Source organism: Roseovarius sp. EC-HK134 (genome assembly GCF_902498815.1).
In the GTDB taxonomy this organism is placed as follows: Bacteria; Pseudomonadota; Alphaproteobacteria; order Rhodobacterales; family Rhodobacteraceae; genus Roseovarius; species Roseovarius mucosus_A.
This window is the reverse complement of sequence record NZ_LR701529.1, coordinates 1-48089: the sequence shown is the minus strand read 5'-3', so window position 1 is coordinate 48089 and position 48089 is coordinate 1. Positions and strand designations below refer to the sequence as shown.

The 48089-nt window shown below is 62.2% G+C and carries 46 protein-coding genes; 12 read left to right on the top strand and 34 right to left on the bottom strand.

The window, feature by feature from the left end:
* The 3 genes from GC127_RS00235 to GC127_RS00225 all read right to left on the bottom strand — a co-directional run.
* A partial coding sequence (locus GC127_RS00235; protein WP_151992546.1) for a type IV secretory system conjugative DNA transfer family protein occupies window positions 1-1277 on the bottom strand: 1277 nt, incomplete at its 3' end.
* 12 nt (window positions 1278-1289) lie between these two features.
* A complete protein-coding gene (locus tag GC127_RS00230) occupies window positions 1290-3164 on the bottom strand; it encodes a relaxase/mobilization nuclease domain-containing protein (protein ID WP_199861146.1) in 1875 nt (624 codons plus the stop codon).
* On the bottom strand, window positions 3157-3705 hold the full coding sequence (locus GC127_RS00225; RefSeq protein ID WP_151975974.1) for a helix-turn-helix domain-containing protein: 549 nt from the start codon (window positions 3703-3705) through the stop codon (window positions 3157-3159). Before GC127_RS00225 ends, GC127_RS00230 begins: the two co-directional genes overlap by 8 nt.
* Before the next feature lie 677 nt (window positions 3706-4382).
* Between GC127_RS00225 and GC127_RS00220 the strand changes: the two genes are divergently transcribed.
* Together GC127_RS00220 and GC127_RS00215 are read left to right on the top strand one after the other, a co-directional pair.
* Window positions 4383-5174 (top strand): AAA family ATPase, encoded by a 792-nt coding sequence (locus tag GC127_RS00220; protein WP_151975975.1) that lies wholly within the window; start codon window positions 4383-4385, stop codon window positions 5172-5174.
* Between the two features lie 148 nt (window positions 5175-5322).
* Window positions 5323-5856: a hypothetical protein gene (locus tag GC127_RS00215; RefSeq protein ID WP_151975976.1), complete on the top strand. Its 534-nt coding sequence runs from the start codon at window positions 5323-5325 to the stop codon at window positions 5854-5856.
* On the opposite strand, the gene GC127_RS00210 is transcribed toward GC127_RS00215, so the two are convergent.
* Window positions 5813-6265 carry a hypothetical protein gene (locus GC127_RS00210; protein WP_151975977.1) on the bottom strand — a complete coding sequence of 151 codons (453 nt, stop codon included), beginning with the start codon at window positions 6263-6265 and terminating at the stop codon, window positions 5813-5815. The two genes, GC127_RS00215 and GC127_RS00210, sit on opposite strands and share 44 nt — an antisense overlap.
* A 70-nt stretch (window positions 6266-6335) precedes the next feature.
* Between GC127_RS00210 and GC127_RS00205 the strand changes: the two genes are divergently transcribed.
* From GC127_RS00205 to GC127_RS00195, 3 genes are all read left to right on the top strand, one after another.
* Entirely contained in the window at window positions 6336-6515 is a 180-nt protein-coding gene (locus GC127_RS00205) for a hypothetical protein (RefSeq protein WP_151975978.1), read from the top strand.
* Window positions 6516-6675: 160 nt separating this feature from the next.
* Entirely contained in the window at window positions 6676-6945 is a 270-nt protein-coding gene (locus GC127_RS00200; RefSeq protein WP_009819899.1) for a hypothetical protein, read from the top strand.
* 506 nt (window positions 6946-7451) lie between these two features.
* The gene (locus GC127_RS00195) at window positions 7452-8810 is read left to right on the top strand and encodes a GntP family permease (RefSeq protein WP_151975979.1); all 1359 of its coding nucleotides are present in this window, start codon (window positions 7452-7454) and stop codon (window positions 8808-8810) included.
* On the opposite strand, the gene GC127_RS00190 is transcribed toward GC127_RS00195, so the two are convergent.
* From GC127_RS00190 to GC127_RS00155, 8 genes are all read right to left on the bottom strand, one after another.
* The gene (locus GC127_RS00190; RefSeq protein ID WP_254699947.1) at window positions 8807-8959 is read right to left on the bottom strand and encodes a hypothetical protein; all 153 of its coding nucleotides are present in this window, start codon (window positions 8957-8959) and stop codon (window positions 8807-8809) included. The genes GC127_RS00195 and GC127_RS00190 overlap by 4 nt on opposite strands.
* Window positions 8960-9120: 161 nt before the next feature.
* Complete coding sequence (locus GC127_RS00185; RefSeq protein ID WP_151975980.1) at window positions 9121-10800, bottom strand: BCCT family transporter; 1680 nt, start codon at window positions 10798-10800, stop codon at window positions 9121-9123.
* 370 nt (window positions 10801-11170) lie between these two features.
* Entirely contained in the window at window positions 11171-11488 is a 318-nt protein-coding gene (locus GC127_RS00180; RefSeq protein WP_151975981.1) for an HPF/RaiA family ribosome-associated protein, read from the bottom strand.
* 309 nt (window positions 11489-11797) lie between these two features.
* A complete protein-coding gene (locus GC127_RS00175) occupies window positions 11798-12028 on the bottom strand; it encodes a DUF6429 family protein (RefSeq protein ID WP_151975982.1) in 231 nt (76 codons plus the stop codon).
* Between the two features lie 45 nt (window positions 12029-12073).
* Window positions 12074-12331, bottom strand: coding sequence for a WGR domain-containing protein (locus tag GC127_RS00170; protein ID WP_151976025.1), 258 nt, complete (start codon window positions 12329-12331; stop codon window positions 12074-12076).
* 84 nt (window positions 12332-12415) lie between these two features.
* Window positions 12416-13348, bottom strand: coding sequence for a DUF2493 domain-containing protein (locus tag GC127_RS00165; protein ID WP_151975983.1), 933 nt, complete (start codon window positions 13346-13348; stop codon window positions 12416-12418).
* A 370-nt stretch (window positions 13349-13718) separates the two neighbouring features.
* Entirely contained in the window at window positions 13719-14750 is a 1032-nt protein-coding gene (locus tag GC127_RS00160) for a toprim domain-containing protein (RefSeq protein ID WP_009820104.1), read from the bottom strand.
* A 3-nt stretch (window positions 14751-14753) separates the two neighbouring features.
* Complete coding sequence (locus tag GC127_RS00155; protein ID WP_151975984.1) at window positions 14754-19136, bottom strand: strawberry notch family protein; 4383 nt, start codon at window positions 19134-19136, stop codon at window positions 14754-14756.
* Between the two features lie 176 nt (window positions 19137-19312).
* Between GC127_RS00155 and GC127_RS00150 the strand changes: the two genes are divergently transcribed.
* On the top strand, window positions 19313-19606 hold the full coding sequence (locus GC127_RS00150; RefSeq protein ID WP_151975985.1) for a hypothetical protein: 294 nt from the start codon (window positions 19313-19315) through the stop codon (window positions 19604-19606).
* A gap of 517 nt (window positions 19607-20123) precedes the next feature.
* On the opposite strand, the gene GC127_RS00145 is transcribed toward GC127_RS00150, so the two are convergent.
* The 9 genes from GC127_RS00145 to GC127_RS00100 all read right to left on the bottom strand — a co-directional run bounded on the left by GC127_RS00145 (window position 20124) and on the right by GC127_RS00100 (window position 27423).
* On the bottom strand, window positions 20124-20825 hold the full coding sequence (locus GC127_RS00145) for an RES family NAD+ phosphorylase (RefSeq protein WP_151975986.1): 702 nt from the start codon (window positions 20823-20825) through the stop codon (window positions 20124-20126).
* Window positions 20822-21223, bottom strand: a complete 402-nt coding sequence (locus tag GC127_RS00140) for an MbcA/ParS/Xre antitoxin family protein (protein ID WP_151975987.1) — start codon at window positions 21221-21223, stop codon at window positions 20822-20824. Before GC127_RS00140 ends, GC127_RS00145 begins: the two co-directional genes overlap by 4 nt.
* A 58-nt stretch (window positions 21224-21281) precedes the next feature.
* On the bottom strand, window positions 21282-21926 hold the full coding sequence (locus GC127_RS00135; protein ID WP_151975988.1) for an antitoxin of toxin-antitoxin stability system: 645 nt from the start codon (window positions 21924-21926) through the stop codon (window positions 21282-21284).
* A complete protein-coding gene (locus GC127_RS00130) occupies window positions 21919-22338 on the bottom strand; it encodes a hypothetical protein (RefSeq protein ID WP_151975989.1) in 420 nt (139 codons plus the stop codon). Before GC127_RS00130 ends, GC127_RS00135 begins: the two co-directional genes overlap by 8 nt.
* A gap of 76 nt (window positions 22339-22414) precedes the next feature.
* The gene (locus GC127_RS00125; protein WP_151975990.1) at window positions 22415-22612 is read right to left on the bottom strand and encodes a hypothetical protein; all 198 of its coding nucleotides are present in this window, start codon (window positions 22610-22612) and stop codon (window positions 22415-22417) included.
* 1 nt (window position 22613) lies between these two features.
* Window positions 22614-22976: a hypothetical protein gene (locus GC127_RS00120; protein WP_368372776.1), complete on the bottom strand. Its 363-nt coding sequence runs from the start codon at window positions 22974-22976 to the stop codon at window positions 22614-22616.
* An 87-nt stretch (window positions 22977-23063) separates the two neighbouring features.
* Window positions 23064-24995 carry a type IV secretory system conjugative DNA transfer family protein gene (locus GC127_RS00110; RefSeq protein WP_151992541.1) on the bottom strand — a complete coding sequence of 644 codons (1932 nt, stop codon included), beginning with the start codon at window positions 24993-24995 and terminating at the stop codon, window positions 23064-23066.
* Between the two features lie 12 nt (window positions 24996-25007).
* Entirely contained in the window at window positions 25008-26882 is a 1875-nt protein-coding gene (locus tag GC127_RS00105; RefSeq protein ID WP_199861147.1) for a relaxase/mobilization nuclease domain-containing protein, read from the bottom strand.
* A complete protein-coding gene (locus GC127_RS00100; RefSeq protein ID WP_151975993.1) occupies window positions 26875-27423 on the bottom strand; it encodes a helix-turn-helix domain-containing protein in 549 nt (182 codons plus the stop codon). The genes GC127_RS00105 and GC127_RS00100 overlap by 8 nt, the downstream gene beginning before the upstream one ends.
* Before the next feature lie 694 nt (window positions 27424-28117).
* Here GC127_RS00100 and GC127_RS00095 point away from each other — a divergent pair.
* From GC127_RS00095 to GC127_RS00075, 5 genes are all read left to right on the top strand, one after another.
* Window positions 28118-28909, top strand: coding sequence for an AAA family ATPase (locus tag GC127_RS00095; RefSeq protein ID WP_151975994.1), 792 nt, complete (start codon window positions 28118-28120; stop codon window positions 28907-28909).
* Complete coding sequence (locus GC127_RS00090) at window positions 28902-29588, top strand: hypothetical protein (RefSeq protein WP_151975995.1); 687 nt, start codon at window positions 28902-28904, stop codon at window positions 29586-29588. Before GC127_RS00095 ends, GC127_RS00090 begins: the two co-directional genes overlap by 8 nt.
* A 479-nt stretch (window positions 29589-30067) precedes the next feature.
* Entirely contained in the window at window positions 30068-30247 is a 180-nt protein-coding gene (locus GC127_RS00085; RefSeq protein WP_151975997.1) for a hypothetical protein, read from the top strand.
* A gap of 690 nt (window positions 30248-30937) precedes the next feature.
* Window positions 30938-33172 (top strand): ATP-dependent endonuclease, encoded by a 2235-nt coding sequence (locus tag GC127_RS00080; RefSeq protein WP_151975998.1) that lies wholly within the window; start codon window positions 30938-30940, stop codon window positions 33170-33172.
* Window positions 33169-35121 (top strand): UvrD-helicase domain-containing protein, encoded by a 1953-nt coding sequence (locus GC127_RS00075; RefSeq protein WP_151975999.1) that lies wholly within the window; start codon window positions 33169-33171, stop codon window positions 35119-35121. The genes GC127_RS00080 and GC127_RS00075 overlap by 4 nt, the downstream gene beginning before the upstream one ends.
* Before the next feature lie 107 nt (window positions 35122-35228).
* Here the strand turns inward: GC127_RS00075 and GC127_RS00070 are convergent, their stop codons facing one another.
* The 5 genes from GC127_RS00070 to GC127_RS00050 form a co-directional block, all read right to left on the bottom strand.
* Entirely contained in the window at window positions 35229-35459 is a 231-nt protein-coding gene (locus GC127_RS00070; protein ID WP_151976000.1) for a DUF6429 family protein, read from the bottom strand.
* 49 nt (window positions 35460-35508) lie between these two features.
* The gene (locus GC127_RS00065) at window positions 35509-35766 is read right to left on the bottom strand and encodes a WGR domain-containing protein (protein ID WP_151976001.1); all 258 of its coding nucleotides are present in this window, start codon (window positions 35764-35766) and stop codon (window positions 35509-35511) included.
* A gap of 87 nt (window positions 35767-35853) precedes the next feature.
* On the bottom strand, window positions 35854-36786 hold the full coding sequence (locus tag GC127_RS00060; protein ID WP_151976002.1) for a DUF2493 domain-containing protein: 933 nt from the start codon (window positions 36784-36786) through the stop codon (window positions 35854-35856).
* 366 nt (window positions 36787-37152) lie between these two features.
* Complete coding sequence (locus GC127_RS00055; RefSeq protein ID WP_151976003.1) at window positions 37153-38184, bottom strand: toprim domain-containing protein; 1032 nt, start codon at window positions 38182-38184, stop codon at window positions 37153-37155.
* A 3-nt stretch (window positions 38185-38187) separates the two neighbouring features.
* Window positions 38188-42645 (bottom strand): strawberry notch family protein, encoded by a 4458-nt coding sequence (locus tag GC127_RS00050; protein ID WP_151976004.1) that lies wholly within the window; start codon window positions 42643-42645, stop codon window positions 38188-38190.
* 176 nt (window positions 42646-42821) lie between these two features.
* On the opposite strand from GC127_RS00050, the gene GC127_RS00045 reads away from it, so the two are divergent.
* Window positions 42822-43115 (top strand): hypothetical protein, encoded by a 294-nt coding sequence (locus GC127_RS00045; RefSeq protein ID WP_050525478.1) that lies wholly within the window; start codon window positions 42822-42824, stop codon window positions 43113-43115.
* Window positions 43116-43229: 114 nt separating this feature from the next.
* Here GC127_RS00045 and GC127_RS00040 read toward each other — a convergent pair whose 3' ends face one another.
* The 8 genes from GC127_RS00040 to GC127_RS22990 form a co-directional block, all read right to left on the bottom strand.
* Window positions 43230-44309, bottom strand: coding sequence for a hypothetical protein (locus GC127_RS00040; RefSeq protein ID WP_151976005.1), 1080 nt, complete (start codon window positions 44307-44309; stop codon window positions 43230-43232).
* A gap of 12 nt (window positions 44310-44321) precedes the next feature.
* Window positions 44322-44534: a hypothetical protein gene (locus tag GC127_RS00035; RefSeq protein WP_072244827.1), complete on the bottom strand. Its 213-nt coding sequence runs from the start codon at window positions 44532-44534 to the stop codon at window positions 44322-44324.
* 142 nt (window positions 44535-44676) lie between these two features.
* Window positions 44677-45696 (bottom strand): nucleotidyl transferase AbiEii/AbiGii toxin family protein, encoded by a 1020-nt coding sequence (locus GC127_RS00030; RefSeq protein WP_151976006.1) that lies wholly within the window; start codon window positions 45694-45696, stop codon window positions 44677-44679.
* Window positions 45689-46282, bottom strand: coding sequence for a DUF6088 family protein (locus tag GC127_RS00025; RefSeq protein WP_151976007.1), 594 nt, complete (start codon window positions 46280-46282; stop codon window positions 45689-45691). The genes GC127_RS00030 and GC127_RS00025 overlap by 8 nt, the downstream gene beginning before the upstream one ends.
* A 57-nt stretch (window positions 46283-46339) precedes the next feature.
* On the bottom strand, window positions 46340-46984 hold the full coding sequence (locus tag GC127_RS00020) for an antitoxin of toxin-antitoxin stability system (protein WP_151976008.1): 645 nt from the start codon (window positions 46982-46984) through the stop codon (window positions 46340-46342).
* Window positions 46977-47396, bottom strand: coding sequence for a hypothetical protein (locus tag GC127_RS00015; RefSeq protein WP_151976009.1), 420 nt, complete (start codon window positions 47394-47396; stop codon window positions 46977-46979). Before GC127_RS00015 ends, GC127_RS00020 begins: the two co-directional genes overlap by 8 nt.
* 75 nt (window positions 47397-47471) lie before the next feature.
* Window positions 47472-47669: a hypothetical protein gene (locus GC127_RS00010; protein ID WP_151976010.1), complete on the bottom strand. Its 198-nt coding sequence runs from the start codon at window positions 47667-47669 to the stop codon at window positions 47472-47474.
* Between the two features lies 1 nt (window position 47670).
* Window positions 47671-48084, bottom strand: a complete 414-nt coding sequence (locus GC127_RS22990) for a hypothetical protein (protein ID WP_254699949.1) — start codon at window positions 48082-48084, stop codon at window positions 47671-47673.
* Window positions 48085-48089 lie beyond the last annotated feature (5 nt).

Here is a 48089-nt window from a genome sequence, read left to right as displayed (position 1 = left end):
TGCAAGACCAGGGGTTGTTTGCCCAGTTGGTCGAATTCATCCATCAGGAACATGACGGGATGTGGCTCGTCCGGTCCGGGATGCGCGCGCTGCAGACATGCGATGGCATCGGCGAACAGGAGCCGGATCAGGGGGGCCAGTGTTTTCAGGTGCTCCGGCTGCACAACAATATAGAGCGACTGTGGCTCTCGTCGGAACGTCCCGAAGTCGAAATCGCTTGCCTGTGTTGCCCGGTCCACCGCCGGATCGAGCCAAAGCTCCAATCCGGCCCCGCGGATCACACTGACATAGGAATCGAGAATCTTGTCCACTTCGTCGGCCATGCTCAGGAAAATCTCTGCAACCTCCGGGTTTGCGGTCTGCATGGCGGCCCGTTTGTAGAATTCCTTTTTATTGCCGCCGCCAGTCATGATCCGCAGCGCCTCACCGATCGTCGGCTTGCCGGTCTCGATGGCGTAGAGGCAAGACGCCACGAACAGGCTGCGTCCGGCCTGGAAAAAGCTCTGCGCGTTCACGCTTTCGACGATGAGGAACAAATCCGCCATGGTGTTGACGGCGGTGTATTGCTGCTCGGGGCTGGGCAGATCGGCAATGCGCTGGAGAGGATTGAACCGGTGCGTGCGGGTCAGGACGGGCCCGTTCTTGCCCTCGGGCTGAACGTAGTCATAGGGCGAAAAGTACCAGACCTGATTGTTCAGCGCCTTTTGGCGGTGGATGGATGTCTTCTCGAAATTCTCGCCCTTGACGTCGAGGATCACGGCACTGCCCTGGAAGTGCAAAAGGTTCGGCAAAACGAAGCCTACCCCTTTGCCCCGGCCCGTCGGCGCGATCATCATTGCGTGCGGGAAGCGATCTGGCGTGGCAGACACGAAAGGCGCGCGGGACGCAGGTGACCCGAGCTTGCCGAACAGAAAGCCGTTCTGGGAAAGAGACGCCGACATACGGTTGCGGCGGAGCTCGGGACGCGACTGGAAATGCGCATCATCATAATCGGTGAGCGACCCGCGATGAACGGATGTCGCTCCTGTCGCCGCCAGAAGCAGGGCAGGAAGTGCCGTGATGAGCCAGGCAGTATGTTCCACCGCAGGGTTTGCCTTGATCCGTGGATCAGACAGATTGAGCAGCCAAAGTTCGAAAATATCGAACCCACCCAGGTCTTCGCCAAATCGCACGATCAGATAGAGCGTGGCGATAGCGGCACCGATCCAGATGCCAACACCGAGACCGAGCAGGATGGCGATCGGATACCGCCAACGGCTTTCCATTGCATGCAGCATGTTTTGAATCCTCTAGAGGCCGTAGTCGCCGCTGGTATCGTCCCGGTCGCGCCCCCGCTCCTCGGCGCGCTCGAAAGCCTCGATCCGGGTCCGGTAGGTGGCGGCGGGTTCGCTGTCGCGGCCGGTAATTTCATCACCCGCATCCACTGCGGCGATGGCCTTTAGCTCCGAGAACACGGCTTGTCGCAGACCAGGGTCTTCGATGCGGTCCATGAGCGGATCGATCCGGCCCGCTGCCAGCTGATCCATATCCCCGTCGCGCAGGTCTTGCCGCACGTCGGAGATCAGCTTGTCCAGCGTGGCGATGTCGGCAAGGCGGCTGCCCTGCCCCGCGTCGAGAATGTCCTGACGCGCCAGATCCGCCAAAAGATCACGATCCATGTGCAGCCCCGCAAAGACATCACGCGCGCGCGCCTGCAGGTCGCGTTCGAGCCCAAGCCAGTCCGAGCGCTCCTGTGCGTCCACTGGGCGTGAGGCTTCGAGTTGCGCCTCGCTGCGATGGCGTGCGGTGAAACGGGCAGCGACTTCTTCGACGCTGCTGCCCGCCTCCTCGAGCCGTGACTCCATCGGTGCCAGAACCCGCGCCAATTCCGCTCTGAAATGACCCAGTGCAGCATCGGCCTCAGCCGAGAGCGGATTGCCCTCGTCTCCTGCCCGTGCAGCCAGCCCCGCAATCCCCTGCACACTGTAGGGATCGCGCTCGGGCGACACCGATGAAGAATGATCCGCAAGAAAGTCGCGGCCCAGAAGCGTGCCCATTTCGCGGGCCTGCCCGGCAAAGAGCTGTTCCAGTTCGACCTTTTCGGCACCGGGCGCCATGTCCTGAATGGCGCTCCAGGCGGTGTCGGCTTCCGCCTGCAATGTCTCGCGGGCGGCGATCAGACGACCGATCACATCCGCTCCGGCAGCGGGGATATCAACTCCTTCGGCAAACCCTTCTTTCACCGGCATTCCTTTCATCAAGTTGGTGGCGGCAAGCTCTGCGCCCTCCGCGATGCGCCCCATCCATCCATCCGGAGGGGTGTCGGCCTCCAGGCGCATCCCGGCAAGTTGCGCCAGCTGCCGATACCCCTCAGCGTGCCTGCGTATCTCGGCCTCGCGCAGAGCGCGGCTTTCAGGATCCAGCGGGGCAACCACTGGCTCCCGTCCCTCCTTGCGGGCCGCTTGCAAATCGGTGTCCCGCGGAGCGTTTTCCATGATGCCGCGCGACAGACGGGAAGAGGCGTTCAGCACTAGCCCGTGCTCGCCCGCGATCTGCGCATGCAGCTCGCGCATCATGTCATAGCTGATCTCGGAATGGCGGCTGATCGAGAGGAACTTGCCGTCCTCCATCCCAACCTTGTCGACAAGAACATGGGCATGCACATGATCTGTGTTGCAATGAAGGGCCGCCACATACCGATATCGATCCCGGTAATCCCCGCCGAACACCTCCTGCGCCCATTCGCGCGAGATGGCTTCCGCCAACTCCGCCTCGGTTCCCTTGGGAAAGGACAGGATGATGTGATCGGTGTGACCCCGTTTCGGCGCCCCGCACCAGGATGCACTCCAATCGGCAATGACATTTTCCATGCCGCGCTCGCCAAAGGCACGATCGATGCCGATCTGGTTCGACCAGGCTGCGACCTGCGCTTCGTCGCGCAGGATGTATTTCATCTGTCGGCGTAACTCTTTGGGCGAATGACACCCGCCCGTGCCGACCCGCTTCACCACGCTTTGCGGCACGCGCAGCGCGTTCCAGGACATCACCGCAACAGCCCCGCCGGACGCGCCACGCCGACGGACCGACGATACGCGCGCCTCGCCTGCCATGGCTGCAGACCGCCGCCCCACATGAGGCAGAATCTCGCCCAATACCGCCTGCTGGAGGGTGCGTGTTTCAGCCATCGCGCTGCCTCTCCCCAACGTCCCGAAGATCGGACACCCGGACGAAGGCCCCGCGCAGCGAGGCCGCGCGCAAAGCCTGCACAGCCCGGGCAACCTCTTCGGCCCGGTCCGCAAGCCGACCGACCAGTGCCGCGTCGCGCGCGTTCCACCGCAGCTTGCCCGCATGGGCAAGCTTCAGCATCTGCACAAGATTGCGCGCCAAGGCATTAAGCTGATTGGCGGACGCCTTGAGCGCCGTGACCTCGTCCCGGCGAAACGCGACAATGCCGGATGACAGACGGATCATGTGCCGGAGCAGACCCGACGTGGTCATGCCCGTCTCGGCCACAAGCGCCTCGAATGCTTCGGCCTCACGGGCGGACACCCGAACCTGCAGCACGCGGCCCTTTGTGGTTCGATCCGCCACCACGCCGCGCGCCCGCACGCGGGCGACAGTGGGCCGGGAGCAGCCAACACGCACGGCGATCTCCCCATCGCCAAGCCCTTGCGCGGCAAGCCGGAGAACCTCTTGTCGGGCTATGGTGGAGAGGCGTTTGGACATGGGCGGCAAGATTTATCATTAGATAGTTTTTGTAAACACGAAAACTCTAATGAGTCGCCGCACAAGTTTTGTCATACACAATACCGTTCCTGTCAACGTCCCTTCGGTCCGTTGTCGCACCTTCGGTGATCAGCAGGCAGGGCCTTGGCCATGCCTGCTGCAAACCCCGCGCGACAATGAACAGACCGAAGGGACACCGCCTCCCCCGCGCCGCGATCCGGGACGTAGGCCCGGATCCTGAACAGGCGCGGGAATGACGTCGGCGCAGCCGACACGATATCCCTTCGTTGGCGTTGAATGCTCAAAGGGGTTTTCCCGGAAGGAGAAGAAGGCCTTGTGGGATTGGACCGCCTGCGCAGCACCGTGCGTATTACGTCGGCGCTGATACGGATAGTCGATGGTCAGGTGACGCGACACCTCGAAGGCTGATGGCAGCATTCGGAAATTGCCACAACGACGCGATGGGGAAAAGGATGGACGCTGCAATGAGGGTTGGCGTGAGTGACCTGCTGACCGATTGACCGAACGCGTACGCAGATGATCGCCAAAACAGCACATCGCCTCAGCAGCTGCACATCTGTCTGACCCAAAGGTTGAACGCCTGTATCACGCAAGGTGTGGACGCCATCCCGAGGCATCGCCATAACGGCGCAAGATATACGTTATGGAGTCGAGGAATGCTTGTTGTGACGGCCATCTCCGCGAAGGGCGGTTCGGGAAAGACAACTCTCATACAGATGCTTGCGTCCGCCATGCTCGCACGCGGCCGCCGTGTGCATGTCATGGATGCGGATGCTGACAAGCAGATCCTCGAATGGGAATCAAAAAGCGCGCGCGCCGACTTCGGTGATCTGCCACGCCTTCCATGGCCCACAGGCTTGACCGTGGCCGATGCCCCCGAGACCGTTGAAGGCCTTTACCACGCGCTGGACGGCTTTGAGGCTGAAGGTGTGGATCTGGTTTTGATCGACACCCGCCCCGGCGAGCACCCCGACACCGAAACACTGGCGCTGGCCTGCGACATGGTCCTGGTACCGTCCGTGCCGGTACAATCGGATTTCGTGGCGGCCCTGAAAACCCTGACATGGGTTATGCGCATGATCGAGACCCTCGGGCCGGATGACCCCGCCCCGCTGTTTTCAACCGTATTGATGAACGCGGACAAACGCGCGATCGATTTCGTGACCGCAGGCGATGACTTTGAGCGTGATGCGGCAAGACGCAGGGTTCACCGGCAGGACCTTGAGGTCTTCGAGGTGATTTCAACCCTGCCGCTCCTGCCCACGCCGGTGCCCCATCTCACTGCGATCCAGCGCATGCCGCTGACCGGACCACTGGGATATGTGCGGGACATTTATGAACAAGATCTTCGTCATCGGTTGCAAGCGGGGCATCTTTCCTCAGCCCTGACACTGTGCAGCGATGTCCTTTGCGACATCGAGGCCATGGTGGACGCTGCCAATGGCTAGGAAGATTCCAAGCCGGTCCGGGACCGCTGTCTCGAACGAAGACAGGCTGGCGCAATCGCGGCAGTTCGCCACGAGCGCCACGAAATATGCCGCATTTAATCAGAGTGCGGCGGCAGCGGTCGCGACAGAAGGCCCAGCGGCAAATTCAGTGGACAAGAAAGAACCCCGGAAAGGGGAAAAGGCAGCCGCGGCTGAAACGGCGCGCATCAACTCGGGGGTATCCACCCAGCCGGTGGCGGATGATGCTTGCAGCACTCGCACCGAAGGGCAGTCTCGAACCTATTACGTGCGCATCGGAGCTGAGGATCAGGCACGGATTGAGGCGCTGGCAGAACGATCTGGCCTTGATCCGGACTACGTTCGGCGTGCCTTGATCAAAGCGGTTCGCGCCCGCATGCAAAACCTGCGCGACACCGCGACCTGGCATGAGGTTGCCTCCGCTGCACGACCACGCCTGGCCGAGCCCAAAGGCACTGGTGCCCCCTTCATGAAATCGATGATCAGGCTCGACGTCGCCCATGTGGCAGCGCTGCAGACGAGCATTGATGACCCGCTCAACGTCTATGGGGTGACGCAACTGCTATCCGCCTTCGGCAAGGTGTTGCTGAACTCCGAGATCGAAGAGCTCGCTCAAAAGATCAGCGGCATCGAAGCCCGGGCAGCGCGTCCTGATCCAGCGTAAAGGCATCGCGTGCGGTCACGACAGCGATCTGACCGCCCGCCTCGATCATGTCGATGAGCTGTGCCCATTCGGCAGGATCAGCATCGCGTTGCGTTGCGATCCCGTCCTGCACAGAAAAGGCAGCCTGCTCTCCGGTCGCCGCGAGAAGAACAACTTGTTGCGGGAATTGGTCATCGTCAAAACGCGACAAAAAGTACGCATGGCTCACGTTTGGGTTGTAGACACGGTCAGGATCGCAAACTAAGAGCAAAGTTCCGTCGTTTGCAGTCGCAGCATAGGTCTCCAGACCTCGCGACAAGCCGATCTCCCACTCGGCAGCGACAGCCGATGAAGCCGCGCCCAGAAAGAGCGCAATATGTAGAGGCCTGTAAAGCAAGTTTGTAAACTCCGTTTTGTGTTGGCCAAGCATATATAGGTACAGGCATATACCTGCCACCTGATAACTGCGGCTCCGACCAAATGGAGGTCAGGAGTTGAGCATGAAGAAATATGCGGGTTACCCGGTCGAAGTCATTTGGGCGACGGTAAACGGTGAAGATGTCGAGGTTGGCGTCGTGTTCCAGTGGATCTGCGGCATGCGCCGTACAAGATGGTCCGATGACTTTGAGCCGTCGGACGGTGCGAACCTGAGGTACGAGCCCTATGAGGACGCAGGATAGACCGCCTCCAGCCCTAAAATGCTCGCGAGCGAGCTGAGCAGGACACGATTGTGATCCGGGGGCAATGACACCGAGAGAGAGAACACGCGGGGCAGAGATCGTTGCAAAGGCGACGACGGCTTGCAACGCTACCAAAGAGAACCGATAGGAGACCCATGAGATGAAAGAGATTTTCAACGTTGGCGAGACAATCTTGCTGGACGGCGCGCCGCTTGCACTGGTGACCCCCGATGGCGTCAAGGCCTGGATCGAAGACGGCGTTCAGCACAGCTTTCGCTATGACCAAGTGCGCGATCCGCTCAGCGGCCAGATGAAATACCGCTGTCTCTACGAGAAGTACGGGTCGGATATGCCGTTCGTGCTGGTAGGCAACCCTGACAGTGAAGAAGGCGCGCATGTTATTCTGTTCGACCAGAAGCCAGACGCATAGCCCTTCGGAATCTTATGCCAGGTGGCGAACACTAGAGCCCCTCGGCTTCGCCTGGCGGCAGCGTCCGCCTTGCAACAGGGATGCAGACCCGTCAGAGCTGAAAGCGGATCGTGATGGCGACCATGTGACAAACGGCTTGGGGTGGCTCAGGATGAGACAGACCAAGACGTATTGGCACAGGAAGACAGCAAGGTCAGAATTCAGGGCGGAGCCTCAGCAGCCCGGCCCCGCTTGCGGGGCTTGCCAATGTCGAAACCTTCACCATTGCAGACAGTCACGCACATCGCAGCATGGAAGCCTCTTTCGCAGGTGCGGCATCGTGTTCGGCCCTTTGCTGCCATTTACCATGCCGCTCCAATGCTGTGGTGCGGCCCGTCGAAGCGGCCACTCGTACATCGCGCAGCATTTCATCGACTGAATCGTCAGTCAGCGCACAAACCAATCTTTAAATTCCTTCACGACTTCCTGTTGTTCGCTTATGCTGCATCGCAGCAAGAGGCGTAGGCATGAGTGTTATCCTGATCTTTTTGGCGCTGACTCTACTGATCGCAGGGGCATGGCGCGGTATATCTGTGCTGGTCCTTGCACCAGTGCTCGCGACGCTTGCTGCATTCGCATCAGGCGCACCCGTTCTTGCGGGCTATACGCAGATCTTCATGCAAGCAGCGGGGGCGTTTGTGATCGCCTTCTTTCCGTTGTTCTTACTAGGTGCGCTTTTTGGAAAGGTGATGGAAGCATCAGGTGCCGCAGCGCGTTTGGCCAGTGCGATTGCATCGGCCCTGGGTGCGAAAAACGCGATCCTCGCGGTTGTTCTGGCCTGTGCCCTGCTGACCTATGGCGGTGTATCGCTGTTCGTAGTGGCCTTCGCAGCTTGGCCGCTGGCCCACGCGCTTTTTGTGCAAACTGGTCTTCCGCAAAGATTGATCCCCGCTTCCATAGCCTTGGGTGCCTTCACGTTCACCATGACCGCCTTGCCCGGCACGCCGTCCATCCAGAACGCGATCCCCATGGCGACCTTCGGGACCACGGCCTTTGCGGCCCCCGGACTGGGGCTGATTGCCGGTGCGGTAATGTTGGTGCTCGGTTTGGTCTGGCTGCAATGGCGGGTGCGCAAGCTTGCCGGTCACCACGTGGCTGCCGTAACCAATACGCCGACAACCTCTGGAGCATTGCCGCTCTGGAGAGCCGCCGCACCGATCCTGTCGGTCGGGGTCGTTACGCTGATCATGGGCAGCGTCGTGTTACCCCTGCTGGATACCGGATATCTGGCCGATGCCGCCTATGGCGCGACCGATTTGTCTCGTTTGCGAGGGCTTTGGTCAGTCATTACGGCGCTTGCTGTGGCACTGATCTTGGCCTTGATCCTCAGCCGCCCGCCACGGGTTATGCAGTCCCTGAACGACGGCGCGGAGTCTGCCCTGCTTCCCCTGTTCAACACAGCAAGTCTTGTAGGGTTCGGCGCCGTCATAGCCACCCTGCCGGGGTTTGACGTCTTCCGGCAAAGCCTTGACGGATTGGCAGGTGGCAATGCGCTCATCTCAGCGGCGCTATCATCGGCGGCCCTTGCCGGGATTACAGGGTCCGCATCGGGGGGCATGTCAATTGCGCTGGACGTGCTGGGGCCATCAATTATAGCGCAGGCAACCCTACAGGGCGTTGATCCCGCCTTGTTGCATCGTGTCATTGCGGTGGCCACCGGGGGGTTGGATACGCTGCCGCACAATGGCGCTGTCGTCACCCTTCTGGGCATTTGTGGCATGACGCACAGGCAGGCCTATGGCGATATCTTTGTGGTGGCAGTTGTTGTGCCGACCATCGCTTGCTCCTTGATTATCGCGCTTGGCATGGCGTTCGGGAGTTTTTAGGTCTCTGCCGTTCCACACGGTTGGTCGAGAGGGCTTATGAAGCCATCAGGCTTCACCGCAAGATCGGGGCATTCGAGCGTATTGATGCTGTTTTCGGCGGTATTGCCGATGAACACCCCACTCAGGCCGGTTCTGGCCACTGGTCCCATCACGACAACATCGGCACCAAGCGCTCGGCTTTGTTCCTGAATGACGGTTTCGGGTATCGCCGAAGCTATCGCAATCTAAAAGACTGGGCCGTCTTCACAGCCCAGAGCTGATCTCAAGCACCAGATGCGCGTCACAGCTCAGCTTCCCTAAAACTGTGCGCTCACGGACTGGCGCTGCCGTTCCGTTCATCAGGTGCCTCGTCCGACTGTCCGTTTTCTGGGACGGTCGGATGAACTTCGGCCTCGGCCTTCTCGGCCTTCTCGCGTTCGGATTCCCGCAGCAGCAGGCGTTCGATCCGCTGCTCGAGAAGGCGCGCTGTCTCATCGCGGGTCGCGATCTCCTGCGACAGGTCAAGGTAAAGCGAGACCGCGAGCAGGATCATCAAAAGCATGAACGGGAACGCCGCGATGATCGAAACGGTCCGCAGGCTCTCCAGCCCCCCGGCCAGAAGCAGCACTACGACCAGCACCATCTGCAAGGAGCCCCAAAGCACCCGCACCGCGCGTGTCGGGTTGAGCACGCCTTTTGACGTGAACATGCCAAGCACGAACGTGGCCGAGTCCGCCGAGGTCACGAGGAACATGCCGACAAGCGCGATGGACGCGACGGTCAGCACCCCGCTGGCAGGCAATTGATCGAGCAGGGCATAGAGCCCGGCCGGAACCTCGGTCGCAACGGCGTCGGCGATACCGGCATTCTCGAAGATCTCGAACTGGATGGCCGCGCCGCCGAAGGTCGAAAACCACAACATGCTCAGTGCCACCGGCACGATCATCACGCCCAGGACAAATTCGCGGATGGTTCGCCCACGCGAAATCCGGGCGATGAAACTCCCGACAAACGGCGCCCAGCTCAGCCCCCAAGCCCAGTAGAACATGGTCCATTGCTCAACCCACGCGCCATCCGAATAAGGCGAGGTGACAAGGCTCATCTGGATGACGTTGCCCAGGTATTCGCCCAGGGTTTGGGTAAAGACCCCGAAGATAAAGGATGTCGGCCCAAAGAGCAGTACCGCGCCAAGAAGCGCCGCCGCAAGCATCATGTTGGCATTGCTCAGTAGCCGTACGCCACGGTCCAGAGGGGTCATCGCCGAGAGTGTGAAGAGGATGCCGATAACAGCGAGGATCACCAGTTGCGCCGGGAAGCCGTAGGGGATGCCGGTCAGCTGTGAGACACCGCTGTTGATCTGCAACGCGCCAAGCCCCAGCGTCGTGGCCACGCCGAAGACCGTCGAGACGACCGTCAGCACGTCAATCGCCTTGCCCCAGCCGCCATCCACGCGAGTTCCCAAAAGAGGGCGGAAGGTTTCGCTTATCAAGCCATGGCTTTCGTGGCGAAACCGGACATAGGCGAGGGCAAGCCCCACCAGCGCAAAAGTCGCCCATTGGTGCAACCCCCAGTGAAAGAAGGCATAGAGCATGCCGGTCTGTGCCGCCTCGGCCGTGCGCGGCAGCCCGGAGTCGACCGGAGGGGCGTTGAAATGCATCATCGGCTCGGCCACGCCCCAAAACACGAGGCCAACGCCCATGCCGCCCGAAAAGATCATCGCAAGCCAGCTTTGAAATGAGAACTCGGGGCGCTCGTCCGGGGCCCCCAATCTTATGGTTCCGATCCGCGACAGGCCAAGGAACAGCACGAAAAAGACGAATCCCGTCATGACCAGAAGGTACATCCAGCCGACGTTCACCGCTGTCGCATGCAGCACGGCCCGCGCCACACGCTCAACCGCCACGGGCGCGATCGCCGCAGCCAGTACGAAGATCGCGACGATCGCAACCGACACGCGAAAAACGGCGCCGACATCACCAAGTATCTTCGTCGAACGGACGGGCCGACGCATTCGTGTCTCCTATTCTGATTGACATCCCAACCAGTGTGCCGAAGCCTTGCGAACTCCAAAGAGCCAAGCGAAGCTCCGCCCCGTCGCAGGTCGGGTGGCTCGCGATTTGATATGGCTACTTGTCGTCAATGACTTGCCCGTTCTCGGGAATTCCAACGCAAGGCTGTGATGATCGACCACGCCACTGCCGCTTGGATTGAACCTGCGGCAAATTGGAGGGGTGACGCCGCTTGACGTGGCGGCGAAAGTTGCGACGGTTGAGAAACGATTTTCCGGCTCGCTCCTCTCGATAAAAAGATCAGCCCATACGGGAACCTGTATTGCTCAAATTCAGGCGGCCCTGCACAGGCAAGGCCGGACGTCGTCCGGATCAGCGCCGCTTGTCGAGCTTGCCGAACTCGTTGTCCAGCAGCGCGCGCAGTTTCTTACCGGCCCCGCGCAAAGCCGCGTCGACGTCGTTGTCGCTATGGGTGACGGTCTGCGGTTGCATCCCTTCGGGTCGCGCCTCGATCGTGCACTTAATATCATCCGCACCGCCCTTGGCCCCGTTCACATCGACCAGATGCACCTCGATACGTGACAGGCGATCAGTCAGATGACCCAATGCACTGGTAACGGCTGACTCGGCTATTTGGGCGAGACGCTCATCACCCAGAATGTGGCTGTCGGTGTTGAGCTGGAATTGCACGTCAGATCTCCTCTTTGTTCAGTTCGACGGATATGCGATTAAGGGCCTTTTTACAAGGTTATGATAGCCGATCCAGCCGAACACCAAGCGGTGCACACTTTACGCTTGGACTCGCAACGGTCCTGTGGCGGTGCAGAACATAACCTGACTTTCTGCCACCTGAATGTCTGCTCCCATCAAAACCGAATGAAAGCATCGCACCGACAGCGAAGGTCCGGTGTCCGCCCTGCACGTTGCTGATGCTGCGGATGCGGGCAAATTGCGCGCAGATGCAGCGAACGACTGGAAGGTCGCCCGCAAAGCCGCCCGTCACTCGGCCTTGCTGAACTCCCGCGCGAGAATTTCCCGCGCATGCGCGACCCCCTCTGGGGTCAGGCTCAGCGACTTCGCCTTGTTTTTGGGATCATGGATCAGGCCTTTCTCAAAAAGCCGGTCTGTGATGTTCCAATCGATCCCCTTCCAGACCCGATCACCGTCATGCAGCGTCAGGCTGAGGATCGCGATGGCCGCATCATCGATCTTGTCAGTGTCGAGTGTCATCCCCTCCCCTTACGTTGGTTTCGCGCCGTTTCGTACGCGCGCGCGTCATGCATACCCTCGCCGCTTCTTCACCGCGGCAAGCTTCATCAGCGCGGTGACGGCGCGCCCTTCATCGGGATGCGGCTCGATCATCATCTGCCCACGTTCGCCAATGCGGCCCCATTCGCGCACCAGGCTGGCGCCCCCAAAGAGATCGGGTTGAATGCTCATGCGGTAAAAGCGGCGCATGTTGCAGGCTGGATCGATCCGCCGCATCTGCAGGTCGGTCGGGAACACCTCAAGTTGAGCGACAGAGTGAGACATATCGTGATCCAGCGGACTTTCTTCCATAATATCAAATGGACGCATTCCCTGCCACCTCGATTTCCCCGAGAGGGGAAAGGGGGCTCACGCCCCCTTCTCGAACTTCATGACCGGGATGCCGAGCTTCTTGGCCTTGTCGGCAAGGTTCTCCTGGATACCCGTGCCGGGGAAAACCAGAACACCCACGGGCAGCACATCCAGCATGGCGTCGTTGCGCTTGAAGGGCGCCGCCTTGGCGTGCTTGGTCCAATCGGGCTTGAAGGCCACCTGCGTCACGCCCCGGGCCTCGGCCCATTTGGCAGCGATGAGTTCTGCGCCCTTCGGGCTTCCACCGTGCAGAAGGACCACGTCGGGATACTTGGTCCGGACCTGATCGAGCTTGCCCCAGATCAGGCGGTGATCGTTGAAGTCGGTCCCGCCGGTGAGGGCAACCTTGGGGCCTGCGGGGAGCATCACCTCGGTTTCCGCGCGGCGCTTGGCGGCCAGGAAATCGCGGCTGTCGATCAGCGCCGCGGTCATGTGCTGGCGGTTCACCATCGAGCCGGTGCGGGGGCGCCAGGTCGATCCCGTGTGATGGACAAACTCGGTGGCGGCGTGATCGCGCATCATATCCATGCAGTTGCGTCGTTCGATCAGCGTCAGGCCTTCGGCCGTCAGGCGCTCGAGCTCGACGGATTTCACCTCGGAGCCGTCCTGCTCGCGCTGGAGGCGGCGCTGCGCCTGTTCGTTCTCGTCGAGCGACCGCTCAATCCTCGCCGTGGCGCGGTGAAAGAGGTTGACCTGGCCCCAGAGCACCTCTTCGAGGTCGGGTTCCATGCGGGTGTCTTCAAGGCTCGCGACGAGGGCATCGAAGATGTCGGCGACGGCGACCGCAAGGCGCTGCCCATCGGGCATCGGGCGCGGATCGGGCTCATCAAAAGGACGGAAGCCATAAAGCTGCAACTCGTCGAGCGCATGGGCGGTCTGGGATGCGGTGTGGGCGGGTTCATACGCGTCGTCGTGGGTGTGGATCGTCATCTGTTTCTTGCCTCCGGGCCTGTCTCATCCGCGCGACAACCCGCGCGGCCTTCATGGGCTGCGAAAGCCGTCACGGGGGCCGCCCCTTCACCCCGCCTTCGGGGCCGGAACGCATGTGGAGGAGGGCGGCAGGCAAGCTATTTGTTTCGCGATGCAAAGCGGGGGCTCGTCCCCCGCGGCGGAAATAGCTTGCCTGCCGCCCTTGATGGGGCGTCCCCTTTGACGGCCGCCTGCCCATCTCTTGAAGGCCGCTCGGGTGTCGGGTGGATGAGCAAGGCCCGGGAACAAGGCGAGGGCGACGATCTACAGCCACGACTGGACTGCAGGGACCCTACCCCGCACTCCCGGGCCACCCTTTGCGCGATGCAGCTCAGCCCAACAGGCGCTGCCGATCCTCTGGCCCGATCTGCCCTGCCAGATGCTGGCGCAGCGCGTCCTTGCCGCTCGCCCGGAGATCATCGTTGAAATCTCCGAGCCGCGGTTCCAGCACCCGGACGGCAATCCCGGCATCAAGGGCTCTGGCGCTCAACCTCTCTGCCGCGCGCTGCCCGGCCGGATCGCGGTCTATGGCGATGTAAAGGCGCTGCAGCCCCTCCGGCAACTGGACCGCCCCGAGGTGACCCGACGAGAGAGCCGCCCAGACGGGAAGGCCGGAGGCCGCCTCGGAAAGGGACAGCATGGTCTCGATGCCTTCGCCGACCACGAGGATGTTGTGCTGCGGGGTCAGCCTGACGGCATTGCCCAGGAGGTGACCCATGGCCCGCCGCTGCGTCTCGACCTCCGCCTTCCCCTGTCCGTCAGGTGCCAACCAGGTGCGATGCACACCCTGCAAGGCCCCTGCCCCATCGGTGACCGCAGCTATCAGCGCCGGTCTGGGGATGCTCCGGGTCTGGCCCTCATCCCGATGCCAGCACTTCGGGTGGAAGCGCAGCGCGCTCATCGTGCCGCCTTGGGTGATGCCTCGGGAGCGGAGGTAGGTGTCGGCAAGCGTGCCTGCGACCGGCACCGAGGCTGCAAACAATCGCGCCGCCGCCGCTGGCGTGCCACCGGGGGCTTTGGCCTTCTTCGGCACTGGCGTATTCGGGAGGACCGGCTGCGGACGGCCAAGATGCGCTCGGGCCTCGGCCAGAAGATCGGGAAAGCGCGAGATCCCGGTTCGCTCGCGGATGATGTCGAGGAGATCGCCATGCTGTCCGACAGCCGCGTCCTGCCATTTGCCACGGGCTCCCGGTCCTGATGTGGGTCCAGTCAGCCGCACGAAGAGCGACCGGCCGGGGTTGTTCTGCAAATCGCCGACGATCCAGTAGGACCCTTCCCGCCGTCCGGCGGGAAGGTAGGCGCGACACACGCTCTCTGCGTTCTCCGCCAGAGCGCGGATCACATCTTCAGTCTCGGAATACATGGCTCAGCACCCTCCATGCGCATGTAGTCCTGTCACGCGACAACGTGCAAGCAGACGATCAAGCACTGCGATGCCGCTCGAGTCTGCTGGGCAGAAGAGCCGCAGCTTCCAGGCGATAATTTCCGAGAAGAACCCATCTGCCTTGAGCCGGTCCTTGGCGGCACCCAAAAAGCCCGACAGCTCGATCCGGTTGACGCCCATGACGCGCGAGCGGTGCAGCTCCATCCCTTCGGCCAAGCGCACGACCGTCTTGCCCTCCAGAACAAGGGCATGGACCTGCGCCGCCGTGAGCTTCGGCGCGTCGCTCGCCAGTGTGGTCGCGACCCAAGACGGCGAAACGCGGCGACCGATGATGCGCTGACCGTCATCGGTCTGCAGCCGGTAGACGCGGGTTTCATCCTGGGGGAGCTGCTTCCAGATCGGCAGCAAGAGGCCCGCCACGATATGCAGGGTGGTTTCCGAGAACTCCGGCACTTCAGCCAGTTCTGCCGTCCAGGCTTCAGTAAAGGCCGCGCGGTCGGCTTCCAGCCAGTGTGTGTCGTCCATGATTTTGGCCGGCACCGTGCTGGCCTCCGTCGGGCGGATCAGCCGCAGGCGGGGTTCGATGGTGCCGTCGTCCAGCATCAGGCTGGTGGCGGGCACCTGCACGGCGGCCCGGCCCGAGCGGCTGTTGACGAGAAGGCGAGCCTTGGGATCGTCGAGCCAGTCGAGCGCATCCGCCAGTGACAGCGGTGTATTGCGCTGCTTTTGCGCGATGGTCAGAAGCTGGGTTTCCGCGCCGGAGCCGGGATGGGTGTAGATCACCCGCGCATCCGTGACGCGAAAGCTTTCGGCGCGCAACGTCTCGAGCCCGAGGTCGTAGACCCCGGCGGCGATAGCGCCCTCGATCCGTTGGTCGAGGAGTTCCTCGAAGGCCGCGAAGACCACAGCCTGCATGTCGATCGTCAGCGCCAGCAGGCGATTGAGGAAGGTCGTGATCGGCGGCAGGTCATCCTTCAGACCGTTGTCATCAGTCAGGCTGAGGCCGGTCGCATCCTCAAACGCCCCGAGCGAGCAGCCCGCAACATCGCCTCGATAGATGCGGCGGTAGAGTTGACGCAGGGCGTCGCGGGCATAGGGGGACTCCAGATTGTCCTCCGGCCGGAACAGACCCTGCCCGCCGGTCTGGCGCTGGCCGCGCGTTATCGCACCAAGCGTGTCGAGGCGACGCGCGATGGTCGAGAGGAACCGCTTTTCTGCCTTTACATCGGTCGCGACGGGCCGGAACAGCGGCGGCTGCGCCTGATTGGTGCGGTTGGTGCGCCCAAGGCCCTGGATGGCAGCGTCTGCCTTCCAGCCGGGTTCCAGAAGGTAATGAACCCGCAGGCGCTGGTTCCAGGCCCCAAGATCGGCGTGATAGCTGCGCCCCGTGCCACCCGCATCCGAGAAGATCAGGATGCGCTTCTGGTCATCCATGAAGGCGGCGGTTTCCGCGAGGTTGGCAGACCCCGCCCGGCTTTCGACGACGAGCCGCGCCAAATGACCCTCGCCCTTGCGCACGATGCGGCGCGAGCGGCCCGTCACTTCCGCCACCAGATCGGTGCCGAAGCGCTGGACGATCTGGTCCAGCGCGCCGGGCACAGGCGGCAGGCTTGCCAGATGCTCGATCAGCGCATCGCGGCGGCGCACCGCCTCGCGGCATTCCACCGGCTGGCCATCGCGCGTGACCGGGCGCGAGGACAGATTGCCCTCGCTGTCAGTGAAGGGCTCGTAGAGCTGCACCGGAAAGGAATGGGCGAGGTAGTCAAGGCAGGCCTCTCTTGGCGTAATGTCAACGCGCACATCGTTCCATTCGTCCGTAGGGATGTCCGACAGGCGGCGCTCCATCAGCGCCTCACCGGTTGAGACGATCTGGATGACGGCAGCATGGCCTGCTGCCAGATCAGCCTCGATGCTGGAAATGAGGCTGGGGGTCTTCATGGAGGTCAGGAGATGACCGAAGAAGCGCTGCTTGGCGGACTCGAAGGCCGAGCGTGCCGCGGATTTGGCCTGACGGTTTAGCGTGCCGCCGGATTCGCCAGTAATGTTGGCCGCTTCCAGCGCCGCGGACAGGTTCCGATGTATGACTCCGAAGGCGAGCGCATAGGCGTCATAGATGCCGCGCTGCTCTGGGCTGAGCGCATGAACCAGCATTTCGTATTCGACGCCGTCGTAGGAAAGCGACCGGGCGGTGTAGAGGCCAAGGGACCGCAGGTCGCGGGCGAGCACTTCCATGGCCGCCACGCCGCCCGCCTCAATGGCCTCGACGAATTCCGCGCGGGTGGCGAACGGGAAATCTTCCCCACCCCAGAGCCCGAGGCGCTGCGCATAGGCGAGGTTGTGCACCGAGGTTGCGCCGGTGGCCGAAACATAGACCACGCGGGCATTGGGCAACCTGTGCTGCAGCCGCAGACCCGCCCTGCCCTGCTGCGAGGCCGTGACATCGCCGCGCTCGCCCTTTGATCCGGCGGCGTTGGCCATGGCATGGCTTTCGTCAAACAAGATCACCCCGTCGAAATCAGCCCCCAGCCAGTCGACGATCTGATCGACGCGGGACTTTTTTGCGCCCCGCTCCTCGGAGCGCAGCGTGGCATAGGTGGTGAACAGAATGCCCTCGCTCAGCGGGATGTCGCGGCCTTGTGCAAAACGCGACAGCGGCGTGACCAGCAGCCGCTCCTGGCCAAGGGCAGACCAGTCGCGCTGAGCGTCCTCGAGAAGCTTGTCACTCTTCGAGATCCAGAGCGCCTTGCGCCGACCCTGAGCCCAGTTGTCGAGCACAATCCCGGCCGACTGGCGGCCCTTGCCCGCCCCGGTGCCGTCGCCAAGGAAGAAGCCGCGGCGGAAACGGACGGCGTCAGCGGCATCGTCCGGCGCGGCCGAGACCATGTCGCCGGTCTCATCGACGGTCCAAGACCCCGCGAGATAAGCGCCATGCGCCTCGCCCGCGTAGATCACAGTCTCAAGCTGCGCGTCGGACAGAAGGCCATCGCGCAGGATGGCGGCTGGAAGCTTGGGCCGGTAGCTGGGTTTTGGGGGCGCGACCGAAGCCATGGCCGCAGATTGCACAAGCTTGGTCGGGTGCGGTTCCGCTCCGGGAATGTCGATCGCCTGCAGACGGAAGGTCTCATAAATAGCATCCGACAGGCGCGCGCTGGCCCCGTCCTCGGTTGCTTCGCGCAGGGTATAGGCGAGGTCTGCGGCCTCGATCTGCACCGCGGTGTTGGTGGGGGCTGTTGCAGGCGTGGCGCGCGACGAGCTGATGCCTGTGCGCGTGGTGCGGGCAGGATTTCCCGGGAAGGGGGAAGTGGGGCCCTGCCCGGCTGGTGCGACCTGCGCCAGTTCGAGGCGCGGGGGGACAAGGGTAGTGATCAGCGACAGCAGGCTGGCGACATCAGGCGATATCGGGCGCGCCAGATCGGCTGTGATGCCGCCCGCCTCGCCACCGCGGCATTTGTCGAAGACCGAAATCCGCGTCTCGAAGCTGGTGCCGTGCTTGGCGAAGGCGGCACCGGCTACGGCACCTGTAAAGACCAGATGCGCGGTCTCGGTCAGGCGGGCGAAGGTTTCCGCCCAGGCAGGGGCGTCGGGCGCGAAGCCCGCACCGGTGATGGCGACCAACCGTCCGCCGGGGGCCAGACGCGCCAGCGCCGAGCGCAGATGCCGCGATGTCGCCTCGGTGGTGCGGGCGTCGACATTGGCCACCGCCGAGAACGGCGGGTTCATCAGGATCACGCTCGGGCGCAACCCTGCGTCCAGATGATCGTCGATCTGGGCTGCGTCAAAGCCCGTGACAGGCCGGCCCGGAAACAAGCGACGGAGGAGATCGGCGCGGGTGTCGGCCAACTCGTTCAGCGCGAGGCTGCCGCCCGCGATTTCCGCGAGGACCGCCAGAAGGCCCGTCCCAGCCGATGGCTCCAGCACCAGATCGCGCGCGGTGATCTGTGCTGCAGCCATTGCGGCCAGCCCCATAGGCAGCGGCGTCGAGAACTGCTGGAACCGCTCCATCTCTTCAGACCGCCGCGTATGGGTCGGCAAAAGGCCGGACACCTTGGCAAGGATCGGCAGCAGCGCTGCGGGCGAGCCCGCCCGCGCCAACAGCGCGCGGCCAAACTTCCGCAGGAACAAGACCAGCGCTGCCTCGCCTGCTTCATAGGCCAGCTTCCAGTCCCATGCGCCGGTCGCATCAGAGCCGCCAAAGGCGCGCTCCATCTCAAGGCGCAGGCGCAGCGCGTCGATCTGGAAACCCTGCGCCAAATCAGTCTGCAGCGCTTTGGCCACGCTCAAGATCGCAGCGGCCGTATCGAGGGACGGGATAGGGGCGACAGGCGCAAGGGCGCGCTCGGTCGCAAAGGGGGCGAGATGGGTCATCGGGAAACTCCGGAATGAGGGACAGGATCAGGCCCGGACACCCTCTTTCGGGCACCCTCAGGCCTGACCTTCCCCGGCCATCCTCTTCCTCTCAAACCCCATGATTTCCGCAGGCGGCTTGCTTTTGTTCCTATTATGTTCTATTTTACGAGCCACGCTAAGAAGGGAGATCCCCGATGGAAAGCACCACTTACGCCCTGCCCGCGACGCCCAAGCAGATCGCCTACGCCCGCGCGCTGGCCCTGCGCAACCAGACGCTTTTGCCGTGGAAGGTTCAGCAAGATCGGCGCTCCTTGAGCGCCTGGATCGACGCGCAGGCCAAGCTGAAGCCGGGCACGCAGGACAGCCGCCCGACATCAAAGCAGGTCGCCTTCGCCGAGCGTCTCGCCCGGATCAAACGCCGCGCCGTGCCGGATGAGTGTTTCCGCGACAAGGGGCTGATGTCGAAGTGGATCGACGGGAATAGGTGAGGACGGCACCGGCTGACTCCGGCCTTCCGGAGCTTCTGCCATACCGCGGCTTGGCAAACCGAGCGTAGTTGCCAACCTACAGGTTGGCAGGGGCACTTTGGGACATCAGCCTCGGTCAAGCTCCTGTCCGAAGGACCAAGACCTGGGCCCGGCGGGACGCCGGGAGGTGCCCACATCTGCCTTCGGCAACCACCGCAAGTCGTAGTCGTCTCTCGACCCAGCGTCTTCAGATCTTCCTCCACTTGGGGCTAGCCCCTCAGTTCTTTGGAAATGGTGATTTTGGAGCGTCCATAACGCTGGAAAAGCAACCTCATCGAAGAAAACTATAGTGGTCTCTTGGGGCAGAGACGTCGCCTTCCTCAGCGAGTCTATAGGAAGCCCAGAAGACCGGCGGACTCAGTCCAAAGCCTCAAAGAACAACTGATGGTCACACGGCTTCAAGTGCGTGACGTCCAGCCTGTTGCCGTTTGCCGGTTTCATGTCTTCGGACCTCCAAGGGCGCTTGCGCTGTAACTCGTCAGCCGACAACCGTAACCGAGTAGTGCGGTGTCCCATTCCAAACAAGATCCCAGGATGCGCCCGGCCGGACGTTCTGGATCGCGTGCGGCTCGAAGCAGACGAGGCAATTCCCACCCGGCCCAGGTGCCCGGACCGAGGGATAGATCAGGCCACGCGATCCAGCCCGGCGCAGATGCTGGGCGAGGCTTTGGCCCTCAGGATATCCGACAGCCGGATCGGGATGCAGCGCCGGATGGCCCGGTTCATCGGTCAGATCATCGAAAATCCCGATGAAATCCGCCAGCAGTTCAACATAGCGAGCGCTGTCATGGAAGCTGCCGGTAAAGCCGAGTTCACGGGTGCGGTGCCAGGCCACTTCGCTGACAGAAACCATCACCTCCCACGCGCAGTACCAGGCGCCACGATCTTCGGTGTTGAAGCGGTTCCCGTCGGCGCGGGTATAGGTGAAGGCGGCGTTGACATGACTGTCGCCGTAAATGCGCAGATCGCGGCTGCGCCGCTGCCAGGCCAGCTCGCGCGGGTCCAGATGCGGGTTGCGGCCACGTTCCGCCAGAAGACGGCCGCTGGTCAGGCCCTCGATCTCTGCGAGGACCTCCATCTCGTCATCGGTATCGACGAGACCGCGCAGGGATGGCGGCTTGTGGTAAGTGGCGGGCAGGAGACGAACGAGACCACGATCAGAAATCTCGGTCTGCTTCATGCCCCACCGCGCAATGCATCAAGATAGGTCCGAACCGCGAGAATTTGCGGCAAGCCCCCGTCGATGGCGGTATCAACCGGACGGCTACCCCCGAACAGCGGCCCTGTGTTCGGTCGGGTGAACCAGCTTCGCGCGAGCGGCTCGGAGAAGTAGAGTTCGAGCGACTTGTAGATGCCGATCACCGCACTGAGTCGCAGGAGTTGATCCTTGGTCAGTTCTCCCGCAAAGTCCGGCTTCTTGGCGCGCTTCCACGTGCTCACCGTCATATCGGCAAGGCCAGCCGCTTCGTTCAGGTTAAGGCCCCAAGCATCGACCACGCGCGCGTAAGCCTTCAACGCGACGGCGTTGATCTGTGCGGGTTCCCGGATTTTCTCAGCAATGTACATGGCGTCCTCCATTGGGCTGAATATAGATCATATGGCCTCATTGTAAAGATCAAATGAACTGCCCGCGCTCTCACCCGAACCGGCGCCCTTCTTCGGTGAAGGTGTACTCGTTGACGATGATCCCCTCCTCTATGGCCTCGTCCGAGGTCAGGTGGTCGTATTCAGCCTGAAGCTGGCGGTAGAGCCAGCGGGCCAGGTCACGCAGCGCCTCGGTCACGATCTCCTCGGCGTCTTCAGTCGGCTGCTGCCAGATCGGGCTGTCCCGCGTGACGTCCACGGACATGGTGTATTCGTGGTAGTAGCGGCCGCGGTGGCTGACCTCGGCAGCGAGCTGGTAGAAGTTGCGCCGCTGGATGGCCTGCAGGCGGTCACCAATGCCATGCAGCGTCGCATCCTGGGGCGCATAGTCCCGGATGCGCGCGGCAGCGCCCTTGGTGTGGCTGAGATAACCCTCGAAGCAAGCCCCATCCCCTTGGCTCCAGAATCCGGAGAACCAGATGCAGGGCTTGGCCCGCGTCCCTCCGCCCATCAGGCGGACGGGGGTGGTTTTGAGCCGGACGCCGAGAATCTCGCAGACCCTCTCGAAATCCTCGTAGACCGCGTCCCACCAATCATCATGGGGCCCAAGCTCACGATACCAGCTGCGCGCCTTTTCCTTGGCTGCATCCGAAAGCTCGGGGAACTGGTAGACTGTTTTGCAGATCACCTCAGGCATCGACGTCCTCACCGATCAGCGCGGCGGCCAGCCATTCATGCGTGCTGGTCCAGCCGATGGACTTGCGGGCACCAAGATCAATGACATGCGCGCCGCCGCCGAAGGCGTCGAGGCGCGGACGGGAACAGGTCAGACCATACTGGAACCCCCAGAGGCCGGTGAGGTCGAGGTCTTCTGCCAGGCGCAGCACGAAGCGGATAACCGCCTCGACATCGCCGTGCTCGTCGTCATGGATCCAGAGGGTGCTGCCTTCGGGCGCGCCCTGGTGCGCAAGAGTGAAGCCCGAGACCTCCGGGTCATCGGCGTCCTGATCCGCGGCGCGCAAGTCATGAAACAGCGCGAGTGCGCGGGCGGCCTTTTCGGGGCTGCCGACGTCGATCAGGCATGAGAAATGGGTGAAGTAATCCGCCATGGGGACCTCCTGAGATTGAGAAACCCGGGCTTTGGGGCCGGGCGCTGGATTGGGATGAAGGGTTGGTTGGAAGCGATCAGCCGGTCGGATTGTCACCCGCCGCCTGTCGCGCGGCATGCGCGCAGAGCATCTGCCGGTAGAAGCGCTTGCGCGCCGTCCGGAAGCTGTGCACGGCGCGCGTATCGGGGTGCAGCGCCCGGACCGCCGCGCGCAGAACTGTCTGGGGCGATGCCGTCGGCGGCAGACCGAGGCGCAAGTATGCGGGATCAGTCATGTCAGCTGACCTCGACCACGGGCGCGGCGAGATGCGGATCGACCAGTGCCTCGATCCGCTCGGCCCGGCCCATCCATGGCTCGGGTCGGATGGCCTTCACCCAGTCAGCAAAGCTCGGGATGAAGCCGAGGTCTTCCTTCACATGCTGTTCGCCGACCCAGCGGGTCGGGATGACACGTCCGGTCGAGAGCGTGAGGGTCGGGCCGAAAATCCTCTCGGCCATGAAGATGCCCTCGGCATGGTGGCGCAGCGCCCGGTGCCGGAAGTCAGCAGTGATCTCCTTGCTCTGGTCGATTATCTGGACACTTGCGATTTCACCTCCAAGGCTGAAGTTTTCACCTTTTTCCGAGGGCAGATTATGCAAGTCACCAGAGCTCGAGAGGGGACTGTCCCTCGCTATTTTGTCCGCGATGATGCAGGCAGAACAGCACAGCCACATTCGATTTCCAGATCATCCCCTCGCCTTTGCGTCCGAAGAGCGCGCCCGACCACCGAAACGTGTTTTCTTTGGCTTTGCCCTCGCGGCTTCTGCGTATCCCTGTAGCGCGCCTGTGTAGGTCTGCACCGCAGTCTCGAATTCCTTGTCGCCCATGGAGATCGCCGCGGGTGCTGCGGGTTCTGGTTGCTCAAGGGTGATTTTCTTCGGCCTGTTCGAGACTGGCGCTGCAGCAGGAGGATAGGGCAAGGCATGCCCCTGCCGTGCTTTGTCGATCTCCTCAAAATGCCGGTCCGCATAGTAACGGATGTGATCCGCCTTGATGGGATATTGCCCCTCGGGCAGGACAAGGACCTTGTCGAGCGGGAAACGCAATAATTCAGCGGGCGATACCAACGCCCGTTCTTCCGAGCGACGGCTGATATTTGCGCTCTCCGAGAGCTTGCGCACGGTTGCCTGTGATCTGGTCTTGCCCACGATCGTGCGCTTGCCGAGGGCTGCGGACAGCACGTCTGCGGTGCGATCATCCTGCGGGGTCATGTAGATTTGCACACCAGCACCGGCCTGCAGCGCGCGGCGGTCGGTTTCGCCGTAGATGCCCTCAAGGCCGGGAATCGACTGCGAGATGATAAAGAGCCGCCCGCCATAGGAGCGGATCGTCTTGATGCTCTGCAAGACCAGGGGTTGTTTGCCCAGTTGGTCGAATTCATCCATCAGAAACATGACGGGATGTGGCTCGTCCGGTCCGGGATGCGCGCGCTGCAGACATGCGATGGCATCGGCGAACAGGAGCCGGATCAGGGGGGCCAGTGTTTTCAGGTGCTCCGGCTGCACGACAATATAGAGCGACTGTGGCTCTCGTCGGAACGTCCCGAAGTCGAAATCGCTTGCCTGTGTCGCTCGGTCCACCGCCGGATCGAGCCAAAGCTCCAATCCGGCCCCGCGGATCACACTGACATAGGAATCGAGAATCTTGTCCACTTCGTCGGCCATGCTCAGGAAAATCTCTGCCACCACCGGGTTTGCGGTCTGCATCGCGGCCCGTTTGTAGAATTCCTTTTTATTGCCGCCGCCAGTCATGATCCGCAGCGCCTCACCGATCGTCGGCTTTCCGGTCTCGATGGCATAGAGGCAAGACGCCACGAACAGGCTGCGTCCGGCCTGGAAAAAGCTCTGCGCGTTCACGCTTTCGACGATGAGGAACAAGTCCGCCATGGTGTTGACGGCGGTGTATTGCTGCTCGGGGCTGGGCAGATCGGCAATGCGCTGGAGAGGATTGAACCGGTGCGTGCGGGTCAGGACAGGCCCGTTCTTGCCCTCGGGCTGAACGTAGTCATAGGGCGAAAAGTACCAGACCTGATTGTTCAGCGCCTTTTGGCGGTGGATGGATGTCTTCTCGAAATTCTCGCCCTTAACGTCGAGGATCACGGCACTGCCCTGGAAGTGTAAAAGGTTCGGTAAAACGAAGCCTACCCCTTTGCCCCGGCCCGTTGGCGCGATCATCATTGCGTGTGGAAAGCGATCTGGCGTGGCAGACACGAAGGGCGCGCGGGACGCAGGTGACCCGAGCTTGCCGAACAGAAAGCCGTTCTGGGAAAGAGAAGCCGACATACGGTTGCGGCGGAGCTCGGGACGCGACTGGAAATGCGCATCATCATAATCGGTGAGCGACCCGCGATGAACGGATGTCGCTCCTGTCGCCGCCAGAAGCAGGGCAGGAAGTGCCGTGATGAGCCACGCAGTATGTTCCACCGCAGGGTTCGCCTTGATCCGTGGATCAGACAGATTGAGCAGCCAAAGTTCGAAAATATCGAACCCACCCAGGTCTTCGCCAAATCGCGCCATCAGATAGAGCGTGGCGATCGCGGCACCGATCCAGGTGCCAACACCGAGACCGAGCAGGATGGCGATCGGATACCGCCAACGGCTTTCCATTGCATGCAGCATGTTTTGAATCCTCTAGAGGCCGTAATCGCCACTGGTATCGTCCCGGTCGCGCCCCCGCTCCTCGGCGCGCTCGAAAGCCTCGATCCGGGTCCGATAGGTGGCGGCGGGTTCGCTGTCGCGGCCGGCAATGTCATCACCCGCATCCACCGCGGCGATGGCCTTTAGCTCCGAGAACACGGCTTGTCGCAGACCAGGGTCTTCGATGCGGTCCATGAGCGGATCGATCCGGCCCGCTGCCAGCTGATCCATATCCCCGTCGCGCAGGTCTTGCCGCACGTCGGAGATCAGCTTGTCCAGCGTGACGATGTCGGCAAGGCGGCTGCCTTGCCCCGCGTCGAGAATGTCCTGACGCGCCAGATCCGCCAAAAGATCACGATCCATGTGCAGCCCCGCAAAAACATCACGCGCGCGCGCCTGCAGGTCGCGTTCGAGCCCAAGCCAGTCCGAGCGCTCCTGAGCGTCCACTGGGCGTGACGCTTCGAGTTGCGCCTCGCTGCGATGGGGTGCGGTGAAACGGGCAGCAACTTCTTCGATGCTGCTTCCCGCCTCCTCAAGCCGGGTCTCCATCGGTGCCAGAACGCGCGACAATTCCGCTCGGAAACTCTCAAGCGCAGCAGCGGCCTCAGCTGCGAGCGGATTGCCCTCCTCGCCTGCGCGTGCGGCCAGGCCCGCAATCCCCTGCACACTGTAGGGATCGCGCTCCGGCGACACCGGTGAAGAATGATCCGCAAGAAAGTCGCGGCCCAGAAGCGTGCCCATCTCGCGGGCCTGCCCGGCAAAGAGCTGTTCCAGTCCGACCTTTTCGGCACCGGGTGCCATGTCCTGAATGGCGCTCCAGGCGGTGTCGGCTTCCGCCCGCAATGTTTCGCGGGCGGCGATCAGACGACCGATCACATCCGCCCCGGCCACGGGGATATCAGCCCCTTCGGCAAACCCTTCTTTCACCGGCAGTCCTTTCATCAAGTTGTTGGCGGCAAGCTCTGCGCCTTGCGCGATGCGCCCCATCCATCCGTCCGGAGGGGCGGCAATTTCCAGACTCAACCCGGCAAGCTGCGCCAGTTGCCGATACTCTTCGGCATGTCTGTGTATTTCAACCTCTCGCAGGGCGCGTGTTGCAGGATCCAGCGGCGCGACCACCGGCTCCCGCCCCTCCTTGCGGGCCGCCTGCAAATCCGTGTCGCGCGGGGCGTTTCCCATGATGCCGCGCGACAGACGGGACGAGGCGTTCAGCACCAGCCCGTGCTCGCCCGCGATCTGAGCATGCAACTCGCGCATCATGTCATAGCTGATCTCGGAATGGCGGCTGATCGAGAGGAACTTGCCATCCTCCATCCCGACTTTATCGACAAGAACATGGGCATGCACATGATCTGTGTTGCAATGAAGAGCCGCCACATACCGATATCGATCCCGGTAATCCCCACCGAAGACCTCCTGCGCCCACTCACGCGAGATGGCTTCCGCCAGTTCCGCCTCGGTTCCTTTGGGAAAGGACAGGATAATGTGATCGGTATGGCCTCGTTTCGGCGCGCCGGACCAGGATGCGCTCCAATCGGCAATGACACTTTCCATGCCACGCTCGCCAAAGACACGATCGACGCCGATCTGGTTCGACCAGGCTGCGACCTGCGCCTCGTCGCGCAGGATGTATTTCATCTGTCGGCGTAACTCTTTGGGCGAATGACACCCGCCCGTGCCGACCCGCTTCACCACGCTTTGCGGCACGCGCAGCGCGTTCCAGGACAATACCGCAACTGCCCCGCCGGACGTGCCACGCCGACGGCCCGGCGATACGCGCGCCTCGCCCGCCATGGCTGCAGAACGCCGTCCCACATGAGGCAGTATCTCGCCCAATACCGCCTGCTGGAGGGTGCGTGTTTCAGCCATCGCGCTGCCCCTCCCCAACGTCCCGAAGATCGGACACCCGGACGAAGGACCCGCGCAGCGAGGCCGCGCGCAAAGCCTGCACAGCCCGGGCAACCTCTTCAGCCCGGTCCGCAAGCCGACCGACCAGTGCCGCGTCGCGCGCGTTCCACCGCAGCTTGCCCGCATGGGCAAGCTTCAGCATCTGCACAAGATTGCGCGCCAAGGCATTGAGCTGATTGGCCGACGCCTTGAGCGCCGTGACCTCGTCCCGGCGAAACGCGACAATGCCGGATGACAGACGGATCATGTGCCGGAGCAGACCCGACGTGGTCATGCCCGTCTCGGCCACAAGCGCCTCGAATGCTTCGGCCTCACGGGCGGACACCCGAACCTGCAGCACGCGGCCCCTGGTGGTTCGATCCGTCACCATACCGCGCGCCCGCACCCGGGCGGCAGTGGGCCGTGAGCAGCCAACACGCCGTGCGATCTCGTCGTCGCCAAGCCCTTGAGCGGCAAGCCGGAGAACTTCTTGTCGGGCAGTGGTGGAGAGACGTTTGGACATGGGCGGCAAGATTTACCATTAGATAGTTCTTGTAAACACAAAAACTCTAATGAGTCGTCGTACAAGTTTTGTCATACATAATACCGTTCCTGTCAACGTCCCTTCGGTCCGTTGTCGCACCTTCGGTGATCAGCACGCAGGGCCTTGGCCATGCGTGCTGCACCCCCCCCCGCGACAACGAACAGACCGAAGGGACACCGCCTCCCCCGCGCCGCGATCCGGGCCCTCGCCCGGATCCTGAACAGGCGCGGGAATGATGTCGGCGCAGCCGACACAACATCCCTTCATTGGCGTTGACTGCTGCAAGGGGATTTTCCCCGGGAAGAGAAGAAGACCTTGCAGGATTGGAACGCCCGCGCCGCACCATGCGAATTCGGCCCGTGCCGACGCGGATGGTCGAGGATCATTCGCCAGACACCAAAAGGCCCGTGTGCCCGAACACCTCGAAGGTTCAGGGCATCGTTGGAGCAGTGATGCAATGGCGCGATGGCACAAGCGATGCATGCCGCAACGGCTGTCTGCATGAGTGAGCGATTGACCTAACGCATACAAAGACGATTGCAGCAACAGCAGATCGTCGCAACCGTGGTCCGTCTTTCTGACCCAAGGGGTGACCGCCTGTATCGCGCAAGGTCTGGACGCCAGACCGAAGCATCGCCATAACGGCACAAAATATATGTTATAGGGCCAATGAATGCTTGTTGTGACAGCGATCTCCACCAAAGGCGGATCAGGAAAGACAACGCTCATACAGATGCTTGCGTCCGCCATGCTGGCGCGCGGTCGCCGTGTGCACGTCATGGATGCGGATGCAGACAAGCAAATCCTCGAATGGGAATCAAAAAGCGCGCGCGCCGACTTCGGTGATCTGCCACATCTTCCATGGCCCGCGGGCTTGACCGTGGCCGATGCCCCCGAGACCGTTGAAGGCCTTTACCACGCGCTGGACGGTTTTGAGGCCGAAGGCGTGGACCTCGTCCTGATCGACACCCGCCCCGGCGAGCACCCCGACACCGAAACCTTGGCGCTGGCGTGCGACATGATCCTGGTGCCAGCCGTGCCGGTACAATCGGATTTCGTGGCGGCCCTGAAAACCCTGACCTGGGTGATCCGCATGATCGAGACCCTCGGGCCGGACGACCCCGCCCCGCTGTTTTCTGCGGTATTGATGAACGCGGACAAACGCGCGATCGATTTCGTGACCGCAGGCGATGACGTTGAGCGTGACGCGGCAAGACGTAAGGTTCACCGGCAGGACCTCGAGGTCTTCGAGGTGATTTCCACCCTGCCGCTTCTTCCAACGCCGGTGCCCCATCTCACTGCGATCCAGCGCATGCCGCTGACCGGACCGCTCGGATACGTGCGGGATATTTATGAACAGGACCTTCGTTATCGGTTGCAGGCGGGGCATCTTTCCTCAGCCCTCGCCCTCTGCGGCGACGTCCTTGCAGACATTGAGGCCATGGTGGACGCCACAAATGGCTAGAAAGATTCCAAACCGGTTCGGGACCGCTGTCTCGAACGAAGACAGGCTGGCACGGTCGCGACAGTTCGCCACGAGCGCCACGAAATATGCATCGCTTGATCAGAGTGCAGCGGCTGAAGCCACGACAGAAGACCAAACGGCAACCTCAGCGGACGAGAAAGAACCCCGAGAAGGGGAAAACGCAGCCTCGGCTGAAACGGCCCACATCAACTCGGAAGTATCCACCCAGCCGTTGGTCGATGATGCTTGCCGCGACAAAGACGCCCTGCCTCGAACTTTCTATGTGCGCATCGGGGCTGACGATCAGGCTCGCATTGATACGCTGGCAGAACGTTCTGGCCTTGACCCGGATTACGTTCGGCGTGCCTTGATCAAAGCGGTTCGAGCCCGCATGCAAAACCTGCGTGACACCGCGACCTGGCATGAGGTTGCTTCCGCTGCACGACCGCGCCTGGCCGAGCCAAAAGGCACGGGTGCCCCCTTCCTGAAATCGATGATCAGGCTCGACTCCGCCCATGTGGCAGCGCTGCAGACAAGCATTGATGACCCGCTCAACGTCTATGGGGTCACGCAACTGTTGTCCGCCTTCGGCAAGGCGCTGCTGAGATCCGAGATCGCCGGGCTCGCTCAAAAGATCAGCGGCATCGAAGCCCGGGCAGCGCGTCCTGATCCAACGTAAAGGCATCGCGCGCAGTCACGACAGCGATTTTACCGCCCGCCTCGATCATGTCGATGAGCTGTGCCCACTCTGCAGGATCGGCATCGCGTTGCATTGCAATTCCGTCCCGCACAGCGAAGGAGGCCTGCTCGCCGGTTGCCGCGAGAAACACAACCCGATGGGGTGTTTTATCTTCACCGACGCGCGATAAAAAATACGCATGGCTCTCGTTTGGGTTGTGGACACGGTCGGGATCGCAAACTAAGAGCAAAGTCCCGTCGCTTGAAGTCGCGGCATAGGTCTCCAGACCTCGCGACAAGCCGATCTCCCAATCGGCAGAGACAACCGGTGAAGCCGCGCCCAGAAAGAGCGCAATATGTAGAGGCCTGTAAAGCAAGTTTGTAAGCTCCGTTTTGTGTTGGCCACGCATATATAGGTACCGGCATATACCTGCCACCTGATACCTGCGGCCCCGACCAAATGGAGGTCAGGAGGTAAGTATGAAGAATTATGCGGGGCATCCCGTCGAAGTTATTTGGGCAACCGTGAACGGTGAAGAGGTCGAGGTTGGCGTCGTGTTCCAGTGGATCTGCGGCATGCGCCGTACCAGATGGTCCGACGACTTCGATCAGGTGGAAAGCGCAAACCTGAGATACGTGCCCTATGAGGACGCAGGATAGACCGCCTCCAGCCCTAAAATGCTCGCAAGCGATCGGAGCGGGACAAACCTCGTTGCAAAGGCGACAGGTTTTCACGCTACCTGCCTGCAAAAGGGATGCAGACCCGTGAGGGCTGAAAGCAGATCGTGGTGGCCACCAGTTGCCAAACGTCTCGGTATGGCTCAGGATGAGACCTGCCAAGTCGTATTGGCACAGGAAGACAGCGGGATCAGAATTCAGGGCAAAGCCTCAACAGCCCGGCCCCGCTTGCGGGGTTTGCCAATGACGTGAGGAGGTCGTTGAGTCCGATGCTCTCGCGTCAAATACTGAAAGAACATTCGGCTGGTGTTCGCTACTCTGCTGACGGCTACGCCGGACGAAACATGAATCGGGCCGTGGTCACGTAGGGCGGGGAGCGGTCATTCCCCTAAAACGCATGAGAGCTCTTTTGCATCACAAGGCGTGGCATTCTGGAAGACGGCGCGACCAAAGACTAAGCGCCAAAAGGCATTCGGCGCTGCGCCTCGAAGCGGATGCGGGGCCCACCACTCAACCTTCGACTTCGACCGCTCCCTTTGAGTGCGCGAAGCGAATAGCCCAACATGTGAGGATCGGCATGGGCCCTTGCGGTTGAGCACGGCTACAAACCCACAGGACAAGCATGTATACAGGCGCCAGCGCAGCAATTCCTGCGATGGAGGCAACAACACCATGAAACTTAGACGCATTGAAGTCTTCAATTTTCGCAAATTGCGGCGCGCCCGTCTGGATATGTCGGACAAGCAGACTCTGCTCGTCGGGGCCAACAACAGCGGCAAGACATCGGCCATGAAGGCGCTGCGCAAATTCCTTAAGGATCGCGGCGGTATCGACACGCGTGATGTAACAGCCTCAAACTGGGCCGCAATTGAACAGATCGCGGGAGCCTGGACACAGGAGGTCGAGGTGGATCTCAGCCCGCTCCTGGCCCAGCTTCCGTTCATTGACGTCTGGCTCCATGCTGACACGTCAGAACTGCACCATGTCGCGCACCTAATCCCAACACTGACCTGGACTGGTGGCTTGCTGGGCGTGCGCCTACGCTTGGAGCCAAAGAAGGGGGCGGACATCAAGGCGCAGTACCTGGCCGCACGAGATGCCGCTCAGACGCTGCAACCCGGCGGCGCAACGGCCAAAGGGTTCGCGCTTTGGCCACGTGACTTTCGAGAATTTCTAGACAAGCGCCTGAGGGACCTATTCGAGCTTAACGCCCATATTCTGGATCCCATGAGCTTCACCACGACAGGGCCGGTTAAGCCGCAGGCCCTACCGGCCTTGTCGGAGGGGATCGGTTCGAACCCCTTTGCTGGACTCATCCACATTCGTGAGATCAACGCGCAACGCGGTTTCGCAGACGCAGGGGACAGTAATGGCGACGACGATGAACCGACGAACGCAACTAGCCGCAAGATTGCCAGCCAGATTCAGCCCTATTTCCGTAAACATATCGACCCCGAAAAGGACCCCACGCCGAACGACGTCAAAGCGCTCGAGGCAATCCATGATGCCGAAACCACCTTTAATGCCCGGCTCAAGGATGGTTTCGCTGATGCTATCAAGGAACTGGAAAGTCTCGGCTATCCCGGTGGGCTGAACAATCCGAAACTCTTCATAGCCACGCAGATCAAACCCGTTGACGGGCTCGATCACCCGGCTGCGGTGCAATACGATATCTCGGGCGACACATCTGGGGTGAAGTTGCCTGAAAGCTACAACGGCCTCGGCTTCCAGAACCTCATCTCCATGGTGTTTCAGCTAATGCGTTTCCGGGATGACTGGATGCAAGTAGGCAAGTTCAAATCGCAGTTAGTGACCCCAGACGACAAGGGTATCGAACCTCTGCAACTGGTGCTAATCGAGGAACCGGAGGCGCATCTGCATGTTCAGGTACAGCAGGTCTTTATGGCTAGGGCTCACAAGGTGCTGCGCAACCATAAAGATCTGGAGCAGGAGGGCTCGGCCTTTACCACTCAGCTGGTCGTGAGCACCCATTCGGGCCATATTGCACACGCCGCCGCGTTTGAGGAGCTGCGTTACTTCAAGCGCGAGCTGCCAAGTCAAGGAGTTGTGCCCACGGCCAGTGTGGCGAATATGACTGGGCTCTTTGGTGCGGACAATGAAACCCATCGCTTCGTGACGCGCTATCTGCTGAGCACACATTTTGATCTATTCTTTGCCGACGCCATCATCGTAATCGAGGGTGCTGCGGAGCGGATTCTGCTGCCGCATCTGATCCAACATCACTACCCTGATTTGGCTGCAGCCTATCTATCCTTTTTAGAGCTGGGGGGCAGTCACGCGCATAGGTTGCGGCCTCTGATCGAGGCGCTGGAGGTGCCGACGCTGATCATCACCGATCTCGACGCGGTGGCAGAGGTCGACAAAGGCGGGAAGGTCGTTAAAGAATCGGTCCAGCCTTGCTGCGGGGCTGCTCAAACCACAGCCAACCACGTGCTAAAGACCTGGCTCCCCAAGCTGGCAGAGATTGATGAGCTGGTAGGCTCTCCGCCCACGGCTCTGTGTCACACGGCCCCTGACCGCCCCATCGCCGTCAGCTATCAAACCCCGCAAAAAGTGACACTTGGCTCGGTGTCCGCGAGCGTCACGCCCAGCACCTTCGAGGATGCTCTGGTCCTGAGTAACCCGAAAGCCGTGACGGACGCCGCAGGAACAGAGTTCTCCTGCCTCATGACCCGTGCCTTTGCCAAATCCATCGCTGAAGCTCAGGCCCCTGAAGACCTCGCCAAGGCGCTCTTTGAAAGGTTGGCAAAAAGACCGGAAAAGGCCGCCTTCGCACTGGATCTTCTGTACATCAAAGATATCAAAGTGTTGCGCGCGCCGCCCTATATCAACACCGGCCTTACCTGGCTCGCGGGCCAACTGAAGGGCGTGGAGGGCGCAGCGTGACAGACGTGACCGACGCCACCCGCGACGCGTGCGCTGACGCGACGATTCGCGCGTGCCTGTCCCTTGATCAGCCGCGCAGCTTCTTTCTCTTTGCCGGGGCGGGATCTGGAAAGACGCGATCTCTCAAGGAGGCACTTGAGGGATTGGACACACAGACCCTGACCACCTTGCGCAAACACAGCCGCAAGATCGCCGTCATCACCTATACTAACGCCGCCGCAGATGAGATCACACGCCGCGTCAAGGCCGATCCGGTGTTTCAGGTACAGACCATCCACAGCTTCGCTTGGTCGCTCATCGAGGGGCGCACGGCGGATATTCGGGGCTGGCTAGAGAGCAACCTGCGGACAGAAATTGCCGAGATCCAGGCAGCCCATGCGAAGGGCCGTGCGGGCACCGACGCCCATGACAAACGCGAGAGGAAGATGGCCTCCAAGACGAAGCGTCTGGAGCGCCTGGCTGAAATCCGCGCCTTCACCTATGCGCCCGAGGGGGACAATTTCGGCCGCGATGCGCTGCAACATACCGAAGTCATTGCGCTCGCCGCGCATTTCCTGACTGAAAGCGAGACGTTTCAGAACATCGTTCTGGCGCGCTACCCGTTCATCCTTATCGATGAGAGTCAGGACACGATGAAACCGCTGATGGAGGCGCTCTTGACCTTCGAGGCACGCCATCGCGGCCGCATCGCCCTAGGGCTGCTCGGGGACACGATGCAGCGCATTTATACCGATGGTTTGCGCGATCTTGACCAGCGAGTGGGGGATTTTTCGCAACCGGCCAAACAGATGAACCACCGCAGCCGCAAGCGGATCGTGGACCTGGCGAATTCGATCCGGCGCGACGATGATGGCCGCCAGCAGCGGGCGCGCGAAGACAAACCGGGTGGCACCGTGCGTGTCTTTCTTGCGCCAAGCGAGTGCACAGATCGCGCAGCCTTCGAGGCCTCCGCCCGTGCAGAAATGGCCCGCATCACCGGAGATTCCGCGTGGCAGAAAGCGGAGGCGATCAAGACCCTCACGATCGAGCGTCACATGGCCGCCGCACGGCTTGGTTTCAGTGAGTTGTTTGAGCCCCTGAGCAAACCCGACAAGCTCAAGGACGGGTTTCGCGACGGCACCTTACCCGCGATGCGGCTTTTCACCCACCGGGTCTTGCCTCTGGTGACGGCACAAAGGAATGGGGATGCCTTTGCCGCGATGGCAGTGCTGCGCGACGGCTCACCGCTGGTCGATAAGAGAGGTATCCGGGAGGGGGGCGGGGGTCAGGCCACTGGCCTCGACGCGGCGCGGGCGGGCGTTGCGGCGCTGATGACGCTATTTAAGGACGAACCGGATCCGAGTTGTGCCGACGTGTTGGCAGTCGTGGCCGAGCACCGGTTGTTCCCGATCCCTGACCAGCTTCGGGCCTGTTTGCCTGACAACAATCCGGTGGCCCAGGACATGGCCGATATCCTTGCTGAGCTTGATCCCTTGTTTGACGAGCTGGACATCACTACGCCCGAGGGCTCACCACCCACTGAAACCACCATCATTGAGGCCTGGACGCAGGCGCTTGAGGCCCCGTTTTCCCAGGTGGCGCGCTACCTCGCCTATGTCGAAGACCGCAGCCCCTATGGCACCCACCAGGGGGTCAAGGGGCTCGAATTTCCCCGGGTCATGGTGATCGCCGACGATGCACACACGCGCTTCAAAGGCCTTGCATCTTACGAGACGCTGTTTGGTGTGAAACCCTTAGGCCCAGCCGCCCAGAAAAAGGCGGACAACGGCGAGGAAACCACGATCGAGCGCACGCGCCGCTTGCTCTACGTCACCTGTACCCGCGCAGAAGAGAGCCTCGCGCTTGTGCTCTACTCCGAAACCCCCGACACCATCCGAAGGTTTCTGATCTCCAACGGGTGGATGGCCGAGGACGAGATCGTGATAGCTGCGACTGACGGGACCCATTAGGTAGCTGCGCTGACCTGTTCAGCAATGACCGCATTGGGCCGGACACGTCCTGTATTGTCTCTCGATAGCCAGATTCTCAGCCCGCCTTGCTTACCCTTGACGGTTGATCACTCTGCCTTTGTGAACTCCCGTTCCAAAACTGCCCGCGCGCGCTCAACGCCTTCAGGCGTCAGGGTCAGTGATTTTGCCTTGTTTTTCGGATTATCGATCAGACCTTTCTCAAAAAGCCGGTCGGTGATGTGCCAATCGATCCCCTTCCAGACCCGATCGCCGTCATGCAACGTCAGGCTGAGGATCGCGAGGGTTGCGTCATCGATCTTATCGGTGTCGAGTGTCATCATCCCCTCCTTGCCTCGCCTGGCTTAGCGCAGTGTCGCCGCACACACTTCACGCATATCCCCGCCGCTGCTTTACGCGCGCGAGCTTCATCAGCGCGGTCACGGCCTGGCCTTCATCGGCATGCGGCTCGACCATCATCTGGCCGCGATATCCGATGCGGCCCCATTCGCGCACAAGGCTTGCACCGCCGAACAGGTCGGGCTGGATGCTCATGCGGTAAAAGCGGCGCATGTTGCACGCAGGATCGATCCGCCGCATCTGCAGGTCGGTCGGGAAGATTTCCAATTGGCTGACGGTATCAAACATATCGTAATCCGGCGCGGGTCTTTGTGTCATGATATCAGGTGGAGCCGATTGCTTCCACCATGATGTCCCCTTGAAGGGAAAGGGGGCTCACGCCCCCTTCTCGAACTTCATGACCGGGATGCCCAGCTTCTTGGCCTTGTCTGCGAGGTTCTCCTGGATGCCATTGCCCGGGAAGACGAGGACACCCACTGGCAGCACGTCCAGCATGGCGTCGTTGCGCTTGAAGGGTGCGGCCTTGGCGTGCTTGGTCCAGTCAGGCTTGAAGGCCACCTGCGTCACGCCCCGGGATTCGGCCCATTTGGCAGCGATGAGCTCTGCGCCCTTGGGACTGCCACCATGCAGAAGGACCATGTCGGGATACTTGGTCCGGACCTGGTCGAGCTTGCCCCAGATCAGGCGGTGATCGTTGAAGTCGGTCCCGCCGGTGAGGGCAACCTTGGGACCTGCGGGCAGCATCACCTCGTTCTCCGCGCGGCGCTTGGCGGCCAGGAAGTCGCGGCTGTCGATCAGCGCTGCGGTCATGTGCTGGCGGTTCACCATCGATCCTGTGCGGGGGCGCCAGGTCGATCCCGTGTGATGGACAAACTCCGTGGCGGCGTGATCGCGCATCATGTCCATGCAGTTGCGCCGCTCAATGAGGGTGAGGCCTTCGGCCGTCAGGCGCTCGAGCTCGACGGATTTCACCTCGGAGCCGTCCTGCTCGCGCTGGAGGCGGCGCTGCGCCTGCTCGTTCTCGTCGAGCGACCGCTCGATCCGGGCCGTCGCGCGGTGGAAGAGGTTGACCTGGCCCCAGAGCACCTCTTCGAGGTCGGGTTCCATGCGGGTGTCTTCCAGGGTCGCGACGAGAGCATCGAAGATGTCGGCGACGGCGACCGCGAGGCGCTGCCCATCGGGCATCGGGCGCGGATCGGGCTCGTCAAAGGGGCGGTAGCCATAGAGCTGCAGCTCATCGAGCGCATGGGCGGTCTGGGATGCGGTGTGGGCGGGTTCATACGTGTCGTCGTGAGTGTGGATCGTCATCTGTTTCTTGCCTCCGGGCCTGTCTCGTCCGCGCGACAACCCGCGCGGCCTTCATGGGCAGCTCTGAGCCGTCATGGCGGACGCCCCTTCACCCCCTCTTCGGGGCCGGAACGCATGTGGAGGAGGACGGGGGGCGGCTGATTTGCTTCGCGATGCAAAGGCGGCTCTGCCGCCGGCGGAAATCAGTCGCCCCCCGTCCTTGAAGGGGCGGCCCCTTTGACGGCCGCCTGCCCATCTCTTGAAGGCCGTGCGGGTGACGGGTGGATGAGATTTACCCGGAAAGAGGCAAGGAGACGGTCCGGAGCCACGAAACGGATTCGTGACCCCTGCCCCGCTGTCCCTTGCTCACCCCCTGCGCGACGCTGCTCAGCCTGACAGGCGATGCCGATCCTCGGGCCCGATCTGAATGGCCAGATGCTCGTGCAGCGCGTCCGCGCCGTGCGCCCGGAGATCATCGTTGAAATCCCCGAGACGCGGCTCCAACACCCGAACGGCAATTCCGACCTCGGTTGCTCTGGCGCTCAACCTCTCTGCCGCGCCTCGCCCCGCCGGATCGCGGTCGATGGCGATGTAGAGGCGCTGCACCCCCTCCGGCAGCAGGACCGCCCCGAGGTGACCCGACGAGAGAGCCGCCCAGACGGGAAGGCCGGAGGCCGCCTCGGACAGGGACAGCATGGTCTCGATTCCTTCGCCGACCACGAGGATGTCTTCATGCGGGGTCAACCTGACAGCATTGCCCAACAGGTGACCCATGGCACGTCGCGGCGCTTTGAGCCCCGCCTTGCCCTGTCCGTCAGGTGCCAGCCAGGTGCGATGCACGCCCTGCAATGCCCCTGCCCCATCGGTGACCGCGGCGATCAACGCCGGTCTGGGGACGCTCCGGGTCTGGCCTTCATCCCGATGCCAGCACTTCGGGTGGAAGCGGAGCGCGCTCATCGTGCCGCCTTGGGTGATGCCCCGGGCGCGAAGGTAAGTGTCGGCAAGCGTGCCTGCGACTGGCATAGAGGCTGCAAAGAGCCGCGCCGCCGCGGCTCGTGTGCCACCGGGGGCTTTGGCCTTCTTCGGCACTGGCGTATTTGGGAGGATCGGCTGGGGACGGCCCAAATGCGCTCGGGCCTCGGCCAGAAGATCAGGAAAGCGCGAAATCCCGGTTCGCTCGCGGATGATGTCGAGAAGATCACCGTGCTCGCCCGTTGCGCCGTCCGTGAACTTACCAGCCGCACCCGGCCCTGAGGTAGGCCCGGTCAGGCGCACGAAGAGCGACCGGCCGGGGTTGTTCTGCAGGTCGCCCACGATCCAATAGGACCCTTCCCGCCGTCCGGCGGGAAGGTAATGGCGACAAACGCTTTCAGCACTCTCCGCGAGTGCACGGATCAAATCTTCTGTCTCAGAATACATAACTCAACATCCTCCGGGCACATGTAGTCCTGTCACAGGACAACGTGCAAGCAAACGATCCAGTATTGCGATACCGCCCGAGTCCGTCGGGCAGAACAGGCGCAGTTTCCAGGCGATGATCTCCGAGAAGAAGCCATCCGCCTTGAGCCGGTCCTTGGCGGCGCCCAAAAACCCGGAGAGTTCGATGCGGTTCACTCCCATGACGCGGGATCGGTGCAGCTCCATGCCCTCGGCCAGCCGCACCACGGTCTTGCCCTCTAGTACGAGGGCATGGACCTGCGCCGCCGTCAGCTTCGGCGCATCCGTCGCAAGCGTGGTCGCGACCCAGGCGGGCAAGACGCGGCGACCGATGATGCGCTGGCCGTCATCGGTCTGCAGCCGGTAGACGCGGGTTTCATCCTGGGGGAGCTGCTTCCAGATCGGCAGCAAGAGGCCCGCCACGATGTGCAGCGTGGTTTCCGAGAACTCCGGCACCTCGGCCAGTTCCCCGGTCCAGGCTGCGGCGAAGGCCGCGCGGTCGGCCTCCAGCCAATGGGTGTCCTCCATCATCTTAGCCGGGACCGTGCTGGATTCCGTTGGCCGGATCAGCCGCAGGCGGGGCTCGATGGTGCCGTCATCCAGCATCAGGCTGGTGGCTGGCACCTGAACCGCAGCACGGCCCGAGCGGCTGTTGACCAGCAAGCGTGCTTTGGGGTCGTCGAGCCAGTCGAGGGCATCGACGAGGGAAGTCGGCGTGTTGCGCCGTTTTTCCGCAATGGTGAGCAGTTGCGTTTCCGCGCCAGAGCCGGGATGGGTGTAGATGACGCGTGCATCCGTGACGCGGAAGCTCTCGGCGCGCAGCGTCTCGAGCCCGAGGTCATAGACCCCGGCGGCGATGGCGCCCTCGATCCGCTGGTCGAGCAATTCCTCGAAGGCCGAGAAGAGCACGGCCTGCATATGAATCGTCAGCGCCAGCAGGCGATTGAGGAAGGTCGTGATCGGCGGCAGGTCGTCCTTCAGCCCGTTGTCGTCGGTCAGGCTGAGACCGGTGGCATCCTCAAACGCCATCAGCGAGCAGCCCGCCACATCGCCGCGATAGATGCGCCGGTAGAGCTGTCGCAAGGCGTCGCGTGCGTAAGGGCTTTCGAGGTTGTCCTCGGGTCGGAACAGCCCCTGCCCCCCGGTTTGGCGCTGGCCACGCGTGATCGCCCCGAGTGTGTCGAGACGGCGCGCGATGGTGGACAGGAACCGCTTCTCCGCCTTAACATCCGTGGCCACAGGCCGGAAGAGCGGCGGCTGCGCCTGATTGGTCCGGTTGGTGCGGCCCAGGCCTTGGATGGCAGCATCCGCCTTCCAGCCGGGTTCCAGAAGGTAATGGACCCGAAGACGCTGGTTCTTGGCCCCAAGATCAGCGTGATAGCTGCGCCCGGTGCCGCCCGCATCCGAGAAGATCAGGATGCGCTTTTGGTCATCCATGAAGGCGGCGGTTTCCGCGAGGTTGGCCGATCCGGCTCGGCTTTCCACGACAAGACGCGCGGCAGGACCCTCGCCCTTGCGCACGATGCGGCGCGACCGGCCCGTGACCTCGGCGACGAGATCGGTGCCGAAGCGCTGGACGATCTGGTCGAGCGCGCCCGGGACGGGAGGAAGCGACGCCAGCTTTTCAATCAGCGCGTCGCGCCTGCGCGCGGCCTCGCGGCATTCCACCGGCTGGCCGTCGCGCACCACGGGACGGGACGACAGATTTCCCTCGCTGTCGGTGAAGGGCTCGTAGAGCTGCACCGGGAAGGAATGGGCAAGATAGTCAAGGCAGGCCTCTCTTGGCGTAATGTCAACGCGCACATCGTTCCACTCATCCGTGGGAATGTCCGACAGGCGGCGCTCCATCAGCGCCTCGCCGGTCGAGACGATCTGGATCACGGCCGCGTGGCCCACTGCCAGATCAGCGTCGATGCTGGCGATCAGGGTGGGGGTTTTCATGGAAGTGAGCAAATGGCCGAAAAAGCGCTGCTTGGCACTTTCGAAGGCTGACCGTGCAGCGGACTTGGCCTGCCGGTTCAGCGTGCCGGCATCCCCCGTGATGTTGGCGGCCTCCATCGCAGCGGCCAGGTTGTTGTGGATGATGGCGAAGGCCCCGGCATACGCATCGTAGATACCGCGCTGCTCAGGCGTGAGCGCATGCTCGAGCATCTCGTATTCGACGCCGTCATAGGAAAGAGATCGGGCGGTGTAGAGACCAAGGGAGCGCAGATCGCGTGCGAGGACCTCCATCGCGGCAACGCCACCGGCCTCGATCGCCTCGACGAATTCCGCCCGGGTGGCGAAGGGAGTGACGAGCGTTGCCGGCACGGCACAGAGCGTGCCAGTGGCACGATCTGAGTGAGGAACGCCCGGCGCGCAAGCGGAGGGCCCGACGCCACCCCAGAGGCCGAGGCGCTGCGCATAGGCGAGGTTATGGACCGAAGTTGCGCCCGTGGCAGAGACATAAACCACGCGGGCATTGGGGAGCTTGTGCTGCAGACGCAAGCCCGCCCTGCCCTGCTGCGACGCTTCGGTGTCACCGCGCTCGCCTTTCGATCCGGCGGCATTCGCCATGGCGTGGCTTTCGTCGAAGAGGATCACCCCGTCGAACTCCGCCCCGAGCCAGTCGACGATCTGGTCGACGCGGGACTTTTTTGCGCCCCGCTCTTCCGAGCGCAGTGTGGCGTAGGTGGTGAACAGAATGCCTTCGGTCAGCGGAATGTCCTTGCCTTGGGCAAAGCGCGACAGCGGCGTTACGAGCAGCCGCTCTTGCCCCAAGGCAGACCAATCGCGCTGCGCATCTTCCAGCAGCTTGTCGCTCTTCGAGATCCAGAGCGCCTTGCGCCGACCCTGAGCCCAGTTGTCGAGCACAATCCCGGCCGACTGGCGGCCCTTGCCCGCCCCGGTGCCGTCGCCAAGGAAGAAGCCACGGCGGAAGCGGATGGCGTCAGGGGCATCATCGGGCGCGGCCGAGACCATGTCGCCGGTCTCATCCACGCACCATGATCCGGCAAGATGCGCGCCATGCGCCTCGCCCGCGTAGATCACGGTCTCAAGCTGCGCGTCGGACAGAAGGCCATCGTGCAGGATGGCGGCTGGAAGCTTGGGCCGGTAGCTGGGTTTTGGGGGCGCGACCGAAGCCATGGCCGCAGATTGCACAAGCTTGGTCGGGTGCGGTTCCGCTCCGGGAATGTCGATCGCCTGCAGACGGAAGGTCTCATAAATAGCATCCGACAGGCGCGCGCTGGCCCCGTCCTCGGTTGCATTGCGCAGGGTATAGGCGAGGTCTGCGGCCTCGATCTGCACCGCGGTGTTGGTGGGGGCTGTTGCAGGCGTGGCGCGCGACGAGCTGATGCCTGTGCGCGCGGTGAGGGCGGAATTTCCCGGGAAGGGGGAAGTGGGGGCCTGCCCGGCTGATGCGATCTGCGCCAGCACGAGGCGCGGGGGAACATGGGTGTTGATCAGCGAGAGCAGGCTGGCGACATCCGGCGATATCGGGCGCGTCAGATTGGCTGTGACGCCGCCCTGCTCGCCGCCCCGGCATTTGTCGAAGACCGAGATCCGCGTCTCGAAGCTGGTGCCGTGCTTGGCGAAAGCAGCGCCCGACACAGCGCCGGTGAAGACCAGATGGGCACTCTCGGTCAGGCGGCCGAATGTCTCAGCCCACGCAGGCGCATGCGGCGCGAAACCGGCGCCGGTGATGGTGACCAGACGACCGCCGGGGGCTAGCCGGGCAAGCGCCGAGCGGAGGTGGCGCGCTGTCGCCTCGGTCGTCCGGCCATCGACATTCGCCACAACCGAAAACGGCGGGTTCATCAAGATGACGCTCGGGCGGACGCCCGCGTCGAGATGATCGTCGATCTGTGCTGCGTCGAATGTGGTGACGGGATGACCCGGAAAGAGAAGGCGCAGAAGGTCGGCGCGGGTGTCTGCCAACTCGTTCAGTGCAAGGCTGCCGCCGGCGATTTCCGCGAGGATCGCCAGAAGGCCGGTCCCGGCCGAAGGCTCGAGGACCAGGTCACGCGGGGTGATCTGCGCAGCAGTGAGCGCCGCGAGCCCCATGGGCAGCGGAGTCGAGAATTGCTGGAAGCGCTCCATCTCCTCCGAACGCCGGGTATGCGTGGGCAAGAGGTCCGCGACCTTGGAGAGGATCGGCAGCAGCGCCGCAGGCGAGCCGGCCCGGGCGAGCAGCGCGCGGCCGAACTTTCGCAGGAAGAGGACGAGCGCCACCTCGCCCGCTTCATAGGCCAGCTTCCAGTCCCAGGCGCCGGTCGCATCAGAGCCGCCAAAGGCGCGCTCCATCTCAACGCGCAGGCGCAGCGCGTCGATCTCGAAACCCTGCGCCAGATCAGGCTGCAGCGCCTCGGCCACGCTCAAGATCGCAGCGACCGTATCGGGGGACGGGATGGGGACGGCAGGCGCAAGCGCGCGCTCGGTCGCAAAAGGGGCGAGATGGGTCATCGGGAAACTCCGGAATGAGGAACAGGATCGGGCCCGGACACCCTCTTTCGGGCACCCTCAGGCCTGACCTTCCCCGGCCCTCCTCTCCCTCTCAAACCCCATGATTTCCGCAGGCGGCTTGCTTTTGTTCTTGTTATGTTCTATACTGAAAGCTGAGCTATGAAGGGAGATCCCGGATGGAAAGCACCACTTACGCCCTGCCCGCGACGCCCAAGCAGATCGCCTATGCGCGCGCGCTGGCCCTGCGCAACCAGACGCTTCTGCCGTGGGAGGTTCAGCAAGATCGGCGCTCCTTGAGCGCATGGATCGACGCACAAGCCAAGATGAACCCGGGTGCGCAGGACAGCCGCCCGACGTCAAAGCAGGTCGCCTTCGCCGAACGCCTCGCCCGGATCAAACGCCGTGCCGTGCCGGATGAGTGTTTCCGCGACAAGGGGCTGATGTCGAAGTGGATCGACGGGAACAAGTGAGAGTGATCAGCTGAAAGTCAGTGTAGGGCGCAAAGCCTTGCTCGTGGAAGCTTTGGCGTAAAAACCGACTTGTGCGCTGAGCTTTAGAAACAGCGAGTATTCAATGGGAACAGCTTAGGGCTCCGACAGTGTCACGTTCGAAAGCAGATACTCCTCAAGTCGTTCGACCACTCTCAGGCAATAATCTGCAAACCGCTTCACATCCTCACCAATCAGCATGACGGTCTCACCAGGTTCGTGATCTTCTGAGAAGCTCGCATAGTGTTCGTCTGCCACGCCGAGATTGTGGCCGAGAACGTGGCGCTTTTGAATGTTCAGACGCAGATTTTCGATTTCGAGATCGTTCAGGCTGTCAAATGGGTCGATCCCAATCTTGGCAAACACACTCCTACCACGGTCAACATTCTGGAAAGCATTGCCGATCGCTTTTTTGCCGATGAGTTTTTCGACCCTCTCGGGCAGATGCGTGCGAACCAAGTACGCATGAACCGTCTTCAGCGTCGCTTCAAAGGCGGTCAGAACATCTTCATGCGCGTTCCCCATTACGCGATAGGCAATCTCGCTTCTACCCTGTTCATCGAGGTCATCTGCCAGAGCAATCTGCTCCCCAACAATCTCAACCTCGCGACGAAAATGCATCGCTACGTTCGGTGCTCCGCAATCGGGACAGAACAAGGCGAGTGCGTAGACCCCGTAGGATCGACCGCATACTCCGCAATCTAGGCTGCGCAGCAAATCCTCTCGTATCGCAAGCGGTTCAACACGCCGCCGCGGCTTGTGCTCCATCTTCATGGAGATGAGGCCACCTTTTCCAAACTTGCGGTTGAAATCCTTGGCATATTCACCGAGCCAATCGCTCACATCATTTTCGACCAACCAGAGCGCGTGCTTTTTCACCGCCGCAATATCATCAGCGTGTGTGAATTCCTCATCATCAGCCATATGGCCGGAATACGGACAGACCGTTTGCCCCGGCCCCGGCTCGCGACGCATGCGAGACCTGTTAACATCTGAGATCGTACGCTCTTCTGGTGCCTCACCCACTAAGAAGAGACGCGGGGCAGCATCCTCCTTTGGGGAATAATGATACACCTTGCCCGAAGGACTCGTTGGCCTGGGCAGCGAAAGTTCCATTCGATCCTGCGTTCCGCCCGTCCGATACTTTTCAAGATTGCGAAGCCTCAAGTCCTTCATGTCCTGCCTCCATCAATCTTCTTTCACGGTCGTGCGAGGGTTACGCTTTGCAAACCCCTCAGTCACGAAACGTCCGGTTTTGGCGCTACGCGCCGACCCGGTCGCGCCGCCGCCTGTCTTTTCATAGACCGTCGTGTTGGGGCTGCGCTTTCCGTGCGCCGTGGTGACGTAGCGGCCTGTGATTGCGCTGCGGTAATGCCCGTTGCCGCCTGATTTCTTTGCCATGCCCTCGGCCTCCATATCGTGTGCCAGAATCGATAACTGACCCAACATATACCATAGACGCCGCTCGGAACAAAGGTGGAACGAACCTCTCACTGCCCGAGAAGCTTTTCGCATTAAACCCGTTCCCATCGGAAAGGCTCCCTCAAGTTTTGAAAGCGGCATTCGCCCTGAGCGCGATCTCACCACAGCGGTCCATCAAAACATCGAAGGGCTCTGGTGACGTGGCGAAGAGACCATCTTCGACCATCCGGCGGTAATCATCTGCGAGAACAATCAATGCCTCACCGCTTGGAACCAGTTGCAGATGTCCCGCTGTTGCTGCGCTGTAGTTAACTTTTGCGCCATCGGCGGTCTTTTCAGAGAAAAACATCGTCTTATGGCGAGCCACGGCATCCGCGAGCGCCCGATCTTCAGTGGCGGTAGTGGCAATGCCCGCCTCATCTAGCCTAGCAAGGTCGTGCCAGTGTCGCGAGAAGCGATCGCCGCGCAAACGTTTCTGCAAGCAGAAGACGTGGATAGCCGTCGCCTTCTCCCAGAACGTTCGCTCGGCGTGCATCACGCGGGGACGAGCAAACGGAAACTCCACGCTTTCGATCACCGACGCGGCATCGCAAACAATGTCGCGCACTGATGCCGGCTCTCCGGTAGAACGCGCGCCGAATTCCAGCATTACGCTCGGAGAAACGTATCCAGTGCCTTGGGCGAGGTGCGGGTAGTCGATGAACAGTTTGTCGCCGTCAATCCGAAGGCCGGCATCGATCCCTTCCCGATCAATTGCCTGCTGCAGGATCGGCTGGATGGTCCCGGCCACCCATTCAGGCAAAGCCTGTCGGACGCGCTTCGACCAGCGCCGCTCTTCGCTGGACGTGGCGGGCATGGCATCTTCACGGCCCTCGAGCAAATCAGGGATCAGCGCCCGGATATCGAATGTCAGATCCACATCCTCGGAAAACCGGTCAATGACCTGGTAGGCCTTCGACAGAGAGGTGCCACCCTTGAAGACGAGGTTTGTGCCGACGGGCGATCCAAACAATTGCTGGATCGCCCAGACCACCCAGACGTCCTTTTCGAGGAGGTGGGCTGGCCGGCCAAGCCGATCGGCTGCGACGCCAAGAGCATCCAGTCGGTCTTTGGCAGTGAGGCGCAGGAATGCCTCAGCCATGGACCATCTTTCCGATCAATCGTGCCAGCCAAGTCGGGAACTGCGGCGCGGCGGACACGAGTTCGGTCTTTGCCGTCTCCGTGAGCTTGGATCGCAGGATTTGCAGGGCCATGGGAGCCTCATCCGGCCCGAGCCATGCCAGCGCACGGACGGCCTGGCCCGAGGTCTTGCTCCCAAGGGCCAACTGCCAGCGCGGCGCATGACGCAGTTCGACTGCCTGCCGGCCAAGGTTCAGCACACGGCTTCGTCCCGAGGTGAGGTAAACCGACTTGACCGGCATCTGCGTGGTCAGGCCCAAAGCGTTTGCCGCGGCAGCACCGCTCGGCACGATCGTCTCGCCCCGCTGCACAGCGAGCGCTTCAATCGCCTGTTCAGCGGACGGACTGCGCGGACCAAAGCGTGTTTGGACGGGGCGCATGTAGATGCCGCGTCCCGCACGGATCAACTCGCCGCGCGCGGCCAGACGCGACAGCGTCTGATCGACCGCCGCGCGCGAGCCGAGGTGCAGGAGCCCCTTCGCTGCCAAGGGCACCCCCTCCGGCAACGTCGTCGCGACATTCATAATGCTCTCGGCCATGCGCTCCATGATTGCTCCTTTGTCAGAAATATATGCAGGTTTCTGACAGTTTTCAACCGTGCCGTCTCACCCGAAGCGGCGCCCTCCTTCGGTGAAGGTGTACTCGTTGACGATGATCCCCTCCTCTATGGCCTCGTCCGAGGTCAGGTGGTCGTATTCAGCCTGAAGCTGGCGGTAAAGCCAGCGGGCCAGATCACGCAGCGCCTCGGTCACGATCTCCTCGGCGTCTTCGGTCGGCAGCTGCCAGGTCGGGCTGTCCCGCGTGACGTCCACGGACATGGTGTATTCGTGGTAGTAGCGCCCGCGGTGGCTGACCTCGGCGGAGAGCTGATAGAAGTTACGCCGCTGGATGGCCTGCAGCCGGTCGGCAATGCCATGCAGCGTCGCATCCTGGGGCGCATAGTCCCGGATGCGCGCGGCCGCGCCCTTGGTGTGGCTGAGGTATGCTTCAAAACAGGCCCCATCCCCCTGGCTCCAGAACCCCGAAAACCAGATGCAGGGTTTGGCCCGCATCCCGCCGCCCATCAGCCGCACAGGCGTGGTTTTGAGCCGGACGCCGAGAATATCGCAGATGCGCTCGAAATCCTCATAGACCGCGTCCCACCAATCGTCGTGGGGCCCAAGCTCACGATACCAGCTGCGTGCCTTGTCCTTGGCGATGTCGGAGAGTTCAGGGAACTGGTAGACTGTTGTGGAGATGACCTCAGGCATCGACGTCCTCCCCATTCAGCGCGGCGGCCAGCCATTCCTGGCTGCTCGTCCAGCCGACGGATTTCCGCGAGCCGAGGTCGATGACATGCGCGCCGCCGCCGAAGGCGTCGAGGCGCGGGCGGGAACAGGTCAGACCGTACTGAAATCCCCAGAGGCCGGTGAGGTCGAGGTCTTCGGCCAGGCGCAGCACGAAGCGTATAACCGCCTCGACATCGCCGTGCTCATCATCATGGATCCAGAGGGTGCTGCCCTCGGGCGCGTCCTGATGCACGAGGGTGAAACCCGCCACCTCCGGGTCGTCGGCGTCCTGATCCGCAGCGCGCAGGTCATGAAACAGCGCGAGCGCGCGGGCGGCCTTGTCGGGCGTGCCAACGTCGATCAGGCATGAGAAATGGGTGAAGTAATCCGCCATGGGGACCTCCTGAGATTGAGAAACCCGGCCAGGGGGCCGGGCGCTGGATTGGGATGAAGGGTTGGTTGGAAGCGATCAGCCGGTCGGATTGTCGCCCGATGCCTGCCGCGCGGCATGCGCGCAGAGCATCTGCCGGTAGAAGCGCTTGCGCGCCGTCCGGAAGCTGCGCACGGCGCGCGTGTCAGGGTGCAGCGCCCGGACCGCCGCGCGCAGAACTGTCTGGGGCGATGCCGTCGGCGGCAGATCGAGGCGCAAGTATGCGGGATCAGTCATGTCAACTGACCTCGACCACGGGCGAGGCGAGATGCGGATCGACCAGCGCCTCGATCCGCTCGGACCGGCCCATCCAGGGTTCGGGCCGGATGGCTTTCACCCAGTCGGCGAAGCTCGGGATGAAGCCGAGGTCTTCCTTCACGTGCTGTTCGCCGACCCAGCGGGTCGGGATGATGCGCCCGGTCGAGAGCGTGAGGGTCTGGCCGAAGATCGTCTCGGCCATGAATATGCCCTCGGCATGGTGCCGCAGGGCCCGATGCCGAAAATCGGCGCTGATCTCCTTGCTTTGATCGATTATCTGGACACTTGCGATTTCACCTCCAAGGCTGAAGTTTTCACCTTTTTCCGAGGGCAGATTATGCAAGTCACCAGAGCTCGAGAGGGGACTGTCCCTCGCTATTTTGTCCGCGATGATGCAGG

Coding starts and splice junctions, on each gene's coding strand:
- GC127_RS00210 (WP_151975977.1), bottom strand. CDS start 6,265: ATGCTTGGCCAACACAAAACGGAGTTTACAAACTTGCTTTACAGGCCT.
- GC127_RS00170 (WP_151976025.1), bottom strand. CDS start 12,331: ATGTCTCACTCTGTCGCTCAACTTGAGGTGTTCCCGACCGACCTGCAG.
- GC127_RS00110 (WP_151992541.1), bottom strand. CDS start 24,995: ATGCTGCATGCAATGGAAAGCCGTTGGCGGTATCCGATCGCCATCCTG.
- GC127_RS00135 (WP_151975988.1), bottom strand. CDS start 21,926: ATGCCTGAGGTGATCTGCAAAACAGTCTACCAGTTCCCCGAGCTTTCG.
- GC127_RS00130 (WP_151975989.1), bottom strand. CDS start 22,338: ATGGCGGATTACTTCACCCATTTCTCATGCCTGATCGACGTCGGCAGC.
- GC127_RS00220 (WP_151975975.1), top strand. CDS start 4,383: ATGCTTGTTGTGACGGCCATCTCCGCGAAGGGCGGTTCGGGAAAGACA.
- GC127_RS00150 (WP_151975985.1), top strand. CDS start 19,313: ATGGAAAGCACCACTTACGCCCTGCCCGCGACGCCCAAGCAGATCGCC.
- GC127_RS00050 (WP_151976004.1), bottom strand. CDS start 42,645: ATGACCCATCTCGCCCCTTTTGCGACCGAGCGCGCGCTTGCGCCTGCC.
- GC127_RS00040 (WP_151976005.1), bottom strand. CDS start 44,309: ATGAAGGACTTGAGGCTTCGCAATCTTGAAAAGTATCGGACGGGCGGA.
- GC127_RS00015 (WP_151976009.1), bottom strand. CDS start 47,396: ATGGCGGATTACTTCACCCATTTCTCATGCCTGATCGACGTTGGCACG.
- GC127_RS00070 (WP_151976000.1), bottom strand. CDS start 35,459: ATGACACTCGACACCGATAAGATCGATGACGCAACCCTCGCGATCCTC.
- GC127_RS00045 (WP_050525478.1), top strand. CDS start 42,822: ATGGAAAGCACCACTTACGCCCTGCCCGCGACGCCCAAGCAGATCGCC.
- GC127_RS00165 (WP_151975983.1), bottom strand. CDS start 13,348: ATGACGATCCACACCCACGACGACGCGTATGAACCCGCCCACACCGCA.
- GC127_RS00060 (WP_151976002.1), bottom strand. CDS start 36,786: ATGACGATCCACACTCACGACGACACGTATGAACCCGCCCACACCGCA.
- GC127_RS00010 (WP_151976010.1), bottom strand. CDS start 47,669: ATGACTGATCCCGCATACTTGCGCCTCGATCTGCCGCCGACGGCATCG.
- GC127_RS00145 (WP_151975986.1), bottom strand. CDS start 20,825: ATGAAGCAGACCGAGATTTCTGATCGTGGTCTCGTTCGTCTCCTGCCC.
- GC127_RS00035 (WP_072244827.1), bottom strand. CDS start 44,534: ATGGCAAAGAAATCAGGCGGCAACGGGCATTACCGCAGCGCAATCACA.
- GC127_RS00175 (WP_151975982.1), bottom strand. CDS start 12,028: ATGACACTCGACACTGACAAGATCGATGATGCGGCCATCGCGATCCTC.
- GC127_RS00230 (WP_199861146.1), bottom strand. CDS start 3,164: ATGGCTGAAACACGCACCCTCCAGCAGGCGGTATTGGGCGAGATTCTG.
- GC127_RS00200 (WP_009819899.1), top strand. CDS start 6,676: ATGAAAGAGATTTTCAACGTTGGCGAGACAATCTTGCTGGACGGCGCG.
- GC127_RS00160 (WP_009820104.1), bottom strand. CDS start 14,750: ATGTATTCCGAGACTGAAGATGTGATCCGCGCTCTGGCGGAGAACGCA.
- GC127_RS00055 (WP_151976003.1), bottom strand. CDS start 38,184: ATGTATTCTGAGACAGAAGATTTGATCCGTGCACTCGCGGAGAGTGCT.
- GC127_RS00205 (WP_151975978.1), top strand. CDS start 6,336: ATGAAGAAATATGCGGGTTACCCGGTCGAAGTCATTTGGGCGACGGTA.
- GC127_RS00030 (WP_151976006.1), bottom strand. CDS start 45,696: ATGGCTGAGGCATTCCTGCGCCTCACTGCCAAAGACCGACTGGATGCT.
- GC127_RS00105 (WP_199861147.1), bottom strand. CDS start 26,882: ATGGCTGAAACACGCACCCTCCAGCAGGCGGTATTGGGCGAGATACTG.
- GC127_RS00085 (WP_151975997.1), top strand. CDS start 30,068: ATGAAGAATTATGCGGGGCATCCCGTCGAAGTTATTTGGGCAACCGTG.
- GC127_RS00020 (WP_151976008.1), bottom strand. CDS start 46,984: ATGCCTGAGGTCATCTCCACAACAGTCTACCAGTTCCCTGAACTCTCC.
- GC127_RS00140 (WP_151975987.1), bottom strand. CDS start 21,223: ATGGAGGACGCCATGTACATTGCTGAGAAAATCCGGGAACCCGCACAG.
- GC127_RS00080 (WP_151975998.1), top strand. CDS start 30,938: ATGAAACTTAGACGCATTGAAGTCTTCAATTTTCGCAAATTGCGGCGC.
- GC127_RS00065 (WP_151976001.1), bottom strand. CDS start 35,766: ATGTTTGATACCGTCAGCCAATTGGAAATCTTCCCGACCGACCTGCAG.
- GC127_RS00185 (WP_151975980.1), bottom strand. CDS start 10,800: ATGCGTCGGCCCGTCCGTTCGACGAAGATACTTGGTGATGTCGGCGCC.
- GC127_RS00095 (WP_151975994.1), top strand. CDS start 28,118: ATGCTTGTTGTGACAGCGATCTCCACCAAAGGCGGATCAGGAAAGACA.
- GC127_RS00090 (WP_151975995.1), top strand. CDS start 28,902: ATGGCTAGAAAGATTCCAAACCGGTTCGGGACCGCTGTCTCGAACGAA.
- GC127_RS00125 (WP_151975990.1), bottom strand. CDS start 22,612: ATGACTGATCCCGCATACTTGCGCCTCGGTCTGCCGCCGACGGCATCG.
- GC127_RS00195 (WP_151975979.1), top strand. CDS start 7,452: ATGAGTGTTATCCTGATCTTTTTGGCGCTGACTCTACTGATCGCAGGG.
- GC127_RS00190 (WP_254699947.1), bottom strand. CDS start 8,959: ATGGGACCAGTGGCCAGAACCGGCCTGAGTGGGGTGTTCATCGGCAAT.
- GC127_RS00225 (WP_151975974.1), bottom strand. CDS start 3,705: ATGTCCAAACGCCTCTCCACCATAGCCCGACAAGAGGTTCTCCGGCTT.
- GC127_RS00100 (WP_151975993.1), bottom strand. CDS start 27,423: ATGTCCAAACGTCTCTCCACCACTGCCCGACAAGAAGTTCTCCGGCTT.
- GC127_RS00155 (WP_151975984.1), bottom strand. CDS start 19,136: ATGACCCATCTCGCCCCCTTTGCGACCGAGCGCGCCCTTGCGCCTGTC.
- GC127_RS00025 (WP_151976007.1), bottom strand. CDS start 46,282: ATGGAGCGCATGGCCGAGAGCATTATGAATGTCGCGACGACGTTGCCG.